Origin of the sequence: Mesorhizobium sp. WSM4310 (assembly GCF_007003935.1) — a bacterium.
In the GTDB taxonomy this organism is placed as follows: Bacteria; Pseudomonadota; Alphaproteobacteria; order Rhizobiales; family Rhizobiaceae; genus Mesorhizobium.
The window spans coordinates 1-56,917 of record NZ_VFTA01000014.1 but is presented as its reverse complement, the minus strand read 5'-3'; the positions used below and the strand labels follow the sequence as shown (position 1 = coordinate 56,917).

The following is a 56,917-nucleotide window of genomic DNA, read 5'->3' as shown; positions in this document are numbered from 1 at the left end:
CTTCTGGATCCACTTCAGGCCGCCAAGCGCATTGGCGTCCTTGAGGGCATAGTACTGGTCGAGGCAGGTGTGCATGCGACCCTTTCCGGGGGTCTCGCTGGCATATTTCGGCGAGATCGCGGACGGGAAGGTGACGCCCTTGGGCGCAACCGTCGTCGGCTTCGCCGGCTCCTTGGTGTAATTTGCTTCACTCGGGGCAGGCACGGTGTCGTCATCCGAGGCGCTGGCGCCGCATTCGGCCTTGCGGAAGTCGTTCCACTTCATGCCCTTCAGGGTGTTCGCCGTCTTGGCAGCCTGGTACTTGGTGCTGCACTCGGCCATGCTCAGGCCCTTGCCGCCACTGTCGGCGGGAGCCGCGGCTGCCTTGGTGGTTGCCGGCTTGGTGGTGTCAGCGGCGGCGGATGCGCCGGCGGCGCATTCGGTCTTGCGGAAGTCGTTCCACTTCATGCCGTTCAGCGTGCCGGCGGCCTTCGCCGCCTGGTACTTGGCGCTGCATTCCTTGGCCGTCAGCCCCTTCGCGGCGCCCGCGTCGGCGGCCGCTGCCTTGGCTGCCTTGGCCGGCTTGGTTTCGGCGGCCTTCTTGGTATCGGCCGGCTTGGTGTCCGTGGTGGCGGCGGCATCGGTGCCGCATTGCGCCTTGCGGAACTGGTTCCAGGTCTGGCCGGCCAGTGTCCCCGCATCCTTGGCGGCGTTATACTTCGTGCTGCACTCGGCCATCGTCAGTGCGTTGGCTGGCGCGGCCAGGAACAACGTCACTACGGCGAGGCCGGTCAAAGCGGCAAGTCGGTGGATGAGCATAGCGTTTCTCCATTGCAGCAGCCCATTATACGTCCCTGCGAATCAATAACGCTCAACGGTCGGTTGCGCCAGATGCTAAGTGGCGTATATATCGCCCAAAGCTTGCTCCTCCCGATAAGGTGATGAAATCATTGTGCCTTACCGGGTCAAAAACAAGATTTTCCGCGTGCAGCTGCGGCATATAGCTCGCAGAACTGGTATATTGCAGCGCCGCGGTGCCATCATGTTGGGCTGCTGCCTTTTTGTGTGCAGCGCACAACAATGATTTTCTAAGGATTGGTAACATATAATCACACAATGTGATCATGGCTCGCCGGTCAATTATGGCATTAAAGCGCCGGCAAAGAACCTTCAGGGAATTGAACTCGCATGGCAGGGAATTACTTCGGCACGGACGGCATTCGCGGGCGCGCCAACAAGTTTCCGATGACCGCGGAGATCGCCATGCGGGTCGGGATGGCCGCTGGCCTTTCGTTCCAGCGCGGCAGCCACCGCCATCGCGTCGTTTTGGGCAAGGACACCAGGCTTTCCGGCTACATGATCGAGAATGCGATGGTGGCGGGTCTCTGCGCCGCCGGCATGGACGTGTTCCTGCTCGGTCCGATCCCGACCCCGGCCGTCGCCATGCTGGTGCGTTCCCTGCGCGCCGATATCGGCGTCATGATCTCGGCCTCGCACAATCCCTATTACGACAACGGCATCAAGCTGTTCGGTCCGGATGGCTACAAGCTTTCGGACGAGATCGAAGAGCGCATCGAGAGCATGCTCGACAAGGATATCGAACTGACACTCGCCGATTCCGACGGGCTTGGCCGCGCCAAGCGTGTCGATGGCGTGCATGACCGCTATATCGAGTTCGCCAAGCGTACGTTGCCGCGCTCGATGTCGCTTTCGGGCCTCAGGATCGTCGTCGATTGCGCCAATGGCGCGGCCTACAAGGTGGCGCCCGAGGCGCTGTGGGAGCTCGGCGCCGAGGTCGTGGCCATCAATGTCGAACCCAACGGCTTCAACATCAACAAGGAATGCGGCTCGACGCATCCGGCCGGCCTGCAGAAGAAGGTGCATGAAGTGCGCGCCGATATCGGCATCGCGCTCGATGGCGATGCAGACCGCGTCGTCATCGTCGACGAGAATGGCGCTATCGTCGACGGCGACCAGATCATGGCGATGATCGCCGAGTCCTGGCACCAGAGCGGACGGCTTGCCGGCGGCGGCGTGGTATCGACGGTCATGTCCAATCTCGGCCTCGAACGCTTCCTCGGCGACATGAAACTGCAATTGCACCGCACCAAGGTCGGCGACCGCTATGTCGTGGAGCATATGCGCGCGCATGGGCTCAATGTCGGCGGCGAACAGTCCGGCCACATCGTGCTGTCGGACTTCTCGACCACCGGCGACGGCCTAGTGTCGGCGCTGCAGGTGCTGGCCTGCATCAAGCGCCAGGGACGCCCAGTCAGCGAACTGTCGAAGAAATTCGAGCCGGTGCCGCAACTCTTGAAGAATGTCCGTATCGCCGGCGGCAAGCCGCTCGAGGAAGCTCCGGTCAAGGCCGCGATCGAGGATGCGCGCAACCGTCTCGGCAAGGCCGGGCGTCTGGTCATCCGTCCGTCCGGCACCGAGCCGCTGATCCGTGTCATGGCCGAAGGCGACGATCCGCAACTGGTCGAGGCCGTCGTCAACGACATTGTCGAGGTCATTTCGGAGACCCGCAGCGCAGCCTGATCTCCAGCGCGCCCTCAGCGTGTTTCACCGGTTCACGGAATTGCTCTGGGGGTCACGTCACTGCTCCGGTTGCATATCCAGGCCCGCCATTTCGGCGGGCTTTTTTATTGGCCGGAGAGCGACCCCTTACTATCGAAATCATGCCCGGATTCCTCGAATTTTAGAGATTCGTGGTTAACCGACAGGGTTAAACGCCTTTTAACTTTTCCAATTCATTATCCACGCCTGAAAGCCAATCTCGTTCGGACGCGATCGCGTTCCGAGGGTTCCTAGGGGTGACAAGCATGTTCAATACAGCAAGAAAGGCCCTGTTCGCGTTGCTGTTCGCGGGCCTGGCCTGGCCGGTGTTCGCGGCCGACCTGCCTGAGCCGCAGGTAGAAGAGGCACCGCCGCCGGTCTACGAACAGCCGGTCGACGTCGGCGGCTGGTATATCCGCGGCGACATCGACTATCACAAGTCCGATGTGCGCGGCATCGACTACATGACCTACGGCATCGATCCCTGTAATTGTACGGTCATACCGGGCGGCAAGAGTTTCGACTACGGCAAGCTCAAGGGCGGCTTCTCGCTCGGCGGCGGTGTCGGCTACAAGATCAACGATTACCTGCGTACGGACGTAACCGCCGACTACTGGTTCAAGTCGAACTTCAACGGCGGCACCTCGGATCTCGTCTCGACGTCGACCGAAGTGTCGAAGATGAGCGCCCTGCTGCTGCTGGCCAATGCCTATGTCGATATCGGCACCTGGCACGGCATCACGCCTTATGTCGGCGCCGGTATCGGCGGCGCGCACGTCAAGTGGGATACCGTCTACGACCCGAACACCACCGAGACCAACCCCGGAGCATCCAACTGGCGCTTCGCTTACGCTCTGATGGCCGGTGCCTCCTACTGCTTGACTGACAAGATCATCCTCGATGCGGGCTATCGTTTCTCCCATATTCAGGGCGGCCGCATGTTCGAATGGGATGCGAGCAGCACCGGCCCGGGTTTCGACCGCGGCTTCAACACCCACGAGGTGCGCGGCGGCCTGCGCTATCAGTTCGGTGGCAACAATGGGTGCGCGGCACCGGTGGTGGCCTACCAGCCCGAACCTGAGCCGGTCTACACCAAGTAAGAAATCTACAGCTTCCAATATACACGAACCGCCCGGCTTGACCGGGCGGTTTTCGCTTGAGCTGTCGCCAATGAAGCGCCCTGACAGGGAGGGCAATTTAGGCGCTATGTATTAGCTGAGATGAATTCGCTAACGCTCTATTAGCCTTAACCGTGACTTAACCACTATGGTTAACAATGCTCCCTGAAACGATGGCTGCCGTGTTGATCGCAGGTGTCGTCAAATCCGGGAGTCGGGGACTATGACACTCACATCGCGTACTGTGCTGGCGCTTGCCGGACTCGGTCTCTTGCCGCTGACGCCGGCAATCGCCGCCGACTACGATCCGCCGATCTATACCGATCAGGCGCCCGACTATGTGCCGGTCGAGGTCGGCTCCGGCTGGTATCTGCGCGGCGACGTCTCCTATCTGGTGCAGAAGAGCTTCAAGAACGATGATTTCGCCTTCACGCCGGCGAGCTTCGACGAAAAAGAAGATCCGATCTTTGCCAGCATCGGCTTTGGCTACCACTTCAACGACTATCTGCGCGCCGATCTCAATCTCGGCTATCTGCCCGGCAACAAGATCGGCGTTGGCTATGATGATTCGGGATCCACGATCGCGTATACCCAAGCGTCGGCTGACCTGAAGAATTACGCCTACTCGCTCATGCTCAACGGCTATGTCGACCTTGGCACTTATGTCGGGATCACCCCTTATCTGGGCGGCGGCGTCGGAATCGTACAGAGCACGCGCAAGCTCTCGGCCAGCTATTTCACCAACAATTTCGATCCCACCGACGATTTCGAGCAGACCGACGACAAGACGAAGTACTCCTTGGCCTATACGCTCAATGCCGGCCTTGCCTACCAGGTGTCGAAGAACGTTTCGGTCGACCTCGGCTATCAGTATTTCTCCGCCCCGGATGCCGAATATGTCACGGCCGCAAGTCTGACCTCCTTCCCCGTCCACAAGGGCATCAGCAATCACCAGATCAAGCTCGGACTGCGCTACGATCTCTGGTAGGCCAGGGACCGGGCGAGACTTTAGCGGCGGATCCCAGCGGTCCGCCGTTCGCGTTTGAGATCACGCGATCCTGATCACGGATCGCCGGTATCCCGGCAGCGACAAAAACTTTCCTCTTGACGCCCGAGGCCTGAACGCATATCGCCGTCCGTGGGCCACCCCTCCCCAACGAGGGGCCACTATCTGGAAGGATAGACCACGATGACGACGCATACGAAACCCGGACTCCGTCCGGCAAACCCCAATTTCTCCTCAGGTCCTTGCGCAAAACGCCCCGGCTGGTCGGTCGAGGCGCTCAAGAATGCCGCGCTCGGCCGTTCCCACCGCGCCAAGATCGGCAAGACCAAGCTCGAACAGGCGATCGAGCTGACGCGCGAAATCCTCCGGGTTCCGGCCGACTACCGCATCGGCATCGTGCCGGCGTCGGACACAGGCGCCGTCGAGATGGCGCTGTGGTCGCTGCTCGGCGAGCGCGGCGTCGACATGGTCGCCTGGGAAAGCTTCGGCTCCGGCTGGGTCACCGACGTGGTCAAGCAGCTGAAGCTGCCCGACGTGCGCAAGCTCGAGGCCGGCTATGGCGAGTTGCCGGATCTGGCCAAGATCGATTTCGACCGCGACGTTGTCTTCACCTGGAACGGCACCACGTCGGGCGTGCGCGTGCCGAATGGTGACTTCATCCCGGCGGATCGCAAGGGCCTGACCATCTGCGACGCCACTTCGGCGGCTTTCGCGCAAAGGCTCGATTTCGAAAAGCTCGATGTCGTCACTTTCTCCTGGCAGAAAGTGCTGGGCGGCGAGGGCGCGCATGGCATGCTGATCCTGTCGCCCCGAGCCGTCGCGCGGCTGGAGAACTACAAGCCTTCATGGCCGCTGCCGAAAATCTTCCGCCTGACCTCCGGCGGCAAGCTGATCGAGGGCATTTTCAAGGGCGAGACCATCAACACGCCGTCGATGCTGTGTGTCGAGGACTATCTCGACGCGCTGCACTGGGCGAAGTCGATCGGCGGCCTCGATGCACTGGTCGCCAGGGCGGATGCCAATGCTGCCGTGCTCGACGGATTTGTCGACAAGTCCTCCTGGCTCGGCCATCTCGCCGTCCAGCCGGCGACGCGGTCGAACACGTCGGTCTGCTTGTCCTTCACCGATGCCCATGTGGCGACGCTCGACGCCGACGGTCAGGCGGCTTTCGCCAAGGGGCTGGTCTCGGCGCTCGACAAGGAAGGTGTCGCCTACGACATCGGCTCCTATCGCGACGCGCCTCCGGGCCTGCGTATCTGGTGCGGTGCGACGGTCGAGACATCGGATCTCGAGGCGCTGCTGCCCTGGCTCGACTGGGCCTTCGCCGCGCAGAAGGCGTCGCTGAAAGCGGCGGCCTGAGACTTTCCGTGGCGGCCCGCGGGCCGCCCGTTCCCGGATCAATCCCATTTCAAGGAGGCCGCAATGGCGCCCCGCGTTCTCGTCTCTGACAAACTCTCTCCCACCGCCGTGCAGATCTTCAAGGATCGCGGCGTCGAGGTCGACTATCTGCCAGACCTCGGCAAGGACAAGGAAAAGCTGCTCGAAGTGATCGGCCAGTATGACGGCCTCGCCATCCGCTCGGCAACCAAGGTCACCGAAAAGCTGATCAACGCCGCCACCAGGCTCAAGGTCATCGGCCGCGCCGGCATCGGCGTCGACAATGTCGATATCCCGGCGGCGAGCCGCAAGGGTATCATCGTGATGAACACGCCCTTCGGCAATTCGATCACGACAGCCGAGCATGCCGTGGCGATGATCTTCGCGCTGGCGCGCCAGATCCCGGAAGCCAACGCCTCGACCCATGCCGGCAAGTGGGAGAAGAACCGCTTCATGGGTGTCGAGATCACCGGCAAGACGCTGGGTGTCATCGGCTGCGGCAATATCGGCTCGATCGTCGCCACACGCGGCGTCGGACTGAAGATGCATGTCATCGCCTTCGACCCGTTCCTGTCGGACAAGCGTGCCGAGGAGCTCGGCGTCGACAAGGTCGAGCTCGATGAGCTGTTCGCTCGCGCGGACTTCATCACGCTGCACACGCCACTGACCGACAAGACGCGCAACATCATCGACGCCGGGGCAATCGCCAAGATGAAGAACGGCGTGCGCATCATCAATTGCGCGCGCGGTGGGCTGATCGTCGAGGCCGATCTGATCGCGGCGTTGAAGAGCGGCAAGGTGGCGGGCGTCGGCATCGACGTGTTCGAGGTGGAGCCGGCCGAGCAGAACGCCCTGTTCGGCATGGAAAACGTGGTGGCGACGCCGCATCTCGGCGCCTCGACGGCGGAAGCGCAGGAGAATGTCGCGCTGCAGGTCGCCGAGCAGATGTCGGACTATCTGATCAAGGGCGCGGTCTCCAACGCCATCAACATGCCGTCGATCACGGCGGAAGAAGCGCCGCGGCTCAAGCCCTTCGTCAAGCTCGCCGAAGTGCTCGGCGCCTTTGTCGGCCAGGTCACCGAGGATCCGATCACGGAGGTCGAGATCCTGTTCGACGGCTCGACCGCGACGATGAACACGCGCGCGCTGATCAGCGCGACGCTGGCCGGGCTGATCCGGCCGCAGGTCTCCGACGTCAACATGGTTTCGGCGCCGATCATGGTGAAGGAGCGCGGCATCATCGTCGCCGAGGTCAAGCGCGACAAGTCGGGCGTGTTCGACGGCTACATCAAGCTGACGGTCAAGACCGAGCACAGGACGCGCTCGATCGCCGGCACCTGCTTCTCGGACGGCAAGCCACGCTTCATCCAGATCAAGGGCATCAACCTTGACGCCGAGGTCGGCCAGCACATGCTCTACACCACCAATGCCGATGCCCCCGGCATCATCGGCCTGCTCGGCACGGTGTGCGGCGAGAATGGTGTCAACATCGCCAACTTCCAGCTTGGCCGCAACCGGCCGGGCGGCGACGCCATAGCGCTGCTCTATCTCGACGCGCCGTTCCCGGAAAAGGTGCTGGAGCAGGTGCGGGCGCACAAGTCGATCGATTCGGCCAAGCGGCTGCAGTTCGACGTCGGCGGGATCTGACCCCCGGCTTTTCGCCAAGATCAGAAGGCGCGGCGTCTGTCGCGCCTTCCTGCTGCTCAGCGCGCCCTGGCCTGCCGGGTCATCGCGCTCTTGCGCCCGCTATGTTCGGCAAGCCCGATGCCGCCCAGCACGAGCACAAGCGCCAAGGCCTGATAGAGCTGGAACGTCTCGCCGACGATCAGCACCGAAAGCAGCGTGCCGAAGATCGGCACCAGGTTGATGAACAGGCCGGCGCGGTTGGCGCCGATCAGCTCGTTGCCCCTGATGTAGGTTATCTGCGAGACGACCGAGGCGCCGATGGCGGTGTAGACGATGACCGTCCAGCCGCGTGCGTCGGGCACGATGGCCTTGCCGGCGGCGACCTCCCACAGCAGGAAGGGCAGCGAGGTGATGAGCGCGGCGATCGACATGGCCAGCATCAGGCTCTGCCAGCGCAGCGCCGGCTTCAGCCGCAGCCCGACCGAATAGCCGCTGTAGAGGACGACCGCCACCAGCATGATGGCGTCGCCGAAATTGAGCTCCAGCGTCAGCAGCCGGCGCGGATCGCCGTGGCAAGCGGTCAGGATCACGCCGGCGATGGTCAGCACGACGCCGGCGATCTGCGCCAAGTTCACGCGCAGCCGGAAGAAGACGAAATTGGCCGTCATGATCAGGATCGGCATCGCCGCCTGTTCGATCGAGACGTTGATCGCCGTCGTGTAGTTGAGTGCCGTGTAGAAGATCACGTTGAACAGCGTGAAGCCGCTGGCGCCGAGTGCCGCCAGAACGAGCCAGTGCCGGCGCACCACGGACCAGTCCTCCTGGATCGTGCGCCAGCCGAGCGGCAGCAGGATCGCCACTGCCAGCAGCCAGCGCAGGAAGACCAGCATCATCGGCGAGACGTGATCGACCGCCAGCTTGCCGGCCACCGAATTGCCACCCCACAGCAAGGTGGTGAGCAGCAGGAATAAGTAGGCGCTTCGATGCATCGCAGGATTCCGGCCGCGACGGATGCGTCGCGGTGTTTGCCGGCCTATTGCCCCTCTCAGCCCAAGTAAATGATGTCAAAGCCGAAAATTGTTGTGCCTCAGGGCATTTTCGGCGGCAAAGAAAGGTCGCGCTCGCGAGGTCTTGACGCTATAGAGGCCTGTCGTTTCGAACCATATCCAAGCCGCTCGGCGGCGTCTCAAGGGAAAAGAAACATGGCCAATGTGGTGGTCGTCGGCTCGCAGTGGGGCGACGAAGGCAAGGGCAAGATCGTCGACTGGCTGTCGGAGCGCGCCGATGTCGTGGTGCGTTTCCAGGGTGGCCACAATGCCGGCCACACGCTGGTCGTTGACGGCAAGGTCTACAAGCTGTCGCTGTTGCCGTCCGGCGTCGTGCGGCAGGGCAAGCTGTCCATCATAGGCAATGGCGTGGTCTTCGACCCGCATGCTTTCGTGGCCGAAGTGTCAAAGCTCAAGGCGCAGGGCGTCGAAGTGACGCCGGATCGCCTGAAAATAGCCGAAAACACAGCGCTTATCCTGTCGCTGCACCGGGAGCTGGACGGATTCCGCGAGGACGCCGCGTCAAATTCCGGAACGAAGATTGGCACGACCCGCCGGGGCATTGGTCCGGCCTATGAGGACAAGGTGGGTCGGCGCGCGGTGCGGGTGATGGATCTGGCGGATTTGGAAACGCTGCCCCTGAAGGTCGACAGGCTGCTGACGCATCATAACGCGCTGCGCCGCGGGCTTGGCCATGGCGAAGTCACGCATGACGCGATCATGGCCGAATTGACCTCGGTCGCCGACGAGATCCTGCCCTACATGGACCGTGTCTGGAAGATCCTCGACGACAAGCGCCGCGCCGGCGAGCGCATCCTGTTCGAAGGCGCGCAAGGCACGCTGCTCGACATCGACCACGGCACCTATCCGTTCGTCACCTCGTCCAACACGGTGGCCGGCCAGGCCGCCGCCGGCTCGGGCGTCGGTCCAGGCGCCATCGGTTATGTCCTTGGCATCACCAAGGCCTACACGACGCGCGTCGGCGAAGGTCCGTTCCCGACCGAACAGAAGAACGAGATCGGCGAATTCCTCGGCACGCGCGGCCATGAATTCGGCGTCGTCACCGGACGCAAGCGCCGCTGCGGCTGGTTCGACGCGGTGCTGGTGCGCCAGGCTGTCGCCGTCAACGGCATCAAGGGCATCGCGTTGACCAAGCTCGACGTGCTCGACGGGCTGGACGAGATCAAGGTCTGCACCGGCTATCGCCTCGACGGCGAGATGATCGATTACCTGCCTGCGAGCCAGGGCGCGCAGGCCCGTGTCGAACCGGTCTATGAGGCGCTGGAAGGGTGGAAAGGCACCACTGCCGGCGCGCGCAGCTGGAACGACCTTCCGGCCCAGGCCGTCAAATATGTCCGATACATAGAGGAGTTGATCGGCGCGCCGGTGGCCCTCCTCTCCACCAGCCCGGAACGGGACGATACGATACTTGTGACCGATCCGTTTCAAGACTAGTTTCTGAAGCCTTTCCGGGCATCACGGCTGATTTGCGGGGGCCGGCGCGGAAGCAAAATACAGGTCGACTGAAGCATGGCAGATTTTGTTGCTGTTCTGAAAAAGGCGCTCGACAAGCACGGTGACGAGACGCCTGAAAAGCGTACGCGCATCTATGACAGCGTTCGTTCCATGCTGGCCAAGAAGCTCGCGGAATATTCGCCGCCGCTGGCCACCGAAGCCATAAGCGCGCAAAAGCGCTCACTGGAAAACGCCATTACGAGCGTCGAGCGCGAGTATGCCAAGAGCGTGCCGGAAACGGACCCGCTCGCGGAGCTGGAGCACATCTTTTCCTCGATCGACCGCAACAAGAACCAGCCGAGCCACACGCGCCAGCCGGTGAAGGCGGAGCCGGCGTGGCCGGCACCGCCAGCCGCCAAGGCCGAGCCTTACCGTCCCGCGCCGCCGCCTGCCGCCACGCCGCAACCTTACCAGTCCGCGCCTTCGCCCGTGGCCAAGGCCGAGCCAGGCTGGCAGAAACCCACGCCGGTGCAACCGGTGGCCCCCGATCTCGCCGATCCTGCCTTGCCGGGCATGGATACGGACCAGGACGATGATCGCGCCGACGTCTTCCCGGACGATGAGGAACCGGCGGCAGCCGATACTTTCCGCCTGCGCCCTGCCGAGCGCAAACGCAGCTATGGCGGACTGATCGCCGCCGTCGTGGCCTTGCTGGTCGTTGCCGGCGGCGGCTATGGCATCTGGCTCAACAAGGACGCCTTCAGCAAGATGCTGGGCCTCGACGGCAGCAAGGTCGTCGCCAAGACCGAACCCGTGAAACCGGCGCCGGCCAAGCCGGCGACCGACGCCCCGGCGGCGCCAGCGCCCGCGGCAGGTGCCGAGGGGACGAAATTCACGCAGCGGCTGACGCCCGAAGGCGGCGAAACCGACCCCGGCCCGGCCGCTGGCCAAACCGGCATAGGCGAGGGTGAATCCGTCGCAGCGCTGACGACACCGCCATCGGCGACGAATGCCCCGGCCAATCCGCCCCCGGCCGCAGCCGCGCCCGCGCCAGCCGCGGCGGCGCCTGCCGCGACCGCACCCGCACCCGCGGCTGGCACCGCGCCCCCCGCGACCCCGCCTGCCGACAGCGCCGCACCAGCCGCGCCGGCCAATGCCGCCGCCACGCCACCGCCCGCTCCGGCGGGCGCCACGCCCGCGGCACCGGCGGCTGCCCCAGCGACGCAGACCTCGGTGCCGGTCGGCCAGAAGGCGATCTTCTATGAGGAGCGCACCAGCACCGCGCAGGGTTCGGCCGAGCCCGGCAGCATCGTCTGGTCGCTGGTGCAGGAATCGCCCGGTGGCGACCTGCCGCCCGAGCCGGCGATCCGCGCCGAGGCGACCATACCCGGCAAGGACATCCAGCTGCGCATGACCATCCGCCGCAACACCGACCAGACGCTGCCAGCCAGCCATATCATCGAGATGATCTTCCTGACGCCCGACGGTTTCGAGGGCGGCGGCGTCGACAACATATTGCGCGTGGCGATGAAGAGCTCCGAGCAGGATGCCGGCAGCCCGCTGATCGGTATACCCGCCAAGATCGCCGACGGCTTCTTCCTCGTCGCGCTCAACGACACCAAGGCCGACGAGGATGCCAACATGACCTTGCTGCGCGGCCAGGACTGGATCGACGTGCCGGTCGTCTACAAGACCGGGCGCCGGGCGCTGCTGACCATGGAAAAAGGCATTCCCGGCGAGAAGGTGTTCGACGAGGCGATCAAGGCCTGGCAGGCGAAGACGGCGGGCTGAGAAGGCGGCGCAACGGTCGCCCTCACTCAGAAACCCTGGAACAGCATGTCGAGCGCGGCGGCGATGTCGCCATGATGGTTGCAAAGGTTTCCTTCCGGGCTCTGCAATTCAGAGGCACTGAAGGCTGACAAAAACTGTGTGACCATTACATGATCTTTGCCGTTTATAGCGAAGGTCGGGTTCAGTCGGCGGCCGGGAACCGGCGCTGTCTCTGGCGGCATCAAGGGAATGATGACCCTCGTGCTCAGCCTTTCAAGAAGGTCTGACTGCACATCCAGCAGATAACCATCGCCCTCGGCATTCCGATAAAAGTCGTAACGCGCCGTCAGAACGGCCGGTGTTTGGCCAATGGCAGTCCGTTGCGGCTGACATATTCATTGGAGCTTTCGATGGCTTCCTTGTTTTCTTCCTGCCATCGGCGCGATTTTTCCGCCGCTATCGCTTTCGCGATACCTGCCTCGGCAGCGCGGGAGATGTCGACGCCCAACGCCTTGGCGTCTTTGATCAATTGAGAGTCAATGGACGTGTTGACGGACGTCCTCTGAGGTTTTGGTGCCGATTGAAGCATGGAGACGTCCTTCTTTATGCGCACAATATGCGCGCACAAAAGGCCGCATACAATCGTTCACCCCTCCATCTCCTCGCGCAGCATCTCCAGTTCCAGCCACTCTTCCTCGAGCGCGGCCAGCGTCGCGCGTTCCTTGTCGAGGGCGGCGATGGTCTTCTGGAAAGAGGCCGGGTCGCGCTCGTAATAGGCCGGGTCGGCGATGTTGTTCTCCAGCCGCGAGATCGAAGCGGTCACCGCCTCGATTTTCTTGGGCAGCGATTCCAGAGCGAATTTCTGCTTGAACGACAGTTTCTTCGCCGGCCCTTTCGGGGCTGCCGGTTCGCTCCTGTCCGTCGCCGGCGCATCGGCGGCTTCAGCCCTGGCGCGCGCCTTGCGGTCGTCGAGCCTGGTGCCGCCGCGCTGCGCCAGCATGTCGGAATAGCCGCCGGCATATTCGATCCAGCGGCCGCCGCCATCCGGCGCGATGATGCTGGTCACGGTGCGGTCGAGAAAATCGCGGTCGTGGCTGACCAGGATGACGGTGCCGGCGAAGCCGGCGACCAGTTCCTGCAGCAGTTCCAGTGTCTCCATGTCGAGATCGTTGGTCGGCTCGTCGAGTACCAGGAGGTTCGCCGGCCGCGCCAGCACGCGCGCCAGGATCAGCCGCGCCCGCTCGCCGCCGGACAGTTCGCGCACCGGTGTGCGCGCCTGCTCCGGCTTGAACAGGAAATCCTTCATGTAGGAGACGACATGGCGCTGCTCGCCATTGATGACAAGGTTCTCGCCGCGCCCATCGGTGAGGTACTGCGCCAGCGTCTCCTGCGGATCGACCGCCTCGCGCTTCTGGTCGAGCGTGGCGATTTCCAGATTGGTGCCGAGCCGCACCGAGCCGGCATCCGGCGCCAATTCGCCAGTCAGCATCTTCAAAAGCGTCGTCTTGCCGGCGCCGTTCGGTCCGACGAGGCCGACGCGGTCGCCGCGCTGGATGCGGGTCGAGAAGCCCTTGACCACGGTGAGGTCGCCAAAGCTCTTCTCGATGTTCTTGGCTTCGATCACCAGCTTGCCGGATTCGGCGGCGTCGCTCGCCACCATGGTCGCGGTGCCTTCGGCGCCGCGATGGCCGCGGAAACGCTGGCGCATGGTCTGCAGCTCGCCCAAGCGGCGCATGTTGCGCTTGCGGCGTGCGGTCACGCCATAGCGCAGCCAGTGCTCCTCGCGCACGATCTGGCGGCCAAGCTTGTGCTGCTCGCGCTCTTCCTCTTCCAGCACCTGGTCGCGCCATTCCTCGAAATGGCCAAAGCCCTTGTCCAGCCTGCGGGTCTGGCCACGGTCCAGCCAGACGGTGGCGCGCGACACGCGCTCGAGGAAACGGCGGTCGTGCGAGATGACGATGAGCGCCGAGGAGGTGCGCACGAGCTCTTCTTCCAGCCATTCGATGACCGACAGGTCAAGATGGTTGGTCGGCTCGTCAAGCAACAGAATATCAGGCTCCGGCGCCATGACACGGGCCAGGGCCGCGCGCCTGGCCTCGCCGCCTGAGAGATCGCCCGGCCGTTCCTCGCCGGTGAGACCAAGATGCTCCATCAGATAGGAGGCGCGGTAAGGATCGTCGGCTGGCCCAAGCCCCGCCTCGACATAGGCGCGCACGCTGGCGAAACCTTCCATGTCGGGCATCTGCGGCAGATAGCGGACGGTTGCCGAGGGCTGGCGGAACACCTCGCCATCCTGCGGCTCGATCAGGCCGGCGGCGATCTTGAGCAGCGTCGATTTGCCGGACCCGTTGCGGCCGACCAGCGCGATCTTGTCACCAGCCGAAGCGGTCAAGGCGGCGCCGTCGAGCAGCGGTGCGCCGCCAAAGGTCAGTTTTATCCCGTCGAGATTGAGAAGGGGCGGGGCCATGTCAGCTTTCAGGTAGTGGATACGGATGCGCGAGCAGCAGCGCGCGGCCGTGGCCGAGCGCGATTTCGAGGCGGCCCTTGACCTCGTTGGAAATGGTCAGCGACGAACCGAAGGCCACCTCGACCTGGTCGAGCGGCCATTTGGCGCCGGTGACGGTCAGGCCGACAAGTTCGGAAAAGCCGAGGATCGAAAACAGCGTGCCGTCGGCATAGTCGAAGCCGGCCGTTCCCAACGCCAAGGGTACGCCTTCCTGCGCGCCGCTGGTCAACAGCACCTCCGTTCCGGCCTCGGCCAGGCGCAGGGCGAGCGCCAGATGCAGGAAAGCGTGGTCGGCGCGCTTGCCGCCGAACGCGCCCGCCAGCACCAGGCTGGTCGCGCCGCGCTCGCGTGCGGCGGCGATGGCCAGTTCGCCGTCGGTCTTGTCCTTCTCCGCCGGAAAGGTCCGGCGCGGCACGGCGGCGAGATCGTCAGGCAGGTCGGCCGGCACGGAATCGAAATCGCCCACCCACAATTCAGGCACAAGACCCAGAAGCCGCGCATGGCCGATGCCGGCGTCGGCGGCAATGACGCGCGAGCCTCCGACCTGGCGGTCGAGCCGGGGCGTGCGGATGAGATCGCCGCCAAGCAGAATGGTGAATGTGCTCATATCTGGTGGCCTGTACCAGCCCGGCAGCGGAAACGGAAGGCCGGCAAACTGCCACTTGCGCGGTTCCCCGACCCGGCCTATGTGTCAAAACGCTCTAACGGGGTGCCGGACGCGATCTTCGCGGACCGGCTGAGAGGCAGTCTCGCCAACCCGCTGAACCTGATCCGGTTTGTACCGGCGGAGGGATTAGACGTTTCGGATAGTCCGACGCCTCAATTCCTTTCAATTCGAACGAAGGAGGCGCCGATGCGCACGCTTTTATACGCTCTTGTCTCGACCATGGCCGTGGCGCTGTCCGGGCCGGCCTTGGCCAAGGACAAGCTCACCGTCTACACCTATGAGAGCTTCACCGCCGACTGGGGCCCAGGCCCGGTGGTGAAGAAGGAATTCGAGGCCGAATGCGGCTGCGACGTCGAGTTCGTCTCGGTCGCCGATGGTGTGGCCCTGCTCAACCGCGTCAAGCTCGAAGGCGCGTCGACCAAGGCCGATATCGTGCTCGGCCTCGACACCAATCTCACCGCCGATGCCAAGGCCAGCGGTTTGTTTGCCCCGCATGGCGCGGTCTCCGATATCAATGTGCCGGGTGGCTGGAGCGACGATACTTTTGTTCCCTTCGACTACGGCTACTTCGCCGTCGTCTACGACACCGAAAAACTGAAAACGCCGCCGAAGAGCCTGAAGGAACTGGTCGAAGGCAGTGCCGATGACAAGATCGTCATCCAGGATCCGCGCACCTCGACGCCGGGTCTCGGCCTGCTGTTGTGGGTGAAGTCGGTCTATGGCGACAAGGCGCCGGAAGCCTGGGCCAAGCTCAAGACGAAGGTGCTGACCGTGACGCCGGGCTGGAGCGAGGCCTATGGCCTGTTCACCAAGGGCGAGGCGCCGATGGTGCTGTCCTACACGACCTCGCCGGCCTATCACATGGTCGCCGAGAACACGCAGCGCTACCAGGCCGCTTCTTTCGAGGAAGGCGAATATCTGCAGATCGAAGTCGCGGGCATCACCACGACCGGAGCCAAGAACCCGCTGGCGGCAAAATTCATCGCCTTCATGACCGGGCCGAAATTCCAGGACGCGATCCCCGAGACCAACTGGATGTTCCCGGCCGGCAAGACCGACAAGCCGCTCAACCCGGCCTTCGACAAACTGGTCAAGCCGACCAAGACCCTGCTGTTCAGCCCCGAGGAGGTCGCCGCCAATCGCAAGGCCTGGGTGGATGAATGGCTGGCGGTGATGAGCAAATAGTTTGGCCATATGATCGAAAGATGAGTGCTCTACGGCGCCCCCCTCTGTCCTGCCGGACATCTCCCCCACAAGGGGGGAGATCGAATGCTATCGGTGATTTCGCCAATCGCCGACGCTATAGGTATGAGCGAGGCGCTGAAACAGCCAATCTCCCCCCTTGTGGGGGAGATGTCCGGCAGGACAGAGGGGGGCGCCAAGGAACGCAACCTTCTATAAGTGTCGCTATGCGGAGACTGGCGGTCGATCGTGCAACGCGCTGATCCTCGCGCCAGCGCTGGCGTCATTGCGCTCGGCGCGATCACGCTGCTGATCGGCGGCGCATTTGCCGGGCTGCTTGTCGAAGGCGCTCACGATTTCTCGGGCGCCTGGGCGGCCTTCGATCCCTATCTGCTGCGCGTTGTGCGCTTCACGCTCTGGCAGGCCACCCTCTCGACCCTGCTTTCGGTCATCCCGGCGCTGGTGGTGGCGCGCGCCCTGTCGCGGCATCCGCGTTTCTTCGGCCGCGCCTTCATCCTGCAGCTCTTCGCCGTGCCTCTGGCGCTGCCGGCGATCGTCGCGGCGCTTGGCATACTGGCGCTGTACGGCCGTGCCGGCTATTTCGCCGGGCTGTTCAGCGCCGTCGGCGGCCAGGGTTGGCCAGGCATCTATGGCTTGTCCGGCATTCTCGTGGCCCACGTCTTCTTCAACCTGCCGTTGGCGACCCGCCTGTTCCTCGAGGCGCTGCAGACCATTCCCGCCGACCAGTGGCGGCTGGCAAGCCAGCTCGGCATGGCGGCGCGGCCGGCCTTCCGGCTGATCGAATGGCCGACGCTGCGCGCCGCTCTGCCGGGTGTCGCCGGGCTGGTCTTCATGCTCTGCATCACCTCCTTCACCATCGTGTTGACGCTCGGCGGCGGCCCGGCCGCGACGACGCTGGAGGTCGGCATCTACCAGGCACTGCGCTTCGATTTCGACCCGGCGCGGGCGGTCGCCCTGACCTTGCTGCAGATCGCGCTGACCTTTGTCATGGTGCTGGCATTGACGCGGCTTGGCGCCAATGTCGTCGGCGACACCAACCTGCCGGTGGCGGCGCGCCGTTATCTCTCCGTCAATACGACCGAGGCGTCACTCAACGCCGTGCTCATCGTGCTGGCGCTGCTGTTCGTTGTCGGACCGATGGCCGCGACCGTCTCGGCAGGCTTGGGCGCCGATCTCGGCCGGCTCGCCGGCGAGGCCACAGTCCGGCAGGCGACGCTGACCAGTGTGGTGCTGGCTTTCCTGTCGGCGCTGCTTTCGGTGATGCTGTCGCTGGCGCTGACCATGGCGCGGCGGGCACTCGCGTTGAACCGCCGCTCCAGTCCAGGAACACTGCTCGAACATGCCACGGATACCGGCGCCGGTTTTGTGCTGGTCGTGCCGCCGATCGTCATCGGAGCCGGCTGGTTCCTCCTGCTGCGCCATGCCGGCGATGTCTTTGCCATCGCCCCGGTCATGGTCGTCACCGTCAACGCGGTCATGGCTATGCCTTTCGCGCTGCGGGCCGTCCGTCCCGCCTATGACGCGGCGAGCGAGCGCCACGAACGGCTCTGCGCGCAGCTCGGCATTTCCGGCTGGGCGAGGCTGCGGCTGGTCGACTGGCCGTCATTGCGGCGGCCGCTCGCCACTGCCTTCGCCTTCGCCATGGCGCTGTCGCTCGGCGATCTCGGCGTCATCGCACTGTTCGGCAGTGATTCCGTGCAGACCTTGCCTTACCTTCTCCTGGCGCGCATGGGCAGCTACCGCACCGAGGACGCCGCCGGCCTGGCGCTGTTGCTTGGCCTCGTTTGCCTCGCCCTGGTGCTGGCGGCTGACTGGCTGGGAAGAGACAAGGTCTGCAATGTCTGACGGGGGGATGAGAGGGAAGGGTGTTCCGGTGCGGCTGGACAAGGTCTCGTTCAGCTATGGCGAGTTGCCGCTCACCTTCGATGTCGCCTTCGCGGCGGCGGAAATCACCGCCATCATGGGGCCGAGCGGTTCGGGCAAGTCGACCCTGCTCAACCTCGTCGCCGGCTTCGAGACGCCGCGGTCAGGCCGTGTGGTGATCGGCGGTGTCGATGTCGGCGCCGATCCTCCGGCTGCGCGGCCGGTGTCGATGGTGTTTCAGGAAAACAACCTTTTTGCGCATCTCTCCGTCGAGCAGAATGTCGGGCTCGGCCGCTCGCCATCGCTGCGGCTGACCGAAGCCGATCGAACCGCCATTGCCGAGGCATTGGAACGCACAGGCCTTGGCGGCAAGGACAAGCGGCTGCCGCGCGAACTCTCCGGCGGCGAGCGCCAGCGCGTCGCCCTGGCGCGCGTGCTGGTGCGCGATCGCCCGGTGCTGCTGCTCGACGAGCCCTTCGCTTCGCTCGGGCCCGCCTTGCGTGACGATATGCTCGACCTGGTTGCCGGTGTGCATGCGGAGCGCTGCATGACGGTGCTGTTCGTCACGCACCAGCCACAGGACGCCCGCCGCATCGGCCAGAATGTGGTGTTTCTGGACGATGGCGCCGTTGCCGCCACCGGCAGCGCGGACGATTTCTTTGCCGGGGCTGGTCCGGAGGCGTTCCGGCGCTATATCGGTGCAGGTGCCGGCAATGCCGTATCACGAGATATTGCCCGGAAGCGGACATAATTTACGGTCAAACCGGTATCAGGCGAAGGGGCGCTTGCTTGCCATGGCAGAAGTAGTGTGGCTAGGTCCGCCCTACTGGTCCGGCACAGGCCGTGATTTGCCTACTGCATCCGCCGCGCGCCCCAGGGGACGCGCATCGGGTGCCGTAGAAATTTGTATTTGCGCATGACAGGTTCCGAAGATCGCTCCCGATTTTCTTGGTCATGCGCCGGGACCTGAAAGGAAGCCGCTCTGGCGATCGGCGTCGACAAGCTACGAATGAACCCGCTAGCGCGCTTTCTGGCGCTGGCCGGCTTTGCCGTGGCGCTCGCAAGCTGCCAGATGTTCACGCCTCCGGAAGTCCAGGAATCCGGCTTCCAGCCGTCCGACAAGCCGATCACGGTCGACAATGTCAGTGCCAACAACAAGCTCGCCGAACTGGCCAAGGCGCAGCATCCGCGCATCCTGGCGACCTATGGCGGCGAATATTCCGATCCCAAGCTCGAGCGCATGGTCGCCAAGGTCGTCGGCAATCTGACCGTTGTGTCGGCGAACCCGACCCAGACCTACCGCATCACCATCCTCAATTCGCCCAACGTCAACGCCTTCGCGCTGCCGGGCGGCTATCTCTACATCACGCGCGGTCTGCTGGCGCTGGCCAATGATTCGTCCGAACTCGCCGCCGTCATCGCGCATGAGATGGGCCACGTCACCGCCAATCACGGCCTGCAGCGTCAGCAGCTGGAGGCCGAGGAAGGCCTGGCGACCAAAGTGGTTTCCGATGTGCTCGGCGACAGCCCGACCGCCAAGGCGGCTTTGATCCGCGGCAAGCTCCGGCTCGCGCAGTTCTCGCGCAACCAGGAGCTCGAGGCCGACGCCATCGGCATCAAGTCGATCGGCGAAGCTGGCTACGACCCCTATGCCGCCGGCCGCTTCCTGCAGTCGATGTCGGCCTATACCGATTTCCGCTCGATCAGCGGCGCCACCGACGCCAGCCTCGACTTCCTGGCGACGCACCCCAACACGCCGCAGCGCATCGACCTGGCGCAGCGCCATGCCCGCCAGTTCGGCGCGCCCGGCGTCGGCACCCGCGACCGCGATTCCTTCCTCGCCGGCATAGACGGCCTGCTCTATGGCGACACGCCGGAAGAAGGCTATGTGCGTGGCGAGACCTTCCTGCATCCGGGTCTCGGCGTGTCGTTCACGGTGCCGGACGGTTTCATCATCGACAATTCGGCGGCGGCGGTGACGGCGACCGGGCCGGGCGACATTGCGATCCGCTTCGACGGGGTTTCGATCGACAAGAACCGCGCCCTGACCGACTACATCAGAAGCGGCTGGGTGGCCGGTCTCGATGACAGCAGCGTCAAGCAGGAAACCATCAACGGCAACGAGGCCGCGACCGCGCATGCCAGTGCTGAAGGCTGGCAGTTCGACATCGCGGTGATCCGTGCCGGCGGCCAGGTCTACCGGTTGCTGACCGCGGCGCCCTCGGCCAGCACCTCGCTGGAGGCGGTGGCGCGTTCGGTCAGCGGGTCGTTCCGCATCCTGAGTGCCGCTGAAAAAGCGGCTCTGAAGCCGCTGCACATCCGCGTGCTCACCGTGCAGCCGGGGCAGACCATGGGATCGCTCGCCGCGCAGATGGTCGGCGTCGACCGCAAGCTCGATCTGTTCCGCGTGCTCAACGCGCTGTCACCAGGGGCCGCGGTTTCGGCCGGCGACAAGGTCAAGATCGTCACCGACAAATAGGATCCCGCTGCGCGGAATCAGGCGGCTGTCGCCAGAAATTCCGGGTTCTGCTTCACCAGCGCCACTTTGAGCTTTTCCATGGCGCGGGCCTCGATCTGGCGGACGCGTTCCTTGGAAATACCGAGCGTCTCGCCGAGCGCCTCGAGCGTGGCGCCCTCGTCGTTCAGCCGGCGTTCCTCGATGATCCTGAGTTCACGGGCGTTCAGCGCGTGAAGCGCCTCCCGCAGCCAAAGCGAACGGCGCGCGACATCGATCTTGTCGCCGACGATCTCGTCGGGCAGCGGATCGTCGGAAACCAGGAAGTCCATCCGCTCGGTCGCGCCCGCATCGTCGGCAAGCGGCATGTTGAGTGAGGAGTCGGGCGCCGACAGCCGTGAATCCATCATCGCCACGTCAGCCTCGGAGACGCCAAGCGCAACCGACACTTCGCGGTAGAGCGTCGTGTTGGAAAGCGGCTCGGCGCCGTTCGCCAGCCGGGCGCGCAGGCGGCGCAGGTTGAAGAACAGGGCTTTCTGCGCGGAACTGGTGCCGCCGCGCACGATCGACCAGTTGCGCAGGATGTAGTCCTGCATCGAGGCCCGGATCCACCACGTAGCATAGGTGGAAAACCGCACCTCGCGCTCGGGCTCGAAGCGGGCGGCGGCCTCGAGCAGGCCGACATGGCCTTCCTGGATCAGGTCGCCGAGCGGCAGGCCGTAATGGCGGAATTTCGAGGCCATGGAAATGACCAGCCGCATATGCGCCACGGTGATGCTGTGCAGGGCGTTCTGGTCGTTGTCTTGCTTCCAGAGCAAGGCCAACCGATGTTCCTCGTCGCGTTCGAGATAGGGAGCCTTCATCGCCGCGCGGACCATGATCCGTCCTGCCGTATCTTCCATCATGAGGCGCTCCCTGCTCAGGCGATATACCCGATGTTACGAACTTGGCAGGGCACCGGTTGAAATCGCGGCGTCGCGCCCTAGAACAGCCAAAACTGCCATGCGCGAGAAAGGTTCCGCTGGCGCGGGCGGGCGAGTGATGCTGTCCGGGCGATTTCGACGCGGTCTCCGGGGACGTTCAGTCGCTGCACGGACTCGTATTTGGAGAATTTGGTTTCAGGATTTCTTTGTTTTTGAAATCAGGTTCCTTATTCTTTCGGCTCGCATCTGTCATTTTCCAACCCTCACAGCAGGCCAGACATCAGGCCAGGACGGGATCACAAAAATATGAAATGGCTCAAATCGCTTATCGTCGCCGGAACACTGCAGGCCCTGGCGGCCACATCAGGCCATGCCGGCGCCAATCTCGATCAGATCAAGCAGGTCGGCGTCATCAAGGTCGGCACGGAAGGCACCTACGCGCCCTTCACCTACCATGACGCGTCCGGCGCGCTGGTCGGCTTCGACGTCGAGATCGCCAAGGCGCTCGCCGACAAGCTCGGCGTCAAGGTCGAGTTCCTCGAGGGCAAATGGGACGGGCTGATCGCCGGTCTCGACGTCAAGCGCTACGACGCCGTCATCAACGAGGTCGGCATCACCGACGCCCGCAAGGCCAAGTATGATTTCTCCGATCCCTACATCGCCTCCAAGGCGGTGCTGATCGTGCGCGGCGACAACCCCGACATCAAGACTTTCGCCGATCTCAAGGGCAAGAAGTCGGCGCAGTCGCTGACTTCGAACTTCGGCAAGCTGGCCGAGGCGAACGGCGCCGAACTGGTCGGCACCGACGGCTTCGACCAGTCTATCCAGCTGCTTTTGACCGGCCGCGCCGACGCCACCATCAATGACAGCCTGTCGTTCCTCGACTTCAAGAAGCACAAGCCCGACGCCAATGTGAAGATCGCCGCGCAAGAGGAAAACGCCGACTATTCCGGCGTCATCGTGCGCAAGGGCGATCCGGAACTGGTTGCCGCCATCAACAAGGCGCTGGCCGATATCAAGGCCGACGGCACCTACAAGAAGATCGCCGACACCTATTTCGGCCAGGACGTCTCGAAGTAATTTCGAGTGAGGGCGAGTTGTCGCCCCTGTAATGCACCAGCGGCGGGCCGTCTTTGACGGCTCGCCGCTTTTGTCTAGATATGGCTGACGCATTCGCGCTTCAATGAAGCCATCTCGACCATTCTGGAGGGTCTTTCGTGCCGCACTGGCTGCAACTGATGCTGGAGTCGCTGCCTTCGCTGCTCTGGGCCGCCCTGATTTTCACCGTGCCGCTGACGCTCTTGTCCTTCGTGCTGGGCCTGACCGTTGGCCTCGGGGCAGCCCTCGGCCGACTGTTCGGGCCGAAGCCGCTGGTCATGCTCGTGCGCTTCTATGTCTGGATCTTCCGCGGCACGCCGCTGCTGGTGCAGCTGTTCCTGATCTTCTACGGCCTGCCGTCGGTCGGCATCCTGCTCGATGCTTTTACCGCAGCGCTGATCGGCTTCACGCTGAATATCGGCGCCTACACGTCGGAAATCATCCGCGCGGCCATCGGCTCCGTGCCGAAGGGCCAGTGGGAAGCCGCCTATTCGATCGGCATGACCTGGAGCCAGGCGATGCGGCGCACCATACTGCCGCAAGCCGGCCGCGTCGCGGTGCCGCCGCTCTCCAACACCTTCATCTCGCTGGTCAAGGACACCTCGCTGGCCGCCGCCATCACCGTGCCCGAGATGTTCCAGGCGGCGCAGCGCATCGTCGCCACCACCTATGAGCCGCTGATCCTCTATGTCGAGGCGGCGATCCTCTATCTGGCGATGAGTTCCGTGCTGTCGGCCCTGCAGACGCGGCTGGAGGAACGGCTCAACCGCTATGGCGGCTTCCTGGAGGCGCGCGCATGATCGGCCTCACCAATATCGAAAAGCGCTTCGGCGACAATCTGGTGCTCAAGGGCGTGACGGTCGCGATCGCCGAAGGCAGTGTCACGGCACTGGTCGGCCCTTCGGGCGGGGGGAAGAGCACGCTGTTGCGCTGCATCAACCTCCTGGAGATCCCGACTTCGGGCACGGTGCGCATCGGCGACGAGACGCTCGAGTTTCGCCCGGGCATCAAGGTGCCGGCCGCCGATATCAGGCGGCTGCGCCTGCAGACCGGCATGGTGTTCCAGAATTTCCAGCTGTTCCCGCACCGCACCGCCATCGAGAACGTCATGGAGGGACTGGTGACCGTGCTGAAATGGTCGCCCGGGGAGGCGCGTGAGCGGGCGCTGGCCTTGCTGGAAAAGGTCGGGATGGCGCACAAGGCCGATGCGTGGCCAGCGACGCTGTCAGGCGGCCAGCAGCAGCGCGTGGCGATCGCCCGCGCCTTGGCGCCGTCGCCGAAGGTGCTGCTGTGCGACGAGCCGACTTCGGCGCTCGATCCGGAACTGGCGCAAGAGGTGGTCGACGTGCTCGGCAAGCTCGCCAGCGAAGGCACGACCATGGTGATGGCGACGCACGACCTGCGGCTTGCCTCCAAGATCGCCCAGGAAGCGGTGTTCCTCGATGCGGGCGTTATCGTCGAGCAGGGGCCGTCGGCCACATTGTTCGGCAATCCGGAGCGCGAACGGACCAAGCGCTTCATCGCGACGCTGAAGCAGGAGGCCGAGAAGGAAGGCGGCGGTCAGGTGTAGCCCCGACCCCTGCCTTGTCCGAGAAACAAAAAACCCGGCGCGAGGCCGGGTTTTTCGTGAACTTAAAGGCACAAGATCTCAGGCAGCTTCTTCCTGCTCGGCTTCCTCATTGTCGGCCTTGGCGCCGCGCTTAGGGCCCTTATTGAGGTTGACCTCGATCAGGCGCACGGCTTCGGTTTCCGACATGCGGTTGACGGCCGCGATCTCGCGGGCCATGCGGTCGAGTGCCGCCTCGTAAAGCTGACGCTCGGAATAGGACTGCTCCGGCTGGTTGTCGGCGCGGTAGAGGTCGCGCACGACTTCCGAGATGGAGATCAGGTCGCCGGAATTGATCTTGGCATCATATTCCTGGGCGCGGCGCGACCACATGGTGCGCTTGACGCGGGCGCGGCCCTGCACGACCTTCAACGCGCGCTCGACATAATCCTCTTCCGACAGCTTGCGCATGCCAATGGAGGTCGCCTTGGCGACCGGCACCTTCAGGCGCATCTTGTCCTTTTGGAAGTCGATGACGAACAGTTCCAGCTTATGGCCGGCCACTTCCTGCTCGTCGATCGACACGATCTGGCCAACGCCATGCGCCGGATAGACGATGTACTCGCCGGTCTTGAAACCGTGACGCGCACCAGTGGACTTCTTCTGCGGGGTGATCGTTGCCATTACGCCCTGAACTCCTTGTTATGGGCCGGCGGCGGTGCCGGCTGAACTCGTGCGACCGGAGAACCCGATCGTTAGCCGCACAACAGATGAACCCACCGGAAAGGTCGGGACCGGCAAACCGCACGAACTGCGACCGCCTGACCCCAGATCGCTCTGGTCCGGACTGGGATTTTCACCTTTCAGTGATTTGGGGCGTCTGCGCCATAAATCGACGTTGTGTCACCGGCATGTTTCGCTGATGTAGCACAAAAAGTCGGAAGAATCAAGGTTTTGCTGCGTAAGCGAAGGCCACAACCAATCGCCGCCTGTCAAGGCGGTTAATCCGATCTGCCTGTTACCCTGCGTCATACAAGCCTTTACGGCCGCATTGTCAATCGCCTTCGCCGGGCTCGGCGGAGAAGTATTTCTCGAACTTGCCGGCCTCGCCGTCGAAGGTCTTGGCGTCTGCCGGCGGCTCCTTCTTGGCGGTGATGTTGGGCCATTTCTCGGCATATTCGGTGTTGATCTGCAGCCATTTGTCGAGACCTGGCTCGGTGTCGGGCTTGATCGCGTCGGCCGGGCATTCGGGCTCGCAGACGCCGCAGTCGATGCACTCGTCGGGATGGATGACGAGCATGTTCTCGCCTTCATAGAAACAGTCGACCGGACAGACCTCGATGCAGTCCATATATTTGCACTTGATGCAATTGTCGGTCACGACATAGGTCATCGGTCGGCTCCGGGACGTCCCAGCTTAATGGGCCAGTTTCTTGGGCTTTTTCCGTGAGGTAACGCCTTTGCCTCTCGCTTGCAAGGGTTGCCATGCGCGGCCGCCCCGGCGTTTGCGGAATGGAATTCCAGGCGGCAGGCGCGGCAAGGGCGGCTGATGTCCCGGGAGCATCTTGTTTGCCGGGTTCCGTTCTGCCCTGCGTCCGCCATTGCCCCGGGATCGCGGCCCGCGATCTGGCCGGCAAGCTTCAATCTTCGCCAAGCAGGCGGTCGGTCTGGCGGCGCTCTCTTTTGGTCGGACGGCCGCTGCCGGCCTCGCGCAGCGCCGGCATGGCGTCGGGAAGCGCCTCGCCCTTCGGTGTCGGCGGCGGCGACATATCCTCATAGAGGGTGCGGGCTTCCTCCGCGGGGCCGCGCCGGACACCAGCGCCAAGCACCTTCCAGACGAAAATGCGCCGGTCGAGCGTGATGGTCAGCACGTCACCCGGCTTGACCAGATCGGAGGCCTGCGCTGCTTTGTCGCGATTGATGCGCACGCGCCCGGCGACGACGAGCTTCGCCGCGAGCGAGCGCGATTTCACCGCGCGCGAGAAGAACAGCCATTTGTCGATGCGCTGGCGGCCTTCGGCAACCATCGGACCCTACCGAGCCTACTTCTTCAACTGGTCGCGCAAGGCGGCGAGCTTGGCGAACGGCGAATCCGGATCGAAGCGCACCGGACGTTCCTCGCGCGGCTTCGGCTGGAAAGCAGGCTTTGCGCCCCCCTTGCCGCGATCGGGACCGCCCTTGCCCTCGGGCCGGCCACCCTTCCAGTCGGGTCGGCCTTCGCGACGCTCGCCCTGCGGGCGGCCGTCACGGCGCTGTTCGCCTTCACCCTGTGGTTTGGGCTTGAACTTCGAACGGTCGAAGCGCGGCTTGCCGGCGCCATCGCGACGCCCCTCATGAGCGGGACGTTCGCCGGGCGCGCCGGTGGTTTGAGCAGCGACGGCCTCGGCCGGCGCATTGCCACGGCCGCGCGCTTGTCCGTTGCGCTGGCGGTTGTTGCGGCCTTCGTGATGGCGGGGGCGCTGTTCGAAACGGCCCTGGCGCCACAGCAGGATCGGCTTGGGCACTTCGGCTTCGGCGATGGGCTCGCTGGTCTCACCCTCCCCTTCGTGGGGAGGGTTGGCGCGCGGCGCCGGAGTGGGGGGAGCGGCGGTGCCGTCGGCACCGCCTGAATCGTTGGCTTCATCGCCACCACGTGCATCGTCGGCGCTGTCACCCCCACCCGCGTCGCTGCGCGCCGCGACCCCCCCCATCGAGGGGGAGGTAAGGGCGCTATCGCTTTCGGCGACAGCAACGTCAGCAACGGCTTCCGCCACGAGCGGAACTTCTTGCGCGGCTTCTGCCGGAGCTTCTTCCGCGGCAGGCTCTGCCCTCGTTTCCGCGACGACCTCGGCCGGCGCTTCGACGGCGGCCTCGGCGGCTGCCGGCTCCGAACCCTCGACCGCCGCCTCCGCGGCCGCGTCCGTAGCGGCGGCTTCGGCTGCCTTGGCCTGCTCGGCGCGCGCGGCTTCTTCCGCCGCAAGTTTCGCGGCGGCAGCTTCCCGCGCGGCGGTGTCCTGCGCCTCGAGCCGTGCTTTGACCTCCGCCGCCGGCTTCGGCTCGGCGCGGTAGCCGAGGCCTTTGAGGATCTCTTCCATGTCGTCGGCGGTGGCACCGAGGATCGACATCATCGGCGGCGTCACCATGAAGGAATGGCCGTCATAGGCGCCGTCCGGGCGCTGGCCGAGGCCGGGCTTCCAGTTGGTTGCCGGACGGATGAGGTCCGCCAGCCGCTCCAATATGTCGACGCGCACGGCGCGGCGGCCGAGATTGCGATAGCCGGCCAGCTTGTAGAAAGCCTTGTCGAAGGCAGGATCGATGACCACGGAGGTGCGGCCGGACGCCAGCGCGTGGACGACGTCGCCGAAACCAGGCTTGTCCTTGCCGTCGTTCTTCAGCGCCCACAGCAAGGTCACCAGCCCGGCGGGGGCCGGCTTGATCAGTGCCGGCACGAAGACATGGTAGGCGCCGAAGCGCACACCGAGCCGGCGAAGGGCCGCGCGGCCCTCCTGGTCGAGCGACTTCATCTCCTCGGCGATATCGCGGCGGTTGATGAGGCCGAAATTCTCGACCAGCTGGAAAGCGATGCCTCGGCCGATGCCGGAAATCTGCTCGGCGTTCTTCAGGTCGACCAGTGGCTTCAGCAGCGTTTCGATCTGGAAGTTGACGAAGCGTTCGGCGCGCGCGGCGACCTTGTCGCGTGCCGGGCCGGTCAGCTGTTCGTCGGCCAGCAGCACGAGGCGCGGCTTCAGCGCGTCTTCGCCGGAAACCAGCGTGCCGATCGGCGCGCCGATCCAGCGCAGCGTGCCGTCCGAGCCAAGCGCCAGGTCGCCATTGGCGCAGGCGCCGAAGCGTTCGGCGCGCGCCTCGAACTCGGCGGCCAGCGCCTTTTGCGCGGCCGTGCGCACGGCCTTGGCGTCTTCGCCGCCGGCGGTCTGGTCGGCGGTGAAGCGGAACCCTTGCAACTCGCCGACATGGTGGCCTTCGACAAGGACGGTTCCGGTAGGACTGATTTCGGCTTCAGGCATGGTATTTTCTCTAAGGCGCCGCATGAGGACGGAAGTCCTGCGGTCTACGAAGCGTTTCGTCAACCGCTCATGCAGCGCATCCGACAATCTGTCTTCGATTTCGCGCGTCTTTTCCTGCCAGTGTGCCTGATCGGCCAGCCAGCCGGGCCGGTTCGACACGAATGTCCAGGTGCGGATCTGGGCAATACGGTGCGACAGCGTGTCGATGTCGCCCTCGGTGGTGTCGGCGCGGCGCACCTGCTCGGCCATGTAGTTCTCGTCGACATGGCCATGACGGGCAAGGTCCATGTAGATGGAGGCGATCAGGTCGGCGTGCTGGGCAGGCGCGATCTTCCTGTAGTCGGGCAGTGCGCAGGCTTCCCACAGCAGCGCGACGCGCTTTGCATCGGTGGCGAGCGCGCGGATGTCATCGTCGCGGGAGAGATATTCGAGCGCCTGTGCGTCGACCGCCGGCAGGGCGCGCGTCAAGCCCTCGACCGGGGCGTTGGTCTCGATCGAGCGCTTGAGCGTATCGAGGCTGCCGAAGTCGAAATGCGCGGTGCGCCACTGCAGCACCTTCACCGGATCGAAGTCGTGGCCCTCGATCTTCTTGACCAGCTCTTCGTCGAGCGGGTCGACCTGGCCAGTGACGCCGAACGTGCCGTCGCGCAGATGTCGGCCGGCGCGGCCGGCGATCTGGCCAAGCTCGGCCGCCGTCAAGTTGCGGTACTGGTAGCCGTCGAATTTACGGTTCTGGGCGAAGGCGACATGGTCGAGATCGAGATTGAGACCCATGCCGATGGCGTCGGTGGCGACGAGATAGTCGACATCGCCGGACTGGAACAGCGCCACCTGGGCGTTGCGAGTGCGCGGCGATAGCGCGCCGAGCACGACGGCGGCACCGCCCTGCTGGCGGCGGATCAGCTCGGCGATGGCGTAGACCTCGTCGGCGGAAAAGGCGACGATCGCGGTACGGCGCGGCAAGCGGGTCAGTTTCTTCGAACCGGCATAGGCCAGATGCGACAGCCGCGGCCGCGTCACCACCGAGACGCCCTTCAGCAGGCGCTGCAGGATGCCGTGCATGGTGGCGGCACCCAGCAGCAGCGTCTCCTGGCGGCCGCGCAAATGCAGGATGCGGTCGGTGAAGATGTGGCCGCGCTCGAGGTCGCCGGCGAGCTGCACCTCATCGATGGCGACGAAGGCGGCGTCCGTCTCGCGCGGCATGGCCTCGACGGTGCAGACCGAATATTTCGCGCCGGGCGGCTGGATCTTCTCCTCGCCGGTGATCAGCGCGACCTTGTGGGCGCCGACCTTTTCGCAGACGCGTGTGTAGACTTCGCGGGCCAGCAGCCTGAGCGGCAGGCCGATGACGCCGGTTTCGTGCGCCACCATGCGCTCGATGGCGAGATGGGTCTTGCCGGTGTTGGTCGGCCCAAGCACGGCGGTCACGTCGCGGCCCGACAGGATCAGCGGCTCAGTGTGTTTCGGCTGGATGTTCATCGACCTGGAAATAAGGCTTTCTGGCCTCTGGTTGTCGGGAGCGTGCCTCAACTGGCGCGTATGACAGGCGACACATAGGGATTTCGGGCGCGAAGCGAAAGCGGAATGTTCCACCGGCGGCTCGAATGCAACTCTGTCTGGCGCTAAATTGGGTGCAGCTTAACTGATGGAACGAGTCTGGAACGAATCGGCGACGAATCGGCGACTCGCTCAGATTCAGCTTTTGTTCACGGCTACATATGGATTTTGTGAGCCCGAGTCTCACCACATGCTGAATCATCGAACTGGCCCGTTTTATGCTGGCGGGCCTTGTCCTTAACTTTTGCCGGCAAATGAACGAAGCATCTCGATGGCTGTCGCTCAACATTATGAAATTGTTAATCTTTCTGAATTTGTCGTTAATGAAACACGGCTGAATCCCGGGCATTAACGTTAACTTCCGCCCAAAGCCGGAACGAATCGGCGACAAATCAGCGCCGGCGGCATTTTCCCGTTTTGTTCCGTCAATATCTTGTGTTGTGAACAGCTTATCCACCGAGGATTCACAGGCTTGCCCACAGGGTTCGCACAGGCGGCGCTGCCGCCATTAACCTTTGCGTGCCGGATTGGGGCATTGCGCCGCAGCGGGGGGCCAGGGCTCCAGGCCTCCATTGAAAACGGACCGGTTTCCCGGTCCGTTCGTCGCGGGATGTGAGCCGCCGTCAGACGTCTCAGGCGAAGTACTGGCCGCCATTGGCGGTGATGGTCGAGCCGGTGATGAAGCCGGCATCCTGCGAGGCGAGGAAGACGACGCAGCGCGCGATCTCTTCCGGCTCACCGAGGCGGCCGACCGGGATCTGCGGCAGGATGCGCTCGTTGAGCACCTTCTCGTCGATGGCCTTGACCATTTCGGTGGCGATGTAGCCGGGGCAGATGACGTTGACGGTGATGCCCGCGCGAGCACCCTCTTGGGCGAGCGCCTTCGAGAAGCCGATGTCGCCGGCCTTGGCGGCGGAATAATTGACCTGGCCGGCCTGGCCCTTCTGGCCGTTGATCGAGGAGATGGTGATGACGCGGCCGAACTTGCGCTCGCGCATGCCGTTCCACAGCGGATGCGTCATGTTGAAAACACCCGACAGGTTGGTGTCGATGACTTCTTTCCACTGGTCGCGGGTGATCTTGTGGAACATGGCATCGCGGGTGATGCCGGCGTTGTTGACCAGCACCGAGACCGGGCCGAGGTCGGCCTCGACCTGTTTGATGCCGGCGGCGCAAGCGTCATACTCGGCGACCGACCATTTGTAGACCGGAATGCCGGTCTCGGCCTTGAATTTCGCCGCCGCCTCGTCATTGCCGGCATAGTTCGCGGCAACCGAATAGCCGGCGGTCTTCAAAGCGATCGAGATCGCCGCGCCGATGCCGCGCGATCCGCCCGTGACGATTGCAACCTTGGTCATGCATTTCCCCTTTTTGATATCGCCCTGTTTTCGGGCTTGGCAGGCACTGGATATTGAACGGGCGGCTCGCGCCGCCCGGTCATCGTTTTCTCAGAGCGCTTCAACGCACATGGCGACGCCCATGCCGCCGCCGATGCACAGCGTCGCGAGGCCCTTCCTGGCGCCGCGGCGGCGCATCTCGTGGACCAGCGTGTTGAAGACGCGGGCGCCCGAGGCGCCGATCGGATGGCCGATGGCGATGGCGCCGCCATTGACGTTGACGATCGAGGGATCCCAGCCCATGCCCTTGTTGACGGCGCAGGCCTGCGCGGCAAATGCCTCGTTGGCCTCAACAAGGTCGAGATCGCCGACCGACCAGCCGGCCTTCTCCAAAGCCTTGCGCGAGGCGGGGATCGGGCCGGTGCCCATGATCGCCGGATCGACGCCGGCGGTTGCCCAGGACGCGATGCGCGCCAGCGGGGTGATGCCGCGCCTTGCGGCCTCCGCTTCGCTCATCAGCAGCGCACCGGCCGCTCCGTCATTGATGCCGGAGGCGTTGGCGGCGGTCACCGTGCCGTCCTTGTCGAAGGCCGGCTTCAGCTTGGTCATAGCGTCAAGCGTGGCGCCGTGGCGGATGTATTCGTCCTGGTCGACAATAGTGTCGCCCTTCTTGCCCTTGATGGTGAAGGCGACGATTTCGTCCTTGAATTTGCCGGCCTTCTGCGCGGCCTCGGCCTTGTTCTGCGAGGCCAGCGCGAACTGGTCCTGATCGTCCCGGGTGATCTGGAACTGGCGGGCGACGTTTTCGGCGGTGTTGCCCATGTGGTAGCCGTTGAAGGCGTCCCACAGGCCGTCCTTGATCATGGTGTCGATCATCTTGTAGTCGCCCATCTTGACGCCGGCGCGCAGGTGCTCGGCGTGCGGCGACAGCGACATCGATTCCTGTCCGCCGGCAACGATCACCTTGGCGTCGCCGGTGGCGATCTGCTGCATGCCGAGCGCGATGGCGCGCAGGCCCGAGCCGCAAACCTGGTTGAGGCCCCAGGCGGTGGTCTCCTTGGGCAGGCCGGCAATGATCGAGGCCTGGCGGGCCGGGTTCTGGCCCTGGGCCGCGGTCAGCACCTGGCCGAGGATGACCTCGTCGACCTCGGCTGCCTCGACGCCCGCGCGCGCCAAAAGCTCCTTGATGACGACAGCGCCGAGTTCATGCGCCGGCGTGGCCGCGAAAGCACCGTTGAAGGAGCCGACGGCCGTGCGCGCGGCACTGGCGACAACGATGGAATTGGCAGAGGACATTTTCTTCTCCAGACTTCGAGCTGTCGTGTTTTCAGGCATTGTTGGCAACTTTTCTTGCCCTTTCCATGACCCAAGTCAAACCGGAAATCGGCATGGCGCCCATGCACGCCAAGCAGGTCGCGCGCCGCCGCGCCGGCGGACTGGCCGCTGCTGCGCAGCATATTTCGCCTGCTATGCAGCATTATATGATCCCGCACTGCACAAACTGCTTGGAATTATGAGGCTTTTGCGCATATCCTCAAAAAGGGCGCAATCGTTACCGGCTGCTTACTCAGGCGTGCCGGTGTCCGGGGAGGATGCAGATGGCCGCAAAAGACGACCCGATCATTATCAAGAAATACGCCAATCGCCGCCTCTATAATACGGGGACGAGCACCTATGTGACGCTCGAGGATCTGGCCGACATGGTCAAGAAGGGCGAGGAGTTCACCGTCCAGGACGCCAAGACCGGCGACGACATCACGCATCCGGTGCTGACCCAGATCATTTTCGAGCTGGAGAACAAGGATGGGCAGAACATGCTGCCGATCCCGTTCCTGCGCCAACTGATCGCCTTCTACGGCGACCAGATGCAGATGATCGTGCCGAGCTTCCTTGAACAGTCGATGATCGCCTTCTCCAAGGAGCAGGAGCGCTTTCGCGAGCAGATGAAGGGCGCCATCGGCAAGTCACCGCTCGATGTGATGAAGATGGCGACGCCGATCAAGGCGCTGGAAGAGCAGACCCGCCGCAATATGGAAATGTTCCAGAACGCGATGCGGCTGTTCACGCCTTTCCCGCCTGCGGGCTCAGCGCCGGCCGCGGCCCCCGCCGAACCGGCCAGGAAGGACGCGCCGCCGGAGAAATCCGACGATCTGCAGCAGCTGAAGGACCAGATCGCGGCCATGCAGCGCAAGCTCGACACGATGTCGTGAGCCGGCCAGCCGGCAAGGCCAAGTCATGCTTGTAGAACGCCAGGCTCCCTGCCCGAGGCGAAAGGAAGCCCTTCGTCCTGCCAGCCTGAAATGCCGCCGATCATGATCTTGACCGGCAGCCCGAGGCTGGCCAGTTTGAAGGCCGCCCGGTCCGCGCCATTGCAATGCGGCCCGGCGCAATAGACCACGAACAGCGTGCCTGCCGGCCACTCTGCTATCCGCTCGGCCGATATTTCGCGGTGCGGCAGGTGCAGCGCGCCCGGCACATGGCGGCGCTCATAGGCATCGGGCGAACCGACCACGTGCAGAAGCACGAAGTCCGGCTCTCCGCCGCGCATTGCCGCGGCAACGTCCGAACAGTCGGTCTCGACAGAAAGCCGGCGCAGGAAATGGTCGCGCGCGATCTCCGGCGAGGCCGCTGGAACGTCTGTCACATAGCTCATCAAGGATCTCCATCGCCGATGGAGCTGGCCTCCATCGTTTACGGATGGAGCTTGTCTCCATCGCTGATGGAGTTGAGGTAGCGCACCGGGCCTGGCGATTGCAGCTGGCAGCTTTGCCATATATCGTCAAGATCATGCCAAATATGCCTCCTGCCAACCCTCTGGTCGTTGCCGTCGCCTATGACGGGCTGTGCACGTTCGAGTTTGGCGTGGCGGCCGAGATGTTCGCCTTGCCCAGACCGGAGATGGGCGCGGATTGGTACCGTTTTGCCGTCGCCGGCATCGATGCCGGCGAAATGCGTGCGATGGGCGGCGTGCGCATCGTCGCCGATGCGGACCCGATCTGATCGGCGAGGCCGGCACGGTGATCGTGCCGGGATGGCGCGGCGTGGACTGTCCGGTGCCGCCATTGCTGATCGAGGCGCTTCGCAAGGCCAGCGAGCGGGGCGCACGCATTCTGTCCATCTGCTCGGGCGTCTTCGTCCTCGCCGCAGCCGGCCTGCTGTCGGGCAAGAAGGCAACCACGCATTGGCGTTACAGCGACAGGCTGAGGGAGATGTATCCCGACATCACCGTGGTCCCTGACGTTTTGTACATCGATGAGGGAAATGTGCTGACATCGGCAGGCAGCGCCGCGGGCATCGACCTGTGTCTGCATCTGGTGCGGCGCGACTTCGGCACCAAGGCGGCCAATATGGTGGCACGCCGCCTAGTCGTGCCGCCTCATCGCGACGGCGGCCAGGCGCAATATGTCGAAAGTTCCGTTCCCGAGCCGCACGAACGCGGCCGGCTTGGACCGTTGATCGACAGAATGCGCGCGGATATTTCGGCCGACTATCCCGTCGCCACCCTGGCCGGTCTTGCCGGGATGAGCGAGCGGACATTTTTGCGCCGGTTCGCGGCCGCGACCGGTGTCACACCGGCGCGCTGGCTGCTTTCGGAGCGGCTTTCGCGGGCGCGCACTTTGCTGGAAGACACGAGCATGCCGATCGAGCGGATTGCCGAGACCGCCGGCTTTGGCGCGGCGGCGACGCTGCGGCATCATTTCCGCCGGCAATTCGCCACGGCGCCCGCTGCGTACCGGGCGCGGTTCGGGACCAACTCCGCTTGACGGCTGACAAAGTTGAGCCCGGGTCGAAACCGCATCAGGCAAAACGCTGTCAGGGCAACAGCCCTTCATAGCGGCCACGTGGCCTGATGATGCTGCCGCTCATGATCTGTTCGACCATATGGGCTGCCCAGCCGACGCTGCGCCCGAGCGCGAACAGATGGAACGGCGCATCGGGCGGCAGCCCGAGGCCGCGCGTCAGCACGGCCAGGGCAAAATCGATATTCGGCTGGGCGCCGGTCGCTGCGATGGCGGCGATCTCCAGCAACCGCAAGGTCTCATCGGTGTTGCCGATGGCTGCCAGGAGCGCCGTGGCCCGGGGATCCCCCTCGGGATAGAGTTGGTGGCCGAAGCCAGGCAGCGGCCGGTCGTGGCCGAGCCAGCGCCGGACCGCGGCGTCGGCGCCGTGCCGCGCCGCATCTTCAGCAAGCTGCATCACCGCTTCGCCGGCACCGCCATGGCGCGGACCGGAGAGTGTTGCCAGGCCCGCCAGCAGGCAAGCGGCGGGCGAGGCGCCGGTGGAGGCCGCGACGCGGGCCGTAAAGGTCGATGCATTCAGCTCGTGATCGGCGAGCAGCACAAGGGCGCGCCGGATCGCATCGGCGCCACCCTCATCGACCGACCAGCCCCGTGCCAATCGCCGGTGCACCGGATCCGGCCCCGCTTCGGCACCGAGGGCGCCGGCCAGCACGCCGATTGCGCGCGCGGCGTCGGCACATAGCGAGGCGGCGCTGCGTCCAAGCGAAGGCCGAGCCTGGCCGGCCAGCAAGGCAAGTTGCGCGAAGGCCGGGGCGCGGCCGGAGTGGCGTGGCGCATCCGGCAGCGGCGCTTCGAAGCGGACCGGTTCAGGCAGAGCCCAAAGCACAGCGGCGGTTTCTTCCAGCGTGGCATGGTCGGACAGCAGGGCGGCGTCCTGGCCCCGATAGATGAGGCGACCGTGCCAGACGGTCGAAATCGCCGTTGCGATCGACGGCTCGCCCCAGGCAATCGCGCTTTCGGCGATGGCCGAGGGGCTGCGTCCGCGCGCCCGGCGTGTTGCCAGCGCCGCGATGTCGTCGGCGCGATACTGGCTGCGGCGTGGATCGGCGCGGTCGGGACGCATGCCGATGCGCCCGCGGCTGACATAGGCATAGAGCGTCTGCGGCCTTACCCGCAGCCTGTCCAACGCCTCTTCCCGCGATAACCATTCCGACATTTTCGGCTCTGGTATTGATTCTATTGATCAAGATTGATGCTTGGGTTGACCAGCCTTATCTGCGATCGGGAAAAGCTTCAAGGAGACAAGGTCATGGCGAATGGGCTCGATGATGTGGTGGCGGCCGAAACCGTGCTGTCCGACGTGGATGGTCTGGGCGGCCGACTGACGATCCGTGGTCATTCGCTGGCGGAACTGGCCGGACGATGGAACTTTCCGCAGGTCGTCCGGCTGTTGCTCGACGGCTTCTTCGAGGATCTGCCTGACGATACCGAACTGGCGGCGCAACTGGGCGAGGCGCGTGTCGAGGTGTTCGAGCGGACCCTGCCTTCGCTGTCGCTGCTGGCACCACTCGAAATCTACAGTGCCATGCGCGCCGGCATGGCTCTGCTGCCAGACGGCGAAACATTGGCGGACGCGCTGCGGCTGATCGCGGCGCCCGCCGTGCTGACGCCTGCCTTGCTGCGCCTGCAGCGCGGCGAGCGGCCAGTCGCGCCGGATGGCAAGGCCGGCCATGCCGCCGACATGTTGCGCATGCTCCGGGGTTCCGCTCCGTCGCCGGCATTGGCAAAAGCGCTCGACACCTATCTGGTGACCGTCTGCGATCACGGCCTCAACGCCTCGACCTTCGCCACCCGCGTCGTTGCTTCGACATTGGCCGGCCTGACCTCGTCGGTGCTGGCCGGGCTCGGCGCGCTCAAGGGGCCGCTGCATGGCGGCGCGCCCGGCCCGGTGATCGAGATGCTCGACGCGATCGAGGCGCATGGCGATGCGGCCGGCTGGCTGCGCAACGAGATCGCGCATGGCAGGCGGATCATGGGATTCGGCCATCGCATCTACCGTGTGCGCGATCCGCGCGCCGATGTGCTGAAAGCGGTCGTGCGGCAGCTTGGCGGCGAGGGCGAGACCGGTCGCCGGCTGGCTTTCGCCGAGGAGGTCGAAAAGACGGCAATCGAGGTGTTGCGGATCGCCAAGCCGCAGCGCTCGCTGCAGACCAATGTCGAATTCTACACCGCGCTGGTGCTCGAAGCGGCGGGTTTCCCGCCACAGGCCTTCAGCAATGTCTTCGCCGCCGGTCGCGTTGCCGGCTGGATCGCGCATGCGCGCGAGCAGCAGACGACCGGACGGCTGATCCGTCCGCAATCGCGTTATGTCGGCCCGGTGCCCGATCTGGTCGCCTAGGCTCCCATCTGTTTTCGAAAGAGAAAGCCTCTCCGCTTCAAGCGGAGGGGCCTTTCTCTCATGGCGGAAATTTCATGTGATCACGCGACCGTGTTCGTGTTCTTGCCTTGGTCCGTCCTTATATGCTGCACTGCAACATGGGCCGCCGATTGCTGCTTCCTTCCGTGACGTAGGGGCAGGTTGGCGCATAAGGACGACAGGAACGCCATGACGAAGAACGGCAAGGCGGAGGAAAGCAAGAAGATCAACATCGCGCTTCAAGGCGGCGGTTCGCACGGCGCATTCTCCTGGGGCGTGCTCGACCGATTGCTTGAGGACGGCAGGCTGGAGATATCGGCGGTTTCCGGCACCAGCGCCGGCGCCATGAACGCGGTGGCGCTGGCCGACGGATTTGTGCGTGGCGGGGTCGAGGGCGCGCGCAAGAAGCTCGACGATTTCTGGCGTGCGGTGGCGGCAAAGGGCCGGTTCAGCCCGGTGCAGCGCATGCCGTGGGACGTCGCCTGGGGCAATTGGTCGATCGAGAACACGCCTGGCTATGTCTTCTTCGACACCATGTCACGGGTGTTCTCGCCCTATGTCGCCAATCCGCTCGGCCTCAATCCGCTGCGCGACGTGGTGGCGCAGGAGATCGATTTCAGCAATGTCCGTGCCTGCAAGTCGATGGAACTGTTCATCTCGGCCACCAATGTCGAGACCGGGCAGTTGCGGGTCTTTTCCGATGGCGAGATCGACCTTGACACGGTGATGGCCTCAGCCTGCCTGCCGCAGCTGTTCCGCGCCGTCGAGATCAAGGGCGTGCCCTATTGGGATGGCGGCTATGGCGGCAACCCGGCGCTCTATCCGTTCTTCAAGACGGCGGCGACCGAGGATGTGCTGCTGGTGCAGATCAATCCGGTGGTGCGCGAAGGAACGCCCAGGAGCGCCAACGAGATCCAGAACCGCATCGACGAAATCACCTTCAATGCCGGGCTGCTGCGCGAATTCCGCTCGATCGCCTTCGTCAAGGAACTGATCGCCGCCGGCCGGCTGCCGCATGGCGAGTATCGCGACATCCGGATGCACCGCATCGATGCCGACGAGGCGTTCAAGGACCTGTCGGCGTCATCGAAGGTCAATGCCGAATGGGCTTTCCTGACCTATCTGCGCGATCTCGGCCGCACCGCCGCCAGCGACTGGCTGGAAGAAAACTACGATGCCGTCGGCAAACGGCCGACGCTCGATCTCTCCGGTGAACTCGATGACGGCTTCAAGCCGGTGCGCGGCCCCGCACCCGGCCGGCGGGTCAAGGAATTTCTTGCAGCGCGCAAGAACCCCGAGGCGGAGCGCCGCCGGGCCTGAGCGGAACCCCGACACATCTCGGCTTCATCCGGCTTTCAGCGCCAGGTCGATCACCTTGACCAGGGCGGCGGCCGCCTGCCGCTGCCCCTCAGGATCGCTGATCCGCGCTTTCATGCCTTCCAGCCCATCGAGCAGCATGTCGGCAAGCAGTTGCGTCGACAGGCCCCTGGCCGCCAGATCGACGCCGTTCCTGGCCGCCTCGCCATGAATAGCGGCGGCGATATGTTCGACAAGAGCGCCGCGCCAGCAGCCGACCAGATCGCCGAGGCTCGATTTCATGTCCAGCAATTCGGCGCCATGCGGCGAAGCAACGACGGCGCTCATCATCGAGATGAAAGCTTCGTCGACGGCTCGCATCATGCGCTCGGTGAAAACACCATCGCCGGCCAGAGCCATTTTTGCCGCCGCGACCGAGCGCGACAGCACCATCATGGCGATGGCACGGAAAATGTCGGTCTTGTTCTTGAACTGAAGATAAAGCGCCGGACGGGACATGTCGGCGGCGCGGGCGATGTCGTCCATGGTGGTGCGGGTGAAGCCATAGGCCAAAAACACCTTCATTGCGCCATCCAGGATACGGACGCGTTTGGGGTCGGCGGCGGCGATGTCTTCGTTCTGATTCATGGAGCAACACTATCCTGCAAAATCTCAATTGACAAAATGACGTAATTTGTCAATCTGTTTGAAGAAAGCGACCCAAGGCTCTTCGCCCTCGGGCCGTGGACGACAACAAAGGGTATCCCCATGCGCCTCACCGTCGACGGGCAGTCATTCGACATCGACGTCGATCCGGACATGCCGCTGTTGTGGGCACTGCGCGATCTCATCGGCAAGACAGGACCGAAGTTCGGCTGCGGCATTGCCGCATGCGGCGCCTGCACCGTGCATGTCGATGGTCAGCCGGTGCGCTCCTGCTCGCTTCCGGTCGGCCAGGTCGACCGCGCTGTCACCACCATCGAAGGCATCGGCACGGCGGACAGGCCGCATCCTGTGCAGCAGGCATGGCTGGAGGAACAAGTCGCGCAATGCGGCTACTGCCAGGCCGGCCAGATCATGAGCGCGGTGGCGCTGCTTGACGAGGTCGCCGACCCGAGCGACGCCGATATCGACAACGCCATGGGTGGCAATCTCTGCCGCTGCGGCACCTATCCCAAGATCCGCTCAGCCATCCGGAAGGCTGCGGCGCTCAAGACGGCGGGGCTCTGACCATGGCCAGTGTCGGAAAGATTGCCCGCCGCACGTTTCTGATCGGCGCGGCCGCTGTCGCGGGCGGCGTTGCCGTCGGCTACTATTATTATCGCAAACCGTTTGCGAATCCGCTCGAGACCGACCTCGGCAAGGGCGAGGCGACCTTCAACCCCTATGTGAAGATCGCCGCCGACAACACCATCACCATCGTCGCGCCGCGCGCCGAGATGGGGCAAGGCATTTCGACGACGCTCGCCACCATGGTCGCCGAAGAACTCGATGTAGGTCTCGACCAGATCAAGGTCGAGCACGGCCCGGCCTCCTACGCCTATTACAACGCGGCGATCCTCGAAGAGGGTGGTCCGTTCGCCTTCTTCGACGAGAGCATGACCGCGCAGGCGGTGCGCTCAGGTCTCGGTGTGGTCGGCAAACTCCTTGCTCTCCAGGTCACCGGCGGCTCGGCTTCGACGCGCGACGGTTTCGACAAGATGCGCCAGGCGGGCGCCGCAGCCCGGCATCTGCTGATCGCGGCGGCTGCGCAGAAACTCGGCGTTGCCGCCGCCGATCTGGAAACGGCCAATGGTTCGATCCTGCACAAGGCATCGGGCAAGTCGCTGACTTATGGCGCGGTTGCGGCGGCTGCCGCAGCAATCGCGCCGCCGACGGAAGTCAAGCTCAAGGACAGAGCCGACTGGAAACTGCTGGGAAAGCCGCAGAAGCGCATCGACATGCTGGCCAAGGTCACCGGGGCGCCGATCTTCGGCATCGATGTCAGGCTGCCGGACATGCTCTACGGCACGGTCAAGATGAGCCCGCGCTTCTGGGCCAAGCCAGTCAAGGTGGATCTCGCCAAAGCCGAGAAAATGCCGGGCGTGATCAAGATCGTGCCGCTCGAGACGAATTACGGCCACGGCTTCGGCATCATCGCGCAAAATACCTGGGCGGCCTTCAAGGCGGCCGACGCCATCGACGCCCAGTGGGCGGATCCCGAATATCCGCTTAGCAGCGCCGCCATTTTGGATGTGCTGAAGCAGGCGCTCGGCACCAAGGGCTCGGCGATGCGCGACAATGGCGATGTCGATACCGCCTTCGCCGACGCGCCGCGCGAAAAGATAGTCGAGGCGGACTATGCGGTGCCCTATTTGGCGCATGCGACCATGGAGCCGATGAATGCCACGGCGCGCTTCAAGGATGGCGCCCTCGACATCTGGTGCGGCAACCAGGCGCCGACGCTGGTGCGCCAGCTCTGCGCCAATGCGGTCGGTATCGAGCAGGACAAGGTCACTGTCCACACCACCTTCATGGGCGGCGGCTTTGGCCGCCGTACCGAGATGGACTTCTCGCTTTGCGCAGCGTTGATGGCGAAGGAGACGGGCGGGCGCCCAATCAAGGTGACCTGGACGCGCGAAGAGGACATGCGTCACGACGCCTACCGGCCTGCTGCGGTCGGCAAGTTCCAGGCACGGCTTGGCGACGACGGCATGCCGGTCGCCGTCGACATGAGAATCGCCTCGCCATCGGTGATCGCCAGCACCTTGCGCAGGCTGTTTCCCTCGATATCGCCGGTCGGTCCCGACAAGTCCATTGTCGATGGTGCCTATGACCAGCCCTACACCATTGCGAACTACCGGGTGAGCGGCATCGCGGCGCCCGTCTCGATTCCGGTCGGCTTCTGGCGCTCGGTCGGCAGTTCCATCAATGGCTTCTTCCATGAAGGCTTCATGGACGAGATCGCCACCGCCGGCAAAATCGACCCGGTCGAGATGCGCAAGAAGCTGATGGCCGCCTATCCCGCGGCGGTGAAGGTGGTGGAGAAGGTCGCGGCGATGGCGAAATGGGGCGAGCCGCTGCCCGCCGGCAAGGCCAAGGGCGTGGCCTTCACGCTGTCTTTCGGCAGCTGGGTCGGCGAGATCGTCCAGGTGGCGGACACGCCGGCCGGCATCCGCATCGAGAAGGTATGGATCGCCGCCGATGTCGGCACCGCCCTCGATCCGGGCATCGTCGAGGCACAGCTGATTTCCGCCGCCATCTACGGCCTGTCGGCGGCAATGGGACAGCAGATCACCTTCGCCGACGGCATGGTCGAACAGTCGAACTTCCACGATTTCGACGCCATGCGGATCTTCCAGTGCCCGGTCTTCGAAGTCGCCATCCTGGAAAACTTCCACAAGATGGGCGGCGTCGGCGAGGTTGGCACACCGCCGGCGGCACCGGCGCTGGCCAATGCCATCTTCGCGCTTACCGGCAAGCGCATCCGCACCCTGCCGCTGTCGACAAGGGTGGCCTTCGCATGAAGAAGCTTCTCATCATGCTGACGCCTGCTGCCATCTTGTTTTCGGCGGCGCCTTCCGCAACCGCGCAGGAGAGCCAGACATCACCGAGCCCGACGGTCGGCATGGCCAAGGGTCTGTCCGAATGGGACAAGATCTATGCGGTGTTCTCACATCCGCGCTGCGCCGATTGTCATGTCGCGGACGACCGGCCGCGCTGGTCGGGTGCGCATTATGGCACCACATTTGTGCACGCCTTCAACGTCCAGCGCGGAACCGACGGATCGGGCTTCGGCAATCCGGGCCTGCGCTGCACAACCTGCCATTTCTCCAGTAATTCCAAGGCATTGCACGGACCACCCGGCGCCGAGGGCTGGCATTTGGCGCCGACCGAGATGGCCTGGTTCGGGAAATCCTCGGCCGAAGTCTGCGCCCAGATCAAGGATCCGGCGCGCAATGGCGACCGCAAATTGGCCGATATCGCGCTGCATGTCCGCTACGATAAACTTGTCGCCTGGGGCTGGGCGCCGGGCTCGGATCGAGAGCCGGCTCCGGGCTCGGCCGAAGCGACCTATCAAGCAATCGAAAACTGGATGGCGGCGGGTTCACCTTGCCCGATGCCGTAATGGTCTTGCAACTTTAAGGCTATATTGCAGTGCAACTTTGATGTAGAAGCGCGCTCGCCTATCACGGCAATTTGAACACGGTCAGGCGCGCACCCATATCGGCGACGCGCCCGCGTCATGAAGGCGCGGTGCTGGCTGAACCCGCAGTGGAAAAATGACGATGCCTAGAATCAGGTTTCACAAGCTTGCAGCCATTGTTGTGCTCATCGGTTTCGCGGCGTGGATGGCGACAGGCGAATTCTCATCGGTCGGCAGCGTGGCGGCCAACAAGGCCAAGGCGGCCGAAGTCGAACAGGGCAAGGCGCCGGACGCTGGCAAGCCGAAGACCGCGGAAGCCGAACCGAAGGCGCCGCTGCGCACCGTTGCCGTCGTGACGCCACCACGAAAGACCTACGCGCGCGCCATCCGCATTTCCGGCCTGACCGAGGCCGACAAGCGCGCGGTTCTGGCAACCCGCGTCGCCGGCGTCATCGACAAGCTGCCGGTCAAGCAAGGCGATCATGTCAAGACAGGCGACCTGGTGCTGATGCTGGCGGCGGAAGGAAAGATCTCGAGCGTCGACAACGCCAAGCAGTTGCTGACGCAGCGAAAGGCCGAGCTCGATGCCGCGGAACGGCTCGCCAGGACCGGCAATCTGCCCAAGCTGCAGCTCGACACCGCCCGCTCCAACCTGACCCAGGCGACATCCCAGCTGGATACAGCGCAGGCCGAGCTCGACCGCAACGAGGTCAAGGCACCGTTCGATGGCGTCATCGACCGGGTGCCGGTGGAGCTTGGCAGCTCGGTCATGCAGGGCGGCGAGGTGGCCACCATCCTCAAGCTCGATCCGGTGATCGCCCGCGGCGAGATCAGCGAGCGCGACCTCGGCTATCTCAAGATCGGCGACAAGGCCAGCGTCCGGCTGGTCAGCGGCCAGACCGTCGAAGGCACCGTGCGCTACATCAGCCGCGACGCGTCGTCGGCGACCCGCACCTTCCGCGTCGAGGTCGCCATCCCCAATGCCGATGGCTCGGTGCCGGCCGGCATGACGGCGGAAATCCAGCTCAGCGCGCTGCCGACCGACGCGGTCCTGCTGCCGCGCTCGGTGGTGACGCTCGGCGACAAGGGCGATCTGGGCATCCGCGCCGTCGACAAGGACAACAAGGTTGCTTTCTTCCCGATCGACCTGGTCGACGACACCCCGACCGGCCTCGTGCTTGGCGGCATCCCGGCCGATGCGCGCATCATCGTCGCCGGCCAGGAACTGGTGAAGGAAGGCGATGAGGTCAAGCCGGTCGAGGCCGACCAGGCGACCATCAACAAGCTGATCGGCGAAGCCACCGCCGGGACGCAGTAGCGCAGCGACGCCGGCGCTGGGCCGTGCCCGGCGACGTCGGTCGTTCGCCACTCCCGAAAGCAACAGGCATAAGTCATGGATATCGTCAGACTCGCAATCAACAATGCCCGCCTGACCATCTCGGTCCTGGTCTTCCTGCTGATTGCAGGCTGGGTCGCCTATCAGTCGACGCCGAAGGAAGCGGAACCCGACGTTCCGATTCCGATGATGTATGTCAGCCTGATCTATCAAGGCATCTCGCCGGAGGATTCCGAGCGCCTTCTGCTGCGGCCGATGGAAAGCAAGCTGAAAAGCCTGAAGGGCCTCAAGGAAATGCGCTCTGCCGCCTTCCAGGGCGGCGGCTATGTGCTGGTCGAGTTCCAGCCGCAGACCAATCTCGCGACGGCGCTGCAGGATACACGCTCCAAGGTGCAGGACGGCAAGGCCGATCTGCCGCAAGCGGCCGAGGAACCTGTCGTCACCGAGGTCAACATTTCCGAATTCCCGGTGCTTGTCGTCACACTGTCGGGCGAATTGCCCGAACGCGTGCTGGCCGCCGCGGCGCGCGAACTGCGTGACCGCATCGAGGAAGTGCCCGGCGTTCTGGAAGGCTCGCTGCAGGGCTCCCGCGACGATCTCGTCGAGGTCGTCATCGATCCGATGAAACTGTCATCCTACGGGCTGCAGCTCGACCAGCTGATCGGCGCCGTCGGCGCTTCCAACAGCCTGGTCGCCGCCGGCAATATCGAAGGCTCGCAAGGCAAATACGCCGTCAAGGTGCCGTCGCTGATCGAGACGCCGGAGGATGTGGCGGCGCTGCCGGTGGTCGCCGGCCCCAATGCCGTGGTGCAGGCCAAGGATATCGCGACAATCCGCTCGACCTTCGCCGATGCCACGACGATCACGCGCCTCAACGGCAAGCCGGCCATCGCCATCGAGGTCAAGAAGCGCATCGGCGCCAATCTGATCGACACGCTCACCAAGGTGAGGGCGGTGTCCGATGCCTTCGTCAAGACCATGCCCGAGGGGATGCACGTCACCTACACGCAGGACAAGTCGGTCTTCGTCAACCAGCTGCTGGGCGACTTGCAGAACCACGTGATGATCGCCGTCATCCTGGTGTTCATCGTCATCCTCTACGCGCTGTCCGGCCGTGCGTCGCTGCTCATCGGCCTCGCCATCCCGTCGTCCTTCCTGATCGGCATCCTGCTCCTGGCGATGATGGGCTACACGATCAACATGATCGTGCTGTTCAGCCTTATCCTGGCGGTCGGCATGCTGGTCGACGACGCCATCATCGTCACCGAATTTGCCGAACGGCGGATGAGCGAAGGCATGCCGAAGCAGGAAGCCTTCGCGCTTGCCGCCAAGCGCATGGCTGGTCCGGTCATCGCGGCGACGATGACGCGCATCGCCGCCTTCTCGCCGCTGCTGTTCTGGCCGGGCATCATCGGCGACTTCATGAAGTACATGCCGATCACGCTGATCGTCACGCTGTCGGCCTCGATGCTCTATGCGCTGGTCTTCGCGCCGACGCTGGGCGCTATCTTCGCCAAGGCGCCGGAACATCACGCCGACGACAATCGCGACGGCTGGTACATGGCGGTCGTCAAGCAGGCGGTGCGCTTCCCCATCACAGTGCTGGTGCTTACAGTGGTCTTGCTGGCCGGCATCTTCGTTGGCTATTCGAAGTACGGCGCCGGCGTCGAATTCTTCCCGAGCGTCGAACCCGACTACGGCCTGCTTTATGTGCATGCCCGCGGCAACCTCTCGCTGGCCGAAATGGATACCGCGACCAAGATCGCCGAAAACCGGCTGCTCGGCTGGCCGGGCGTGAAGTCGGTCTATACCCGCGTCGGCAAGACGCAGGGCGGCGGCCAGGATGTGCCCGAGGACGTCGTCGGCGTCATCCAGTACGAATTCATCGACTGGCGCGAACGCAAATCGGCGAACGATATCCTGAACGATCTGCGCGGCGTCATGGCCGGCATACCAGGCGTCGATGTCGAGGTTCGCGTGCCGGAAGCCGGCCCGCCGACCGGCAAGCCGATCCAGATCAGGCTTTCGGCAGTCGACCCCAAGGGATTGGACGAGAAGGCGCGCGCCGTCGCGGCGCGTATCGCCAATGTGCCGGGCGTCATCGACGTTTCCGATGGCCTGCCGCCGCCCGGCGTCGACTGGGCTCTCGAGGTCGACCGCGCCAAGGCCGCGCAATACGGCATCAGCCCGACTTCCGTCGGCACCGTGGTGCAGCTGGTGACGAACGGACTGAAGCTATCCGAATACCGGCCCGCTGGCGCCGATGACGCCGTCGACATCCGCCTGCGTCTTCCGGAAGACCGGCGCACGCTGTCGACGCTGGACGAGCTCAGGGTGCAGACCTCGCAAGGGTCGGTGCCGATCTCGAACTTCGTCGTGCGCAAACCCGAGCCGACGGTCGGCATCCTCAACCGCATCGACGGCGCCCGCACCGTTGTGGTGCAGGCCAACGTCGCCGCCGGCAAGCAGGTCGCCGCCGTGCAGCAGGAGGTTACCCAGGCCGTCGCCGACATGAATCTCGGCAGTGGCATCCGCTGGAAGCTGGCCGGCTCGAACGAGGACAGCGCGGAAGCCAGCGCCTTCCTGGGCAAGGCCTTCGGTGCGGCGATCTTCCTGATCTTCCTGGTGCTGCTGGCGCAATTCAACAAGTTCACCAGCGTCTGGCTGGTGCTGTCCTGCGTGGTCATGGCGACGATCGGCGTGTTCCTCGGGCTGCTGATCACCGGCGAGACGTTCGGCATCGTCATGTCGGGCATCGGCGTCATCGCGCTGGCCGGCGTGGTGGTGAACAACAACATCGTGCTGATCGACACCTATGACCGGCTGCGTGAAGAAGGCTGGGACAAGATGGATGCGGTGCTGCAGACCTGCCGCGAACGTGCACGGCCGGTGGTGCTGACGGCGGTGTCGGCCATTCTCGGCGTGCTGCCGATCGCCTTCGGCCTTGGGCTGGAGATCTTCCATCACGAGACGACGATCAACGCGCCGTCGACGCAATGGTGGATTTCGCTGTCCTCGGCGATCGTCTTCGGCCTGTCCTTCGCGACGGTGCTGACACTGGTGGTGACGCCGTCGATGCTGATGGTGTTCACCCGCGCCAAGGTCAAGCCTGGTGCACGGCGCGGCTTGATCAGCCGGCTGTTCCGGCGGGGCAAGGGCGAGGTATCGTCAGACGCGCCGACGGTGGACGACGGCGCGGAACCCCCGACCGCCTTTCCAAAAGCCGCAGAGTAGGCAGGCTTCCCAATCTGAACGGCAAAGGCCGCCCGGAACAACCGGGCGGCCTTTTGCATTGTTCCCCTGTGGGGGATGCGAAGACATCGTTCTCGAGTGAACTCAATGCGGGGAATTTCCCATGCCGATCAGCACCCTTGTCATCGTCGTCCTGATCCTTGTCCTGATCGGCGCAGTGCCGGCATGGCCGCATTCACGCTCCTGGGGTTACGGACCCTCTGGCATCGTCGGTGTGGTGCTGGTGGTGGTTCTGCTGCTGCTGCTGATGGGGCGGCTCTGAGCCGCCTTTGCTATCCGTGAGCAGGCTTTCGGTGTGAAGAGGCCCGCCGGCTCAATTCAGGCGGCTTTCGTGGCCTTCACGGTGGCGATGCCGATGTCCTCGAGGGCTTGGGCGACGGCCTGATCGAGCGGCGTGTGCGGGATTTCGCCGATGATGCCCTCCAGCCGCGTCGAGGCCAGACGGTGCGGCTCGAAGCGCAGATAGGACATCGAGACGATCTCGCGCCACATCGCCACGAACGGGCCGCCGGCGCGCAGCACCCACCAGGGCATCGAGGTCATCTTGAGCGGTCGGCCAAGCGCCTTCTCCGCAGCGGCCTTGATCTCAACATCGGTGACCGCATGGCCTGGAAAGTTCAGCGCCTCATAGGAGCCGAGCTTGTCGAGATTCTTGGCCAGTGCGACGAAGCCTGCGGCGAAGTCCGGCAGATACGCCCATTCATGCACGAGGTCGGCCGGACCGGGCGCGGTGTAGATGCCCTTGCTGATCTTGGCGGCGACGACCAGGTCGAACCAGGAGCCGCTGCCGGTGCCGCCGAAGAAGTCGCCGGCCCGCAAGACAATGCTGCGGACATGGCCGGCGTCGGCTTCGCGGCGGAACAGCTCCTCCATGGCGCAGCGGATGCGGCCCTTCTCGGTCGTCGGATGGAACGGCGTGTCTTCCGTGATCACCGCCGGCATGGGCGAGCCGTAATTGTAGACGGTGCCGGGGAACAGATGCAGCGCGTTGTTGGCATGGCAGGCGGCCATGACGTTCTCGGCCATCGGCAGGCATTTGCCCCAATCGGTGTAGATCGGGTTGAGGCCGTTGAAGATGATATCGACGCCTTCGGTGGCGCGGATCAGCGATTGACGGTCCAGCGCATCGCCGGCAACCGCCGTGGCGCCTTCGAGTTCGGCCGGCACCTTGCCGGTGCGGGTGACGGCGCGGACGTCGAAGCCGGCGTCGATGAAGGCCTTGGCAACCACGCGGCCGAGCCGGCCATTGGCGCCGAGGATTGCGATCTTGGTCATTTTGTCGTCTCCATGCGTTTAGGTCCGCTGACGTGATGCCTGCTCCAGCGATGCGCGGCGGGGCCCATCCCTTGTCTGGCGCAGTGAGTTTCCGGTGCAGGGGTTGGTTCAAGCCACCGCGGTCGGATGGCTGTCATCCAGGTTCAAATCGGCGATCGCCTGGCGGATGGCGTCGACGGGATCGGTGGCAGGCAGCTTGCCGACGGTCCGCTCCAGCCTGTCGCCGTTGAGTGAGTGCGGCGTGCGCCAGAGATAGGACATCTTGACGACTTCCCGCATCAACGGGCTGAACAGGGCGGCAGCACGCAGCGCGATCCATGGCACGCGTTTCGACGCCAGTTTGCGACCGCTGGCAGCTTCCGCCGCCGCTTTCATCTGGTGGCCGGTCAGCGTATGGCCGGCGAAATGGAAACGCTCGAAAGGGCCGAGGCTCTCGCGCTTTTCGGCCAGTGCGACGAAGGCCTTCCCGAGATCCGGCAGATAGGCAAAGGCGTGCGGGATATCCATCGGCCCACCCCACGTAAAGACGTTCTTGCGCAATTTCGACAGGATGATCAGGTCGAGCCAGCTTTCCGGCCGCGCGCCGCCATAGAAGTCGCCGGCTCTGAGCACGATGGTCTGGACGCCGCGCTCCTGCGCCTTCCTGCGGAACAGATCCTCCATCCCGATACGGATCTCGGCCTTCTCCGTTGATGGGACTTCAGGCGCGGTTTCCGCCGTGCCAACACCGAGGCCGTAGCCGAAATTGTAGACGTTTCCGGGCAGCATGTGGGTGGCCCCGCTTGCCTCGGCCGCCGCGATGACGTTCTCAGCCATCGGCAAGACCTTCTCGGCCCATTCCGTGTAAAGCGGGTTCAACGCGTTGAGAATCACGTCGGCGCCCTTGCAGGCTTCAATCAGGGCCGCGCGGTCGGTGGCGTCACCCTGGACGACCTCCACGCCCGGCGCCAGCGATGCCGCCTTGGCGTTGCGTGCCAGCCCCTTCACACGCCATCCGGCGGCGACGAATTCTCGCGCCGCGGCCTCGCCGACCCTGCCTGCCGCACCCAGAACAACAATTGTCCGCATCTGTCTTCTCCTGTTTTCCTGTCTCCGATGAGAGAAAGATGGTCTATTTGCCGTTGAATTTAAATTCGCTAGAATTGGAGAATCGATATTCAATTTTGAATGGATTGCATGTCCGATCTCGACTGGAATCTGATCAAGAGCTTCGTCACCGTGGCGGAAACCGGCAGCCTGTCGGCCGCCGCGCGAAAGCTGGCCGCAAGCCAACCGACGCTTGGCCGCCACATCGGTGAACTGGAACAGGTGCTGGGCGTGACGCTGTTCCGGCGCGGGCGGCGCGGCTACGCGCTGACGGAAGCCGGCGCTACGCTGTTCGAGCGCGGCAAGGCGGTCAGCGAGCAGGCGAGCGCGTTTTCACGCCTGGCGCTGGGTTCGGTCGAGGCAATCGAAGGCACGGTGCGCATCGCCGCCAGCGAAGTGGTGGCGGCCTATGTGCTGCCCGAGATGACCGCACGGCTCGGCATCGAGGAACCCGGCATCGAGGTCGAGATCGTTGCCTCTAACCAGGTCGAGAACCTGCTGCGCCGGGACGCCGACATCGCCATCCGCATGGTCAAGCCGTCGCAGAACGAACTGGTGGCGCGCAAGGTCTGTGACATCCCGCTCTGCGCCTGTGCGGCCATTTCCTATCTCGACCGGCGCGGCCGCCCGCTCGGGCCGGCCGACCTTACCGATCATCCCTTGATCGGCTTCGACCGCAGCGAGGAGATGATCCGGGGCTTTACGCAATTCGGCCTCCCCGTCACCCGAAGCAGTTTCCGCTTCAGGGCCGACAACCAGATGGTCCTGTGGGAGGCGGTGCGGACGGGAAACGGCATTGGCCTCGGTCAGGAGCCGCTGGCCGATCGCGACCCGCTGGTGGAGAAGGTGCTGCCCGGCCTGCCGCTGCCAAGCCTGCCGGTATGGCTGGCCATGCATCGCGATGTGCGCAGCAGCGTGCGCATCCGCCGCGTGGCGGATTTTCTCCACGAGGAGTTGAAGCGCTATTCGGCGGGCGCTGGGGCGAATTCGGCGCGGTGAGCGAGGCCCGCCATCAGCAGGACGACGATCAGCAGCACCGACATGGCGATGAAGATCGGTCCGAAGCTGGAATGCTCGGCGACGAAGCCGATCGCCGACGGCGCCACCAGAATGCCGGAATAGCCCATGGTGGTGACGACGCTCATGCCGGTGCCCGATGACATGCCTTCCTGGTTGCCGCCGGCCGAAAAGATGATCGGCACCATGTTGGCGATGCCGAAGCCGCACAGCGCAAAGGCCGCGATGGCGAGCCAGGGCGAGGGCGACAGGCCGGCGACCAGCATGCCCGCGGCGGCGACGACCGCCGAGCCGCGCAGCGTCGTCACCGCGCCGAAGCGGTTGCGCACGCCATCACCGAAGAAGCGCATGATCGCCATGACGCCGGAAAAGGCGGCATAGGCAAGACCGGCGACGGCAAGGTCGGCGCCGAGTTCTTGTCGCAGATACAGCGCCGCCCAATCGAGCACCGCGCCCTCGGAGATCATCGTCAGCAGAGCCATCAGGCCGATCAGGTATACCAGCGGGTTTGCCGGCAGCGTGAACTTGTGATGGCCGGCCGCCTGTGGCCTGTCCTCGGCGACGAGATAACCGACCGCCATCGCGATCGCCGCGAAGGCAAGCACGGTCACGGCCGCGGCATGGGCGAGGTGGCCATAGTGCTGGATGGCAAAGCCGCCGAGGCCGCCGCCGGCGAAACCACCGAGGCTCCAGAAGCCGTGCGAGGAGGACATGATGGCGCGGGACATCTTTCGCTCCACCACCACCGCATTGGCGTTCATGGCGACATCCATGCCGCCGATCGAGCCGCCGAAAATGAACATGGCTATGGCCGCCAGCGGCACGTTGGGCGCCAGCGCCACGACCAGCAGGCCGAGGCTGCCGCAAAGACCGAACCAGCGCAGAACGGTGCGCGAGCCATGTTTCGAGATCAGGTGGCCGCACCAGGTCATGGCGGCGACCGCGCCGGCGCCGAACAAAAGGATCAGCAGGCCAAGCGTGAATTTCGAAATGTCGAGCCGGGTCAGGAACACCGGAATCTGCGGCGCCCAGCTGCCGGTCAGGAAGCCATTGGCGAGGAAAATGGCCGCCACGGCCCATCGCCCGCGAATGGCAGTCTGCATGGCGTTCGACGCATTCATAGGCGAATCCGGTCAGAAAATGGCTTTGCGCGGCAAATTAGATCGATTCAATTTTCAGTCAAGCACCGGGTTGGAGGAAGCGTTTGGACCAAAGGCCGAAATGGAACCGACATCGTTCTTGGCGAACTTCCGCACGTCGGAGATTAGCGAAAAACGCCTCTCCCTTCGCAGATACCTTAGCCGGAGGCCGCTCGCCGCCTTCAGTGATCTTTCGGCCGCCTGGCCTCGAATTCAGCCTTCTTGGCGTCCGATGCTTCGGTCTGGTTAAGAGCCTGCCATTCGGCATAGGGCATGCCGTAGACGATCTCGCGCGACTGATCCTTGGAGAGGTCGACGCCCCCCGCATCGGCCGCCTCGCGATACCAGTTCGACAGGCAGTTGCGACAGAAGCCGGCGAGATTCATCAGGTCGATGTTCTGGACGTCGCTGCGTTCCCTGAGGTGCTCGACCAGCCGGCGAAAGGCGGCGGCTTCGAAATCCCGCTTCTGCTCGTCGCTGAGTTCGGTCATCGGAACCTCCGTCATAACGGCCCGGTGCGCGAGCCGAATATCTTTACCGCATGTATATCGGGACGGCGGTCTATCGCGTCAACGATCGGCGCCAGGCGCTCGGCCCAGGCAAGCGCGCCTTTCTGGTCCGCTATCAGGTCCTGGCGGATTTCGATCAGCGCGTGCGCATAGCCGTTGACGATGGCATGCCTGAACATGGTGTCGCCACGCAGCGCGCCGTCATAGGGCTCATTGTCGCCGACGATCAGGTTCTTGTCCTGCGCCAGCATATCGATCAGCGGCCGCGCCACCCGGTCGTCCCGATCCCATAGGATGCCGACATGCCAGGGCCGTTGCCTGCCCTGCATCACCGGCGTGAAGGAATGCACCGAGAAGATGAAGGGCGCCCGGCCGGAAGCCTGCGCGACCGAGGCGATCACCGCGCCGACGGCGTCGTGGTAGGGCCGGTAGAAGCGGTCGAGCCGCCTCTCGCGCTCTTGCGGCGCGATGGGATAGTTTCCCGGCACCACCGTGCCGTCATAGAGCTGGCGGATGAGCGTCGGATCGTCCTCGCCGCGATTGGGATCGATCAAGAGCCGCGAAAAATTGGCGATGACCGCCGGCACGTCGAGCAGGCCGGCGAGCTCGCGCGTCACCGCTTCGACGCCAATGTCATAGGCGATGTGCCGATCGAATTCCGCCGCGGGCAGACCGAGGCTGCCATACTCGTCGGGCAGGTCGCGGCGGGCATGATCGGCCAGAAGAACGATGCCTCGCTTGCGGTCGCCCTCGACAACGTCGAAAGGCGCGAAAACTGTGGATCGGGTCATTGGCGGGAAATGGTCTGTTCGCTGGCTTCCGGGGAGGGTGCTATCGTCATTCCACGAAGACGACGCGTGCGCAATGCCGTTGTTTGGCCAAGGTTTATCGGGAAATCTGGCAAAGGGCGACGGATAGCGCGCCGGGAGCCTTCCTAAATCGATTGGAATTGATCAAAACGGCGCGTTGACATGCGCCCGGACTTTTCCGAAAAGGGGCGCAGAGAGATGCTGATGTGGTTCTTGAGGGGTTTTCGGATGGGTTCCGCCGGCAGGCAGCGCATGCGCTCTGCCTTTGCCATGCCGCTCCTGACCGTGGCCGTTGGCTTGTCGGCGATGGTCATGGCCTCGCCGGCGCGCGCCGATTTCCGCGTCTGCAACGCCACGCAGAACCTGGTCGGCGTCGGCATCGGCTATCGTGCCAAGGCCGGCTGGATCACCGAAGGCTGGTGGCACATTGAAGGATCGAGCTGCAAGACGTTGATCGAAGGGCCGCTGTCATCAAGGTTTTACTATCTTTATGCAGAAGACGCCGAGCGCGGTGGACGCTGGGACGGCCCGATCAACATGTGCGTGGCTGAAAAAGAGTTCAAGATCGCCGGCGTAAACGACTGCGTCGCCCGGGGCTTCCAGCGCGCCGGATTCCAGGAATATGACACGGGCGAACAGGCAAGCTGGATGGTCCAGCTGACCGATGAACCCGCAACGGGAGGCGCACCAGCCGCCCCGGGAACCAATAGTCAATGAGACGCAGCCGCAAGGTCAAGATCCTAGCCACAATCGGTCCGGCATCCTCCTCCGAGGAGATGCTGCAGAAATTGTTCGAAGCGGGCGCCGACGTGTTCCGCATCAATATGAGCCATACCGACCACGAACTGATGCGCACGCTGGTCGGCCGCATCCGCGCCGTCGAGGAAAAGGTCGGCCGGCCGATCGGCATCCTCGCCGACCTGCAAGGGCCCAAGCTGCGCGTCGGCAAGTTCGCCAATGGCAAGGAAGTGCTGACGCCAGGCCAGACCTTCACGCTCGACGACAATCCCGAGCCCGGCACCTCAACCAGGGTCTATCTGCCGCATCCGGAGATCCTGAGCTCGGTCGAGCCCGGTCACCGTCTTTTGATCGACGACGGCAAGCTCGAGCTGAAAGCGGTGAAGAGCGATGGCAAGTCGATCGCCTGCACGGTCGTCGCCGGCACCACGATTTCCGACAAGAAGGGCGTCAGCCTGCCCGATACCGACCTGCCGGTCGGCGCGCTGACCGAGAAGGACCGCAAGGATCTCGACGCGGTGCTCGCCACGGGCGTCGATTGGATCGCGCTGTCCTTCGTGCAGCGGCCCGAGGATCTGGCCGAAGCGCGCAAGATCGCGCGCGGCCGCGCGCTGATCATGGCCAAGATCGAAAAGCCGCAGGCCGTCGCCCGGCTGGCCGAGATCATCGAACTGTCCGACGCGCTGATGGTCGCGCGCGGCGATCTCGGCGTCGAGATGCCGCTGGAAGCCGTTCCCGGCATCCAGAAGCAGATCACGCGCGCCGCGCGCCGCGCCGGCAAGCCGGTGGTGGTCGCCACGCAGATGCTGGAATCGATGATCACCGCACCGGTACCGACCCGCGCCGAAGTCTCCGACGTTTCGACCGCCGTGTTCGAGGGCGCCGACGCCATCATGCTGTCGGCGGAATCGGCGGCGGGTGCCTATCCCGTCGAAGCCGTGGCGATGATGAACCGCATCGCCACCAAGGTCGAAACGGACCCGACTTATGCCGGCATCATCAACGCCCAGCGCTCCGAGCCGGAAGCGACCGGCGCCGACGCCATCTCTCTGGCTGCCCGCGAGATCGCCGAGACGCTGAAACTGTCGGCGATCATCACTTACACGGCATCCGGCACCACCGGGCTGCGCGCCGCGCGCGAACGGCCACAAGTGCCGATCATCGCACTGTCGCCGATCCTCAACACCGCGCGGCGGCTGTCGCTTCTGTGGGGCACGCACTGCGTCGTCTCGCCCGATGCCACCGATCTCGACGACATGGTCAACCGCGCCTGCCGCATTGCGCTGGAAGAAGAGTTCGGCAAGCCGGGCGACCGCGTCATCATCACCGCTGGCGTGCCGCTGAGGACGCCCGGCTCGACCAACATGCTGCGCATCGCCTATGTCGGCTCGGAAGCGCAGGGCGGCCGCGGCAGCTGATTTCGTGACTGAAGCGTGTCGCGCGGTTTCGTGCGGCTCGCCGTGGCTGGGATACAGCAAAGGCGCGGGACAATGATCTCCGCCTTCATCTAGCTTCCAGCCGTTGCGATCCCAAGCGCTTTTGCGGCAGCCTCCGCGTGGTCCATGCGCTGGAGAAACCGACGCGCACGGAGACCTGCGTCATACAGATACTGATCCGGGCCCAGCATCTTTCGCCGGTTCAATTCTGTTGTGTCGAGCAGGTCGAAATCGACCTTCTCGATCGTGCAGTGCCAACCGGTCCTGTGGGAGGACCAGCCCCTGCGATGGTGCTCCAGGAGGCGCTCGCGGCTGGAGTAGCCGTGGTAATCGAATGCGATGATGCCGTTCGTCACATAAATATGGTTTCCCGAAAAGCCCTCGGCCGAGATGATCCGCTCGGCATGAAATCCTGCAAGCGGGGGATGCTCGAGGAAAGTGCCTGCAAGAATGTGGCACGCGCCGTAGCCGAAGAAGATGCGATCCGGCAGCGCCCATCGCCTTTCCGGGTTTTTCTTGATGCCGTGCTTGAGGACATACATCTCAGGTCGGTGCGAGTTCGGCCCGGGGCTCCTTGATGTCGGCGCACTTGCCCACACCATAGGCATCGCCGGCAATTCGTGCCTCGACCGTTCTGGCCATCGCTTCCAGATCGATATCCTTGCCGGCTACCTTCTCGATCGCGCCGACGACGAGGTCCGAGGCGATCCAGTCCGGCTTGTGGCCGAGATTGTGCACCCAGACGAGTTCGGCGCCCGGGATATCGCGCGCCAGGCCGACGGAGTGGATATGGGCATAGACGACCTTGTCGCGGTCGCCCGAAATGACCACGGTCGGCGCGCTGATCGCTTTGTAGTGCGGTGCGGCGCCAAGCGTATAGCGATAGAGGCCGGCGACGTCGGTGGCGTTGGCGCGAAAGGCCGACGGCCGCAACACCAGCGGGATCGCGGCCGTGCCGAGATAGTCGTCCGGCACCTTGTTGGGCGAGAATACGCAGGTCGTTGCATCGGCCATCTGAAACGTGCCGGCCGGATAGGTGAGTGTTTCGGAGAAGAGCCGGCCGATCACCGACACGGTGGTCAGGTCGTAATACCAGGATGTCGCGCCGCCCGGCCAGGGATGGGTCGCCGGCGCCAGGAAGACGAGGCCGAGCGTCCTGTCGGCATGCTCGCGGCCGAAAGCCGCCGTCACCACGCCGCCGAAGGAATGGCCGACGATGATTGCCTTCCTGATGCCAAGGCGGTCCATCAGGGCAGCGAGGGTATTGGCCTGCGCCGACGGATCCTCATTGTTGCCGGGCCCGCGTCCCGACCAGCCGTGACCCGGCCGGTCGAAGAACAGCATTTCGGCGCGTCCCGCCAGCAGCGGCCTGAGCGGCAGCATCTGATCCCCGAGATTGGCGCTGGCGCCATGGATGAAGACGATCGGCGGCAACTCCGCATTGGCGGGGGCGGGAATGTGGACATAGTGGATGCGGGCGCCGCCTATATCAGCGAATTCGCCAATGGCCGGATCACGGCGTTCGATCAGCCATGAGCCGACGCGGGTAACGCCGATCAGGACAAAGACGAGTGCAAAGAAGAAGGCGAACGCGGCGTAGATCAGGTTCATGCGGGGATATACGGGGGGGGGGTGGGATAAGTTTGG

Annotated in this window: 49 protein-coding genes, 1 pseudogene and 1 riboswitch (1 of these 51 cut by a window edge); of the genes and pseudogenes, 27 read left to right on the top strand and 23 right to left on the bottom strand. The window is 64.4% G+C overall.

The features are described 5' to 3' along the window. Positions 1-798 carry the 5' portion of a hypothetical protein gene (locus FJV80_RS35065; RefSeq protein WP_142876983.1) on the bottom strand. The gene continues 45 nt to the left of window position 1, outside the view, so the window shows 798 of its 843 coding nt (coding positions 1-798); the start codon lies at positions 796-798; its stop codon lies beyond the left edge, outside the window. Positions 799-1,167: 369 nt separating this feature from the next. Between FJV80_RS35065 and glmM the strand changes: the two genes are divergently transcribed. From glmM to serA, 5 genes are all read left to right on the top strand, one after another. Further along, positions 1,168-2,520 carry a phosphoglucosamine mutase gene (gene glmM, locus FJV80_RS16830; RefSeq protein ID WP_095772060.1) on the top strand — a complete coding sequence of 451 codons (1,353 nt, stop codon included), beginning with the start codon at positions 1,168-1,170 and terminating at the stop codon, positions 2,518-2,520. Between the two features lie 284 nt (positions 2,521-2,804). Continuing rightward, complete coding sequence (locus FJV80_RS16825) at positions 2,805-3,638, top strand: outer membrane protein (protein ID WP_095772061.1); 834 nt, start codon at positions 2,805-2,807, stop codon at positions 3,636-3,638. 241 nt (positions 3,639-3,879) lie between these two features. Continuing rightward, positions 3,880-4,644 carry an outer membrane protein gene (locus tag FJV80_RS16820; RefSeq protein WP_095772062.1) on the top strand — a complete coding sequence of 255 codons (765 nt, stop codon included), beginning with the start codon at positions 3,880-3,882 and terminating at the stop codon, positions 4,642-4,644. A 201-nt stretch (positions 4,645-4,845) separates the two neighbouring features. After that, positions 4,846-6,021: a phosphoserine transaminase gene (locus FJV80_RS16815; protein WP_095789893.1), complete on the top strand. Its 1,176-nt coding sequence runs from the start codon at positions 4,846-4,848 to the stop codon at positions 6,019-6,021. Positions 6,022-6,084: 63 nt separating this feature from the next. After that, positions 6,085-7,686 (top strand): phosphoglycerate dehydrogenase, encoded by a 1,602-nt coding sequence (gene serA, locus FJV80_RS16810; RefSeq protein ID WP_095772064.1) that lies wholly within the window; start codon positions 6,085-6,087, stop codon positions 7,684-7,686. A 56-nt stretch (positions 7,687-7,742) separates the two neighbouring features. Here serA and FJV80_RS16805 read toward each other — a convergent pair whose 3' ends face one another. Next, the gene (locus FJV80_RS16805) at positions 7,743-8,654 is read right to left on the bottom strand and encodes a DMT family transporter (protein WP_142876982.1); all 912 of its coding nucleotides are present in this window, start codon (positions 8,652-8,654) and stop codon (positions 7,743-7,745) included. Between the two features lie 213 nt (positions 8,655-8,867). Here FJV80_RS16805 and FJV80_RS16800 point away from each other — a divergent pair, with 213 nt between their 5' ends. Then, entirely contained in the window at positions 8,868-10,166 is a 1,299-nt protein-coding gene (locus tag FJV80_RS16800; protein WP_095772066.1) for an adenylosuccinate synthase, read from the top strand. A 75-nt stretch (positions 10,167-10,241) separates the two neighbouring features. Beyond that, complete coding sequence (locus FJV80_RS16795; protein ID WP_142876981.1) at positions 10,242-11,957, top strand: hypothetical protein; 1,716 nt, start codon at positions 10,242-10,244, stop codon at positions 11,955-11,957. A 26-nt stretch (positions 11,958-11,983) separates the two neighbouring features. Here FJV80_RS16795 and FJV80_RS16790 read toward each other — a convergent pair whose 3' ends face one another. From FJV80_RS16790 to FJV80_RS16775, 4 genes are read right to left on the bottom strand one after another with little or no spacing between them, the layout of a single operon-like run. After that, a complete protein-coding gene (locus FJV80_RS16790; RefSeq protein ID WP_095772068.1) occupies positions 11,984-12,286 on the bottom strand; it encodes a CcdB family protein in 303 nt (100 codons plus the stop codon). Then, the gene (locus tag FJV80_RS16785; protein WP_095788062.1) at positions 12,283-12,525 is read right to left on the bottom strand and encodes a type II toxin-antitoxin system CcdA family antitoxin; all 243 of its coding nucleotides are present in this window, start codon (positions 12,523-12,525) and stop codon (positions 12,283-12,285) included. Before FJV80_RS16785 ends, FJV80_RS16790 begins: the two co-directional genes overlap by 4 nt. Positions 12,526-12,582: 57 nt before the next feature. Next, the gene (locus FJV80_RS16780) at positions 12,583-14,403 is read right to left on the bottom strand and encodes an ABC-F family ATP-binding cassette domain-containing protein (RefSeq protein WP_142876980.1); all 1,821 of its coding nucleotides are present in this window, start codon (positions 14,401-14,403) and stop codon (positions 12,583-12,585) included. A 1-nt stretch (position 14,404) separates the two neighbouring features. Beyond that, positions 14,405-15,049, bottom strand: a complete 645-nt coding sequence (locus FJV80_RS16775; RefSeq protein WP_095788030.1) for a thiamine diphosphokinase — start codon at positions 15,047-15,049, stop codon at positions 14,405-14,407. An 88-nt stretch (positions 15,050-15,137) separates the two neighbouring features. Further along, a riboswitch (TPP riboswitch) is annotated at positions 15,138-15,252 on the top strand. Positions 15,253-15,295: 43 nt separating this feature from the next. Here FJV80_RS16775 and thiB point away from each other — a divergent pair. The 4 genes from thiB to FJV80_RS16750 all read left to right on the top strand — a co-directional run bounded on the left by thiB (position 15,296) and on the right by FJV80_RS16750 (position 20,654). Beyond that, on the top strand, positions 15,296-16,294 hold the full coding sequence (thiB, locus tag FJV80_RS16770; protein ID WP_142876979.1) for a thiamine ABC transporter substrate binding subunit: 999 nt from the start codon (positions 15,296-15,298) through the stop codon (positions 16,292-16,294). 246 nt (positions 16,295-16,540) lie between these two features. Beyond that, the gene (gene thiP, locus FJV80_RS16760) at positions 16,541-18,157 is read left to right on the top strand and encodes a thiamine/thiamine pyrophosphate ABC transporter permease (RefSeq protein WP_185975225.1); all 1,617 of its coding nucleotides are present in this window, start codon (positions 16,541-16,543) and stop codon (positions 18,155-18,157) included. Between the two features lie 7 nt (positions 18,158-18,164). Further along, positions 18,165-18,926 (top strand): thiamine ABC transporter ATP-binding protein, encoded by a 762-nt coding sequence (gene thiQ / locus FJV80_RS16755; RefSeq protein ID WP_246688987.1) that lies wholly within the window; start codon positions 18,165-18,167, stop codon positions 18,924-18,926. 258 nt (positions 18,927-19,184) lie between these two features. Further along, positions 19,185-20,654: a M48 family metalloprotease gene (locus FJV80_RS16750; protein ID WP_095788027.1), complete on the top strand. Its 1,470-nt coding sequence runs from the start codon at positions 19,185-19,187 to the stop codon at positions 20,652-20,654. A gap of 17 nt (positions 20,655-20,671) precedes the next feature. Here FJV80_RS16750 and FJV80_RS16745 read toward each other — a convergent pair whose 3' ends face one another. Next, complete coding sequence (locus FJV80_RS16745; RefSeq protein ID WP_095772074.1) at positions 20,672-21,535, bottom strand: RNA polymerase factor sigma-32; 864 nt, start codon at positions 21,533-21,535, stop codon at positions 20,672-20,674. Positions 21,536-21,859: 324 nt separating this feature from the next. On the opposite strand from FJV80_RS16745, the gene FJV80_RS16740 reads away from it, so the two are divergent. The 3 genes from FJV80_RS16740 (at position 21,860) to FJV80_RS16730 (ending at position 24,221) form a co-directional block, all read left to right on the top strand. Next, a complete protein-coding gene (locus FJV80_RS16740; protein ID WP_095772075.1) occupies positions 21,860-22,633 on the top strand; it encodes an amino acid ABC transporter substrate-binding protein in 774 nt (257 codons plus the stop codon). A gap of 137 nt (positions 22,634-22,770) precedes the next feature. Further along, on the top strand, positions 22,771-23,451 hold the full coding sequence (locus FJV80_RS16735; protein ID WP_095772076.1) for an amino acid ABC transporter permease: 681 nt from the start codon (positions 22,771-22,773) through the stop codon (positions 23,449-23,451). Beyond that, positions 23,448-24,221: an amino acid ABC transporter ATP-binding protein gene (locus FJV80_RS16730; RefSeq protein WP_095772077.1), complete on the top strand. Its 774-nt coding sequence runs from the start codon at positions 23,448-23,450 to the stop codon at positions 24,219-24,221. The genes FJV80_RS16735 and FJV80_RS16730 overlap by 4 nt, the downstream gene beginning before the upstream one ends. A gap of 78 nt (positions 24,222-24,299) precedes the next feature. Here FJV80_RS16730 and FJV80_RS16725 read toward each other — a convergent pair whose 3' ends face one another. From FJV80_RS16725 to FJV80_RS16700, 6 genes are all read right to left on the bottom strand, one after another. Then, positions 24,300-24,881 carry a CarD family transcriptional regulator gene (locus tag FJV80_RS16725; protein WP_010911999.1) on the bottom strand — a complete coding sequence of 194 codons (582 nt, stop codon included), beginning with the start codon at positions 24,879-24,881 and terminating at the stop codon, positions 24,300-24,302. 370 nt (positions 24,882-25,251) lie between these two features. Next, a complete protein-coding gene (gene fdxA / locus FJV80_RS16720; protein WP_008873823.1) occupies positions 25,252-25,590 on the bottom strand; it encodes a ferredoxin FdxA in 339 nt (112 codons plus the stop codon). 247 nt (positions 25,591-25,837) lie between these two features. Beyond that, positions 25,838-26,224: an RNA-binding S4 domain-containing protein gene (locus tag FJV80_RS16715; protein ID WP_095772078.1), complete on the bottom strand. Its 387-nt coding sequence runs from the start codon at positions 26,222-26,224 to the stop codon at positions 25,838-25,840. Positions 26,225-26,239: 15 nt separating this feature from the next. Next, entirely contained in the window at positions 26,240-29,680 is a 3,441-nt protein-coding gene (locus FJV80_RS16710; protein ID WP_142876976.1) for a helicase-related protein, read from the bottom strand. A gap of 710 nt (positions 29,681-30,390) precedes the next feature. Next, on the bottom strand, positions 30,391-31,116 hold the full coding sequence (phbB, locus tag FJV80_RS16705; RefSeq protein ID WP_095772080.1) for an acetoacetyl-CoA reductase: 726 nt from the start codon (positions 31,114-31,116) through the stop codon (positions 30,391-30,393). Positions 31,117-31,206: 90 nt separating this feature from the next. Beyond that, complete coding sequence (locus tag FJV80_RS16700; protein WP_142876975.1) at positions 31,207-32,391, bottom strand: acetyl-CoA C-acetyltransferase; 1,185 nt, start codon at positions 32,389-32,391, stop codon at positions 31,207-31,209. A 302-nt stretch (positions 32,392-32,693) separates the two neighbouring features. Here FJV80_RS16700 and phaR point away from each other — a divergent pair, with 302 nt between their 5' ends. Next, positions 32,694-33,305 (top strand): polyhydroxyalkanoate synthesis repressor PhaR, encoded by a 612-nt coding sequence (gene phaR, locus FJV80_RS16695; protein WP_095788022.1) that lies wholly within the window; start codon positions 32,694-32,696, stop codon positions 33,303-33,305. 23 nt (positions 33,306-33,328) lie between these two features. Here the strand turns inward: phaR and FJV80_RS16690 are convergent, their stop codons facing one another. After that, positions 33,329-33,748, bottom strand: a complete 420-nt coding sequence (locus tag FJV80_RS16690) for a rhodanese-like domain-containing protein (RefSeq protein WP_142876974.1) — start codon at positions 33,746-33,748, stop codon at positions 33,329-33,331. Positions 33,749-33,882: 134 nt separating this feature from the next. On the opposite strand from FJV80_RS16690, the pseudogene ftrA reads away from it, so the two are divergent. After that, positions 33,883-34,859 (top strand): annotated as a pseudogene (gene ftrA / locus FJV80_RS16685) (transcriptional regulator FtrA). 49 nt (positions 34,860-34,908) lie between these two features. On the opposite strand, the gene FJV80_RS16680 reads toward ftrA, so the two are convergent. Beyond that, positions 34,909-36,051, bottom strand: a complete 1,143-nt coding sequence (locus FJV80_RS16680) for a citrate synthase (RefSeq protein ID WP_142876973.1) — start codon at positions 36,049-36,051, stop codon at positions 34,909-34,911. A gap of 93 nt (positions 36,052-36,144) precedes the next feature. On the opposite strand from FJV80_RS16680, the gene FJV80_RS16675 reads away from it, so the two are divergent. Both FJV80_RS16675 and FJV80_RS16670 read left to right on the top strand, forming a co-directional pair. Then, positions 36,145-37,233 (top strand): citrate synthase/methylcitrate synthase, encoded by a 1,089-nt coding sequence (locus tag FJV80_RS16675; protein WP_142876972.1) that lies wholly within the window; start codon positions 36,145-36,147, stop codon positions 37,231-37,233. Positions 37,234-37,440: 207 nt separating this feature from the next. Next, the gene (locus FJV80_RS16670; protein ID WP_095772085.1) at positions 37,441-38,571 is read left to right on the top strand and encodes a patatin-like phospholipase family protein; all 1,131 of its coding nucleotides are present in this window, start codon (positions 37,441-37,443) and stop codon (positions 38,569-38,571) included. 24 nt (positions 38,572-38,595) lie between these two features. On the opposite strand, the gene FJV80_RS16665 is transcribed toward FJV80_RS16670, so the two are convergent. After that, complete coding sequence (locus FJV80_RS16665) at positions 38,596-39,195, bottom strand: TetR/AcrR family transcriptional regulator (RefSeq protein ID WP_142876971.1); 600 nt, start codon at positions 39,193-39,195, stop codon at positions 38,596-38,598. A 120-nt stretch (positions 39,196-39,315) separates the two neighbouring features. Between FJV80_RS16665 and FJV80_RS16660 the strand changes: the two genes are divergently transcribed. The 6 genes from FJV80_RS16660 (at position 39,316) to FJV80_RS16635 (ending at position 47,523) form a co-directional block, all read left to right on the top strand. Then, positions 39,316-39,777: a (2Fe-2S)-binding protein gene (locus tag FJV80_RS16660; RefSeq protein ID WP_142876970.1), complete on the top strand. Its 462-nt coding sequence runs from the start codon at positions 39,316-39,318 to the stop codon at positions 39,775-39,777. 2 nt (positions 39,778-39,779) lie between these two features. Beyond that, on the top strand, positions 39,780-42,053 hold the full coding sequence (locus FJV80_RS16655) for a xanthine dehydrogenase family protein molybdopterin-binding subunit (protein WP_142876969.1): 2,274 nt from the start codon (positions 39,780-39,782) through the stop codon (positions 42,051-42,053). After that, entirely contained in the window at positions 42,050-42,655 is a 606-nt protein-coding gene (locus FJV80_RS16650; protein ID WP_142876968.1) for a hypothetical protein, read from the top strand. Before FJV80_RS16655 ends, FJV80_RS16650 begins: the two co-directional genes overlap by 4 nt. A 160-nt stretch (positions 42,656-42,815) precedes the next feature. Beyond that, positions 42,816-43,991 carry an efflux RND transporter periplasmic adaptor subunit gene (locus FJV80_RS16645; RefSeq protein ID WP_142876967.1) on the top strand — a complete coding sequence of 392 codons (1,176 nt, stop codon included), beginning with the start codon at positions 42,816-42,818 and terminating at the stop codon, positions 43,989-43,991. 75 nt (positions 43,992-44,066) lie between these two features. Further along, complete coding sequence (locus tag FJV80_RS16640; RefSeq protein ID WP_142876966.1) at positions 44,067-47,243, top strand: efflux RND transporter permease subunit; 3,177 nt, start codon at positions 44,067-44,069, stop codon at positions 47,241-47,243. A 121-nt stretch (positions 47,244-47,364) separates the two neighbouring features. Continuing rightward, positions 47,365-47,523, top strand: coding sequence for a DUF3309 family protein (locus FJV80_RS16635; protein ID WP_095772091.1), 159 nt, complete (start codon positions 47,365-47,367; stop codon positions 47,521-47,523). A 56-nt stretch (positions 47,524-47,579) separates the two neighbouring features. Here the strand turns inward: FJV80_RS16635 and FJV80_RS16630 are convergent, their stop codons facing one another. Further along, complete coding sequence (locus FJV80_RS16630; protein WP_142876965.1) at positions 47,580-48,536, bottom strand: SDR family oxidoreductase; 957 nt, start codon at positions 48,534-48,536, stop codon at positions 47,580-47,582. 108 nt (positions 48,537-48,644) lie between these two features. Next, a complete protein-coding gene (locus FJV80_RS16625; RefSeq protein WP_142876964.1) occupies positions 48,645-49,604 on the bottom strand; it encodes an NmrA family NAD(P)-binding protein in 960 nt (319 codons plus the stop codon). 108 nt (positions 49,605-49,712) lie between these two features. On the opposite strand from FJV80_RS16625, the gene FJV80_RS16620 reads away from it, so the two are divergent. Continuing rightward, a complete protein-coding gene (locus FJV80_RS16620) occupies positions 49,713-50,621 on the top strand; it encodes a LysR family transcriptional regulator (protein WP_142876963.1) in 909 nt (302 codons plus the stop codon). Here FJV80_RS16620 and FJV80_RS16615 read toward each other — a convergent pair. The 3 genes from FJV80_RS16615 to FJV80_RS16605 all read right to left on the bottom strand — a co-directional run bounded on the left by FJV80_RS16615 (position 50,585) and on the right by FJV80_RS16605 (position 53,078). Continuing rightward, a complete protein-coding gene (locus FJV80_RS16615; protein ID WP_095772094.1) occupies positions 50,585-51,760 on the bottom strand; it encodes an MFS transporter in 1,176 nt (391 codons plus the stop codon). The genes FJV80_RS16620 and FJV80_RS16615 overlap by 37 nt on opposite strands. Positions 51,761-51,960: 200 nt before the next feature. Beyond that, positions 51,961-52,269 (bottom strand): DUF1244 domain-containing protein, encoded by a 309-nt coding sequence (locus tag FJV80_RS16610; RefSeq protein WP_095772340.1) that lies wholly within the window; start codon positions 52,267-52,269, stop codon positions 51,961-51,963. Positions 52,270-52,280: 11 nt separating this feature from the next. After that, complete coding sequence (locus tag FJV80_RS16605) at positions 52,281-53,078, bottom strand: N-formylglutamate amidohydrolase (protein ID WP_142876962.1); 798 nt, start codon at positions 53,076-53,078, stop codon at positions 52,281-52,283. Between the two features lie 270 nt (positions 53,079-53,348). On the opposite strand from FJV80_RS16605, the gene FJV80_RS16600 reads away from it, so the two are divergent. Both FJV80_RS16600 and pyk read left to right on the top strand, forming a co-directional pair. Continuing rightward, positions 53,349-53,813 carry a DUF1036 domain-containing protein gene (locus FJV80_RS16600; protein WP_179296400.1) on the top strand — a complete coding sequence of 155 codons (465 nt, stop codon included), beginning with the start codon at positions 53,349-53,351 and terminating at the stop codon, positions 53,811-53,813. Then, positions 53,810-55,252, top strand: coding sequence for a pyruvate kinase (gene pyk, locus FJV80_RS16595; RefSeq protein ID WP_095772096.1), 1,443 nt, complete (start codon positions 53,810-53,812; stop codon positions 55,250-55,252). The genes FJV80_RS16600 and pyk overlap by 4 nt, the downstream gene beginning before the upstream one ends. An 89-nt stretch (positions 55,253-55,341) precedes the next feature. Here the strand turns inward: pyk and FJV80_RS16590 are convergent, their stop codons facing one another. Both FJV80_RS16590 and FJV80_RS16585 read right to left on the bottom strand, forming a co-directional pair. After that, entirely contained in the window at positions 55,342-55,812 is a 471-nt protein-coding gene (locus FJV80_RS16590; RefSeq protein WP_142876961.1) for a hypothetical protein, read from the bottom strand. A gap of 1 nt (position 55,813) precedes the next feature. Then, on the bottom strand, positions 55,814-56,881 hold the full coding sequence (locus FJV80_RS16585; protein ID WP_095772098.1) for an alpha/beta hydrolase: 1,068 nt from the start codon (positions 56,879-56,881) through the stop codon (positions 55,814-55,816). Positions 56,882-56,917: the final 36 nt, after the last annotated feature.

Bases quoted from the DNA above. Each gene is read 5' to 3' on its own strand.
- FJV80_RS16700 (WP_142876975.1), bottom strand. From the start codon at position 32,391: ATGTCCTCTGCCAATTCCATCGTTGTCGCCAGTGCCGCGCGCACGGCC.
- FJV80_RS16715 (WP_095772078.1), bottom strand. From the start codon at position 26,224: ATGGTTGCCGAAGGCCGCCAGCGCATCGACAAATGGCTGTTCTTCTCG.
- FJV80_RS16795 (WP_142876981.1), top strand. From the start codon at position 10,242: ATGGCAGATTTTGTTGCTGTTCTGAAAAAGGCGCTCGACAAGCACGGT.
- thiQ (WP_246688987.1), top strand. From the start codon at position 18,165: ATGAGAGGGAAGGGTGTTCCGGTGCGGCTGGACAAGGTCTCGTTCAGC.
- FJV80_RS16660 (WP_142876970.1), top strand. From the start codon at position 39,316: ATGCGCCTCACCGTCGACGGGCAGTCATTCGACATCGACGTCGATCCG.
- FJV80_RS16800 (WP_095772066.1), top strand. From the start codon at position 8,868: ATGGCCAATGTGGTGGTCGTCGGCTCGCAGTGGGGCGACGAAGGCAAG.
- FJV80_RS16615 (WP_095772094.1), bottom strand. From the start codon at position 51,760: ATGAATGCGTCGAACGCCATGCAGACTGCCATTCGCGGGCGATGGGCC.
- FJV80_RS16630 (WP_142876965.1), bottom strand. From the start codon at position 48,536: ATGACCAAGATCGCAATCCTCGGCGCCAATGGCCGGCTCGGCCGCGTG.
- FJV80_RS16640 (WP_142876966.1), top strand. From the start codon at position 44,067: ATGGATATCGTCAGACTCGCAATCAACAATGCCCGCCTGACCATCTCG.
- FJV80_RS16635 (WP_095772091.1), top strand. From the start codon at position 47,365: ATGCCGATCAGCACCCTTGTCATCGTCGTCCTGATCCTTGTCCTGATC.
- FJV80_RS16815 (WP_095789893.1), top strand. From the start codon at position 4,846: ATGACGACGCATACGAAACCCGGACTCCGTCCGGCAAACCCCAATTTC.
- FJV80_RS16585 (WP_095772098.1), bottom strand. From the start codon at position 56,881: ATGAACCTGATCTACGCCGCGTTCGCCTTCTTCTTTGCACTCGTCTTT.
- FJV80_RS16805 (WP_142876982.1), bottom strand. From the start codon at position 8,654: ATGCATCGAAGCGCCTACTTATTCCTGCTGCTCACCACCTTGCTGTGG.
- FJV80_RS16730 (WP_095772077.1), top strand. From the start codon at position 23,448: ATGATCGGCCTCACCAATATCGAAAAGCGCTTCGGCGACAATCTGGTG.
- phbB (WP_095772080.1), bottom strand. From the start codon at position 31,116: ATGACCAAGGTTGCAATCGTCACGGGCGGATCGCGCGGCATCGGCGCG.
- FJV80_RS16665 (WP_142876971.1), bottom strand. From the start codon at position 39,195: ATGAATCAGAACGAAGACATCGCCGCCGCCGACCCCAAACGCGTCCGT.
- FJV80_RS16690 (WP_142876974.1), bottom strand. From the start codon at position 33,748: ATGAGCTATGTGACAGACGTTCCAGCGGCCTCGCCGGAGATCGCGCGC.
- FJV80_RS16750 (WP_095788027.1), top strand. From the start codon at position 19,185: ATGAACCCGCTAGCGCGCTTTCTGGCGCTGGCCGGCTTTGCCGTGGCG.
- FJV80_RS16675 (WP_142876972.1), top strand. From the start codon at position 36,145: ATGGCGAATGGGCTCGATGATGTGGTGGCGGCCGAAACCGTGCTGTCC.
- FJV80_RS16825 (WP_095772061.1), top strand. From the start codon at position 2,805: ATGTTCAATACAGCAAGAAAGGCCCTGTTCGCGTTGCTGTTCGCGGGC.
- FJV80_RS16680 (WP_142876973.1), bottom strand. From the start codon at position 36,051: ATGTCGGAATGGTTATCGCGGGAAGAGGCGTTGGACAGGCTGCGGGTA.
- FJV80_RS16655 (WP_142876969.1), top strand. From the start codon at position 39,780: ATGGCCAGTGTCGGAAAGATTGCCCGCCGCACGTTTCTGATCGGCGCG.
- FJV80_RS16725 (WP_010911999.1), bottom strand. From the start codon at position 24,881: ATGGCAACGATCACCCCGCAGAAGAAGTCCACTGGTGCGCGTCACGGT.
- pyk (WP_095772096.1), top strand. From the start codon at position 53,810: ATGAGACGCAGCCGCAAGGTCAAGATCCTAGCCACAATCGGTCCGGCA.
- FJV80_RS16600 (WP_179296400.1), top strand. From the start codon at position 53,349: ATGCGCTCTGCCTTTGCCATGCCGCTCCTGACCGTGGCCGTTGGCTTG.
- FJV80_RS16650 (WP_142876968.1), top strand. From the start codon at position 42,050: ATGAAGAAGCTTCTCATCATGCTGACGCCTGCTGCCATCTTGTTTTCG.
- thiB (WP_142876979.1), top strand. From the start codon at position 15,296: ATGCGCACGCTTTTATACGCTCTTGTCTCGACCATGGCCGTGGCGCTG.
- FJV80_RS16605 (WP_142876962.1), bottom strand. From the start codon at position 53,078: ATGACCCGATCCACAGTTTTCGCGCCTTTCGACGTTGTCGAGGGCGAC.
- fdxA (WP_008873823.1), bottom strand. From the start codon at position 25,590: ATGACCTATGTCGTGACCGACAATTGCATCAAGTGCAAATATATGGAC.
- FJV80_RS16785 (WP_095788062.1), bottom strand. From the start codon at position 12,525: ATGCTTCAATCGGCACCAAAACCTCAGAGGACGTCCGTCAACACGTCC.
- FJV80_RS16745 (WP_095772074.1), bottom strand. From the start codon at position 21,535: ATGATGGAAGATACGGCAGGACGGATCATGGTCCGCGCGGCGATGAAG.
- FJV80_RS16740 (WP_095772075.1), top strand. From the start codon at position 21,860: ATGAAATGGCTCAAATCGCTTATCGTCGCCGGAACACTGCAGGCCCTG.
- FJV80_RS16625 (WP_142876964.1), bottom strand. From the start codon at position 49,604: ATGCGGACAATTGTTGTTCTGGGTGCGGCAGGCAGGGTCGGCGAGGCC.
- FJV80_RS16645 (WP_142876967.1), top strand. From the start codon at position 42,816: ATGCCTAGAATCAGGTTTCACAAGCTTGCAGCCATTGTTGTGCTCATC.
- FJV80_RS16780 (WP_142876980.1), bottom strand. From the start codon at position 14,403: ATGGCCCCGCCCCTTCTCAATCTCGACGGGATAAAACTGACCTTTGGC.
- FJV80_RS16775 (WP_095788030.1), bottom strand. From the start codon at position 15,049: ATGAGCACATTCACCATTCTGCTTGGCGGCGATCTCATCCGCACGCCC.
- serA (WP_095772064.1), top strand. From the start codon at position 6,085: ATGGCGCCCCGCGTTCTCGTCTCTGACAAACTCTCTCCCACCGCCGTG.
- FJV80_RS16820 (WP_095772062.1), top strand. From the start codon at position 3,880: ATGACACTCACATCGCGTACTGTGCTGGCGCTTGCCGGACTCGGTCTC.
- FJV80_RS16710 (WP_142876976.1), bottom strand. From the start codon at position 29,680: ATGAACATCCAGCCGAAACACACTGAGCCGCTGATCCTGTCGGGCCGC.
- glmM (WP_095772060.1), top strand. From the start codon at position 1,168: ATGGCAGGGAATTACTTCGGCACGGACGGCATTCGCGGGCGCGCCAAC.
- FJV80_RS16620 (WP_142876963.1), top strand. From the start codon at position 49,713: ATGTCCGATCTCGACTGGAATCTGATCAAGAGCTTCGTCACCGTGGCG.
- FJV80_RS16610 (WP_095772340.1), bottom strand. From the start codon at position 52,269: ATGACCGAACTCAGCGACGAGCAGAAGCGGGATTTCGAAGCCGCCGCC.
- FJV80_RS16670 (WP_095772085.1), top strand. From the start codon at position 37,441: ATGACGAAGAACGGCAAGGCGGAGGAAAGCAAGAAGATCAACATCGCG.
- FJV80_RS16590 (WP_142876961.1), bottom strand. From the start codon at position 55,812: ATGTATGTCCTCAAGCACGGCATCAAGAAAAACCCGGAAAGGCGATGG.
- phaR (WP_095788022.1), top strand. From the start codon at position 32,694: ATGGCCGCAAAAGACGACCCGATCATTATCAAGAAATACGCCAATCGC.